Below are 57,671 nucleotides of genomic sequence, written 5' to 3'. Positions count from 1 at the left end.
CTTCTGTAATAGCTGCTAATTCTTGTCGCACTACCTCCGTTAGTTTTACATATAGTTTTTGCCCTAAAGAAGTGATGTATTCGCGAGTAATGGGTATGCCGTTTCTTTTATTTTGCACGGCCGTACCGAAATAAAATGCTTCCCATTCTTAGAAAGCTTTCGGTGCACATTCTCTAATTAATTTCGATGTCGCACCAACACTGGCTGACTTAGTTAATCCCCATCGGCTACTGGCATAATTTAATAAGGTCTCTCGCTTAAATTTGAGGTTCACTCCTTCTTGATGAGATATATAGTCTTGTGCTGGCATGTTATCTAATTTCTAAATAATGGTAAGTGGCTGCCTATTGATAGGAGAAGCCGGATTATTGTTGTTCCAATTGGCAATAAGGGCATTTCTTCTGTCATTATCTCTCCTTGTCCTGCTTTCTAAACTGTCTAAATAATTTTCCAATTCTTGTTCATCGTTGATAAGGAAGAAGCCTCTTGGATGAGATGTCTTTGAAGCGATTAAATCACCCTCGAGCTCAATACACTCCTTGATTAATTTTCGCAATTTAGGTTGATTGTGTAAGGTAGGATAGCCTAAAGTTGCGGCTAAATTAACAGCGTTAATAGCATTTTGTCGTCCAGCTTGTAAAGCATTTAAAAGAGCTTGTCTTTCTTGTTGTGTGAAGTTTTGCATTATTTTGTCATAATTTTTAATTGGGCTTAATATCTTAAACTAATAGTAATCCTTATTATTGGTTGGCAATCTGTTTTATAGTTGATTCTATAAGGGCAAGATTGCTATAGTCAGGAAATACCTTTTTAATATCTTCTTCCTTCGAGCTTGGCAATATTTTGGCGCCTCGTTCAATCAGATCAGCTATGGTTTCTAATGATAATTTCAACCGTGCGATTGTTTCAGGCGCTTGGTTGTCATAGTGGTTTGTTGCGATTGCCTCTGCTTCAGCAATAACAATATTTTTTAACTGTTGTTCTTGAGCGTCTATTAAGTTCTGTAAAGCTTCATTTTTCAAATCTAATGTTTTCGCATGAGCCTCAAATATTCTGGCTTCAGCCATTTTTTTGCGGATAACGGCGGAAGCCCAACAAATAGCTCCTACCAAATTGACTGCTGCAACGGTGCCAACTGATACCATAAGCCAAATTGAACCTGATTCAGCTGTAAGAATTTCAATACGACCATCTGTGTTACTGTCAAGAAGCGGAAGCTCTAAAGATTTTTTTAGTTCATTCGAAATTTTGGATAGTTCATCAAATGTTTTAGTTTCTGGCAATTTAATCTGAATTACACTGTCACCCCCTTGATTCAATGAGTAATAATAATTGAGAAGAAATTCGAGACCGATTCTCAATTCCTGTACTCCGCCTAAAATTTTGCTATTATCAGTAGAGTTAAAAGCATCTTCATCTTTATAATTTTTAAACAAGGCAGATGATTTCAATTCCGTTATTTCAGTTTGGATAAATTCTATATCCGCCAATTCATTAATAGCATCTTTTAATGAAACTAAATTTTTTGCCGTATATTTTAAATCCGAAGATTGAGTGGAAACATATGAAGAACTATAGTATAATTTGTCTATAACTCTCTCTATTTTTTCAAAGGTCTCTTTTATGCTCATTTGTTAAATTTATTACGTTTATATCCTCCTTAGATCCATCCTTACCTTGATTAGCCATAGCAAAATTCCTTCTTTTAAGGATTATAGATGATTAGCAATATTTTATATGTGAGAGCGTGCCTCTGGTTTTCCGTTTTGGAATCAAATGAGTCGGCATTCTTTACTTATTAATAGTTAATAAAAATTTCTCAATAGTCGTTGCTGCTTAATCCTCGTTATTCCGTTTCAGTCCGAGTATTCGTTACAGTTTTTATCTCAACCTATACAACTTCCCTTCCCTTCTTACTCCTATTCCCCTTTGTCCTTATAAATTAGCCTTGAATTGGTATTCTAATGGTTTTAAGGAGGTCACTCCTAATAAATCTTCGTTGAAATACCTAAAACTGATCAACCACGGCTTTCATGTCAACATATATTCCAACAGCTTGCATTTCTTTCAGTAGTTTTATCTTCCAACTGCCGCTCGCCTCGTATTTTTCATATAGAATTCCTTGCAAATCAGACGGCACCTCAACTCCGTCTTTTACAATAAGCCTAATCCTCTCCTTTCCTAACAATCCAATGAAATAACCTATCTCTAAGATAACATTTTGTCGTGCCTGTTTCGCTTCATTCTCTAATATGTCATCGGGAGTAAGAAGAGCGATTGCATATCCAGCTTTATTTGTTTCATCCAAAAGCTTGTCAATAATAGTTCTGCCCTTGTCGGGCTGTTCATGCAAAACGATGCTGTTTACAGCAGCACGATTTAACAATAACTGCACCTCCATTTTTAATGTATCATCGTGTCCATGTATAATAAAGGCCGTATCGTTGTTGGTTTTTTTTGCTGTGTTTGCTTCAATTTCCGGATTTGCTTCGATGATATCTTCTAACGCTTTGCCAAGATAGTCTATGAACGAATTATTGAATTTGTAAATCGAATCGTTAAAATTCCTTTCTGGAAATAATTCGCTTGATATATTAATCAGCCAATCCTGATCATTTTTGGCGATCCCTCTGTATATATTGTAAGTTAAAGATTTAGTGTCGTCTATGTTTTTTGGCAAACTCCACTCATAATTATCCCCTTCAATCCATTCAGACCATTTAGACCATTCTGACTCATATTTGTCAAAAACAGGATTATCCTTTACCTCTAAGTCTAAATAACCAAAAAGCTGTGATACGACACTGTTATATGTTCTGAGTTCAGATTTTGCAATTTGCTGAAAGAGAAAATTTACATTTTTTGGATTAAGAGCCATTATGTATAACTTTTGATGACATTTCCTGTTTAGAATTAGTCGATTGTATCCTTGATATTTTGCTTTATCGCGCCTATCTTTTTTGATATCATTTTAATTCATCTCTGAATCATAGCAAGCTCGCCCATCTGCATTATTCCACTCCCAATTTTTCGATGGGTTCTACCTTCACCACCTCCACATTCTTTCCTTTTGAGAATTGAACCTATTTAACCTTCACCCACTCACTTTGATGAAGTAATTCTCTTATGTCAACTTTAAGGAATTTAGCGATATCGTTAAGTGTGTTCAAGGTAGGTTGTTGTTTGTTGTTTACCCATCTTGAAACCGTCTCTTTCTTTACTTTCAGATGAACGACCAGATCATTATTCTTCATTTCTTTTTCCTCTAAAACTTCTGATATCCGGTTAATTTTATAGTCAGGCATAAATTTATTCTTAATTATTTGTTGATTTTTAAAATCAACTTGCATATATTTGCATATGATTTGAATTAGCAAGTCATACAGTTTGAGCTTGATTTAGGCTTGGCCTAATGATTAACGAGTCTCCAATTTCTCACTTGGTACCTGGGAAGGAGGCGGTAAGGTTAGCTCATTTCCTACGAATATTATATCTTTGCTATATAATGGCGTAGGGGGTGAGCCTTGCTGAAGTCCGCTTCCAGGTACCACCTAAGGCATTTGCTTTAGGTCTGCACTAGAGTTTCGACTCTTGTGAGAAGAGTGGGTCGACGTAAGGTTTTACCCCCTACGTTATTTTGGGGAGCTCGTTTTACATAACTAAAAATTATGGAAACGAAGACTACCAAACCACCAACGTACCCCCACCGCAAACCACTTGTGGTAGATGTCGCAATTTGCGATATCAAATGGGTACAATCCCAACCCCTGCAATCATTATTAAAGAACATCATCCGGTCACCCGAGTGACCAGAAACCGAAAATACGGCAGTCACGGAAGTGAGTAGGGTAAAGGCGTAATTAAAAAGCCCCAACCCCGAAAGCAAGGCCATCAAAAAAGCCTACTTCCACAGTTGCCACCGACCCCAATGCTGAATGGAAAAACCCGTTTTAAGCCCAGGTTGGAGAAGGTGTCTATAATTTCGGTTTCTTGCAATGAACCCTAAAAGTAGATGCTTTAATCCATACTTGCAAATAATTGGCAAAAATTCCTTCGCATTGGTGGTCGGTACATGGAGTTAATAATTTTATAAACGACTAAAAACCAATGAACAGTGAAGCGAATTTTACGCTTATGGGGATACTATGCCCTTATACACCGGTTGTCCGCCTACTGGCGCAACCGACAATCGGAGATATTCCGAAAGCAGAAAAGAAAACTATCCGGCCGGAGGCAACCCCGCCGCAAACTACGGGGCGGCAGGCCGTCACCGGCTACCCATAAAGAGAAACTATGTGTGCAGACCCATGCGCAGGCATCGGCCCTCCCCGGGCCGGGCCTCGCAATTGGGGTAATGGCTTTTTTGCTGCTGGCGATAAGTACCAGTGTATACGCCAAGCATGAAGCATATAGAGATAGCATTACTCCCCTGCAAATCGGGGATATCGTTCCCGCAGAATGGTGGGACATTCCGCTTACCCTTTGGAGCGCGGCAGACAATAGCACGGAAACAATTACCCTCAATAATTACCGAGGCAAGGTCATCATCCTTGATTTTTGGGCTACGTGGTGCAAAAGCTGCATTGCAAATATGCCGCGGATGCACAGGTTGCAAGCCGGGTTCCACCAAGACATGGTGGTATTGCCCGTCACCTATGAAAATGCCAATACCGTCGCTGCCTTCCTCGGCAGGACAGCGGATACCGGCATGGTTGCTCTACGGGAGTCGTTCCAATCTGTCATTGCGGATAGTGTGCTGAAAGCGCTTTTCCCCAATCCGGATAAATCGATTCCCTATTTCGCCATTATCCGGAAAGACGGTGTATTCAAAGGGCTCACCATTCCGCAGCATCTGGACGAAAACCTAATCAGCCAGTTGGCAGACGGCGAGGACGGTTATGTGCCGGAGCTAAGACAAATCTCTCCGGATCCGTTCCTGCAATACGCGCCCTCCTACGCCGGGAACCAACTGCATAAGCCGCTCTATTATGCCATGGTATCCGGATACTGGGATGGCTATACGTACCGGACAGGTGTAGTGATAGATTCCGTCAACAATGTCCATAGGACGTATTATGTAAACCAGCCGCTGCTCACGCTGTACAATGCGGCATTGAGAAGCGGCAGTCCGAATCTGCCCAATAGAAGATTGCTGCTGGTGGATTCAGCGGTGCAATACGAATCCCACAATTTGCGAAACCCGCATTATAATGCTTTCCAGCATAGCTATTGTTACGAATCCGTATATCCGGCCAGCATGGCGCGGCATGCGCGCTTGGAGCGGATGGTGACAGATCTGAATATGGCGTCTGGCCTATACGGTGCGCTTTTGAAAAGGGAAATCCCGTGCTTAGTGATTCGCCTTTCGGGCTCCGATCCCAAGCCCGCCGCAGACCTGCCCGGTGGAACCTCGAAACGGCTCCCGCTAAAAGCGTTGACCCAGCAGTTGAATCGCCAGTACCAAGCGGCTATTCCATATGTCATCGACGAAACCGGCTATATGGGCGAAATCCTCTGGGACAAAGCGCTTGACCGCTCTGACATCCAGGCGATACGGGCATGCCTCGCCCGGCAGGGATTTGAACTGATTGAAGAAAGCCGCGAACTGGAGATCTTTGTCTTAAGTGACCGCAAGGTAGATGACGTATCCGGCATTCCCATTGCGCTTACCAAATACGGTTATGTACGGAAGGAGGCGGGCAATGAATAAGAACCTATTCTTATACGTCCTGAATACGATAGGCCTTGCAGCCTGCGGCAGTTTAGCCCATGCACAGTCCGAAACGGACACCCTGCGGAGGGACACCGTGATGCTGGAAGAAGTACAAATCTCCACGGGCTACCAGACATTGCCCGCCGAACGGATGACAGGCTCGTTCGAACGGGTGGACGAAAAGCTGTTCAACCGGCAGATTTCCACGGATGTCATTTCGCGGCTGGACGGACTGGTTCCCGGCATGCTGTTTGACAAGCGCGGGGCCACGGACAGGCTATTGGTACGGGGGCTCAGCTCCATCGGCCTTACCGACAGCCGACCGCTCATCATCCTCGACAACTTCCCTTATGAGGGCGACCTGGATGCCATCAATCCCAACGACGTGGCCAGCGTGACCCTGCTGAAGGATGCCGCCTCGGCCTCCATCTGGGGCGCTCGCGCCGGCAACGGCGTGCTGGTCATCACCACCAAGCGCGGCCAGTTCGGCCGGCCCTTCCGGCTGTCGGCCACCTCGAACGTGGCCGTGCAGGAGAAGCCCGACCTGTTCTACCGCCCGCAGATAGCCCCCACGGATTACATAGACAACGAAACCATGCTCTTCGGCCGCGGGGTGTACGATGCCGCGCTGATGAATACGCGCACGTGGCCCGCCGTCACCCCCGTGGTGGATATCCTCGACCAACAGCGCCGCGGCCTGATGTCCGAAGCGGAAGCCGCCGCACGGATTGACGCCCTGCGCGGGCATGACCTCCGCGACGACGAGAGCCGCTACCTCTACCGCGATGCGGTGATGCAGCAGTATGCGCTCTCCCTGAGCGGCGGGAGCGACCGGCTGAATACCCTGCTCTCGGCAGGGTACGACCGCAACCTGCAGTCCGAGCGCGGCAACGGCTATACGCGCACGACCGTGCGCAGCCAGACCTCGCTGCGGCCGGTGGATGCGCTGTCGCTGGACATCGGCATCGCCTACTCGGCAAACGAGCGGCAGGCCAACCATCCCGGTGCCATCCGCATGGGAGCCACCGGCGGCATATATCCTTATGCCTCCCTCGTGGACGAACAGGGCCGGCCCGCCGTGGTGGTGCGCGACCGCCGCTTGGGCTATGCCGATACGGCGGGGGCGGGCAGGCTGCTGGACTGGCGGTACCGGCCCTATGAAGAGCTGTCCCTGGCGGATAATACCACCAAGCTGCAGAACCTGCTGTTCAACCTTTCGGCACGCTACCAGTGGACGGCACACCTGAGCACGGAGGTGCGCGGCCAGTATGAAAACCAATGGAGCGACTCCCGGCAATTGCAGGATGAGCGGTCGTACTACGTGCGCGACCTTATCAACTCCTTCACGCAGCTGGCGGGCGACAACGTAATCCGGCCAGTCCCGCTCGGGGGCATACTGGATGCCGGCCGTTCCCGCCTGCAGGCCTATGGCCTGCGCGGGCAGGCCAACTACCGCCGTGACTGGGCCGCGCACAGCGTGGCGGCCATCGCTGGCGGGGAGGTAAGGCACGCGGGCACGGAATCCGGCAGCGACAGGCTGTACGGCTACGACGCCGATCTGCGCATCAGCCAGGGCGTGGACTATGCCAACCAGTACCCGCGCTATACCAGCCCCTCCAGCCGGGCGTTCATCCCCTACGTGGGCTCCGGCAGCCGCACGGTATCGCGGTTCGTATCGCTGTATGCCAATGCGTCCTACACTTACAACGGAAGGTACACCGCCTCGGCAAGTGCCCGGCGGGATGCGTCCAACCTGTTCGGCGTAGCCACCAACGACAGGTGGTCGCCCTTCTGGTCGGCGGGGCTGGCGTGGGACATTGCCAAGGAACCGTTTTACGCATGGTCGGCCATGCCCCACCTGAAACTGCGTTCCACCTACGGCCATGCCGGCAATGTGGATAATGGCAGGGCGGCAGTGACCACCATCGAATACCGGGGATACAGCCGCCTCGGCCGCTTCCCGTATGCCATCGTGGCCAACCCGCCGAACCCCGAACTGCGGTGGGAAGACGTGGCCACATGGAACATCGGGCTCGATTTTGCCACCAAGGGCCGATACCTGAGCGGTAGCATTGAGTACTACGTCAAGGACGCGACGGACCTTATCAGCACGATAGTGGCCGATCCGACTTCCGGCTTTACGTCCTTTGCCCGGAATAGTGCAAGTATCCGCAATCGCGGATTGGACATATCACTACAGGGCCGCGCCGATGTAGGGGTATTCGGTTGGATAGGCGATTTGCTGTTTTCACATAATACCAATATGCTGACCGAATACCACAACGATCCGTGGTCGTATAGCAGTTCGGTAGGAACGGGCAACAATATCGCACCCTTTGTAGGACGCACACCCTATGCGCTCATCAGCTACCGGTTTGCCGGGCTTGACCCCGAAAACGGCGATCCTATGGGCTACCTCAACGGTGAAGTATCAAACGACTACAACAACATCACGCGGAATGCCACGGAAGAAGATGTCGTGCTGCATGGATCGACACTGGCCACCTATTTCGGCGCTTTCCGCAATACGTTCACTTGGAAAAACCTATCCGTATCGGCAAATGTGACGTATCGGTTTGGATACTTTTTCCGGCGTGAGACGGTGGCTTATGCATCCTTCCTGTCGGGTGGTGTGGCGGCGCTGCATGCCGATTACTACAAACGCTGGCAGCACGCTGGTGACGAACGTCAGACTACCGTGCCATCTATGCGCATACCGGGCAGTGCCAATAGGGATGCCTTCTACCGTGATTCGGAGGTGACCGCCGAACGCGGTGATCACATCAGGCTGCAGGATGTAAACATTACATATGTTTTTGACATGTCTAACGGGCGGCTGCCCTTCCGTCAAATCCGTGCAACGGTCTACGCCCGCAACCTCGGGCTGCTCTGGAAAGCCAACGATGTGGGATTGGACCCCGATTACCTGGCGACGCCTGCCGCACGGAGTATAGCATTTGGATTGGCCATGGACTTTTAATCATTTATATCATGAAAGCAATGAAGAAATTACCGCTTTGGATGGGATTGACAGGCCTTTGTTTTTTCTTGTCCGGTTGCGAGGACTACCTTGCGGAAAAGCCGAGTTCGTCGCTTGCGATACCGTCTTCTGTCCGTGATTTTCAGGCGTTGATTGACTACCAAGCGCGCATGAATGAATACTATCCCGAATCCGGCGACATCGCCGCAGACTATTATTACCTCACGGAGACCGACTGGGGTGCACGGTCGGATCACGCTCGGGATACTTACGTCTGGAAGGCCGACGTAGATAGTGAACAAGATTGGGCAGTGTGCTACGAGAAAATTTTTTATGCCAATGTCGTGCTGGAAGGCATCGACGACGCGTTGCTTGATGGCTTGGGTGAGCCCGACCGCCAGCAAGCAAAGGGCGCTGCATTATTCATTAGGGGGTGGACATATTATCACCTGTCACAGCTTTTCGTACCACAGTACCGCCGCGATGAGGAGTCCAGCGGTTATGGGCTCCCGCTTCGGTTTACACCGGATATCAATGCACCCACAGAGCGTTCTACGGTCGGCGATACGTACCGGCAAATTGAGGCTGATCTGAAGCAGGCCGCGCAGCTTTTGCCTGAGCGGGCGGCATTGGCTACCCGCCCCTCCAAGGCTGCGGCGTATGCGGCGCTGGCCCGTTTGTATCTTACGATGGGTCGGTATGACGATGCCTTGGAAGCTTCGGATTCCTGCCTCGCTATTCAGTCGGAGTTGATGGATTATAACACGTTGGATGCCAACCAGGCAAACAGTTTCGCTGAGCTGAATCCTGAAGTAATTTTCAACGCCATGCTATCCGGACTTTCGGGTGTACATGCTGCTGCCCGCGCGCGCGTAGACACCGTGCTTTATTCGTCATATGACGAAGATGATCTCCGTAGATATCTTTTCTTTGATACCCGCGCCGATGGAAGCCTTCAATTCAAGGGCTCCTACTATGGCAATATTCACAGCGTCTTCGCCGGATTGGCCGTGGATGAGGTATATCTGATCAAGGCGGAAAGCCTCATCCGTACCAGAAGGCGGGAGGATGGCGTGCGCATACTGGATGAGTTGCTCGCCAGGCGATGGCAGACGGGTACGTATGTCGCCCGGCAGGTCGCCACTGATGAGCAGGCATTGCGCATGGTGCTGGAAGAAAGGGAAAAAGAATTGGTCTTTAGGGGTGGAATCCGGTGGAGTGATTTGCGCAGGTTGAATGCAGCAGGTTTTTTGGTAACGACATTGAAGCGTACCCTTGGAGGCGTGGATTATCTGTTGGAAGCAAACGATCCAAGGTATACGTTTTTGATTCCAAGCAGCGTGATCGGTCAGAATAACATTGTTCAAAATCTCCGCTAACCAATACGGGTGCGGCCAAGCCGCACCCGTTCTCAAATCAGCTGTCTAACCGACGTTAGTTTCCGGAAAAGAACCCGTAGGTGATGTTGGCATGCGGTGATCTGGATTCCAATGCCTCCAACAAATCGGTTACGGCCTCAAGGTTGGGTTGGCCGCCGTTGTCCGGCGCTTCAACCACGCATACTTCCCCGCTGCCCTGGCAATTGTTTTCTGCTCCCGCGGGAGCTTCATCGTAGTTTGCCGGATTGGTGGGGTCGTCCGACTCAATGTCATACAACCACATCGTGTTGCTTGCGGTGCTAAATGCCTGCACCGCGGCCTTGCCGACGAACACTGTGAGCGCCAGCAACATCGCTACCAAGGGTAGCTGCTTTCTTAGTTTAATCATATTTGTTCCGTTTTTTAATGTTAATCACTGGGGCAGGATGCAGGGCTCCCTAAGACCGGTTCTGTTTGGTTTGCGCTTCGGCGCAGGTGAAGGCACATGGCTTTTGCCGCCTTCCTATTGGATGAATCTACTGGTCGAACCGCTTTGGGAATCCCATATGTCCCGCCCTTGTGCTTGCCGGGTTGGCCAGCCCGGCGACCGTGCACGGAGATCGTATATACATGCCGTCAGCCAACTGCTGCGGTTTTCTTCTTACTAATTCGATGATACAGTAATACACCGGTGGCAGCCATTGCCGCCAATCCCACATTTACCCAGAAATGCTGGCTCCATCTAAGGCTGCTGAACAACTTGCCGCAGGCGCATACGACCTCGCCATAGGGTTCGGAGGCCGCATATGCGGTATATACGGCAAATGCCAGCATCAATGCGGCCGATGCCCATAAGCCGTACAAGCGGGTACGGGTGATGGTAAGCAGGGCCACTGCTGCGAGCTCTACCAATGGCAAGCCCCAGTCAAGGGCAGCTTTCATCCAATTCGCCAGGGGCTGTTTGTGCAGCATGATGTGAAAGGTACGATGGTACCATACCTTCTCCATACCCGTGAAGAAAAACAGCCCGATAAAAACGACGGTGATAAATGTGATGTAATGCGTTGCCTTCATGCTTACAAAGGAAAGCAGGATACAGCCCCATGTTGCTGACCGAAACGGCCGATGCGTGGATTTTTTTCCGGTGAGCGGGTGGATGGGTTAGGTGGAGTGAAAGGTTGGGCTGGGTTGCTTGTTTATTTGTAAAAGCTTATATTTGCATAAATTGATTTCGCTATGCAGACGTTGGAAATTAAGGTACCGGACGAGAAAACAGCATTGATAAAAGCGTTGCTGAAAGAATTGGGCGTTGTGGTAAAAGTCAAGAAAGAGAAGGCCAAGGAACCCAATAAAGAGACCATCGCCGCGATGCAGGAATTGAAGCAGGGTAAAGGCAAGAAATTCGATAGTGTGGAGGCACTGTTCAATAGTATCTGAACCCCGGTTTGTCCATTATGCCCTATTATCAACTGATAACCTCCACCAAGTTTCTAAAAGACCTCAAGCTGCTCAAGAAACGTTCGCAAAAAGATTTTGCATTACTTCAGGAACTTATTTCAGTACTGGTTGAACATGGCCATTCAGGATTAGCACCAAAGCACCGGCCACACAAGCTGAAAGGTAACTATAGTGGCTATTGGGAATGCCATGTAAAGCCTGATTTATTGCTGATTTGGGACGAGAACGAAGAAATCCGATTGCTCGAATTGGTTCGTACCGGTACACATTCAGACTTGTTTGGTTAGCCGGTAATGCATCGGCGATACCCCCACCGCTTTTTTGAAAGCCCGGCTGAGGCTTTCGGCATGTGCAAAGCCCACTTGCTCGGCAATGGTAGCCAATGGAAACGCCGTATCTTCCAATAGCCCCTTGGCAACCTGGATGCGGCAGCGTACTACGGTATCCGCAATGGTGCTTTCATAACGTGCAGCAAACGCCTTGTTTAAGCGGCTGGCCGAAATGCCGAAACGTGCGGCAATGGCCGCCAGCTTCACCGCCTGCGGATCGGCAAAATGTGCCGCCACGTATGTGCTTATTTTCACCAGCAATGCTTCATGCTGCCCCGTATCCGGTAGCCGCTGTATCCGCTCGTCATACAGCGCGAGGAACCGCGCCAAATATACCTTCAGCGCACCATCCAGCTCGTCACCGCGCTTGGGGCAGTGTATCACCCGCGCCAGCGTGAGCCACTCATCCTGTTGCATGGTGGCCTTGGGCAGGCATGAAGTCTGTGTGGGAGTAGTCTTCCACACATCGGCCAGCGGGCGTAGCGACGGGTAGCGCCGCGTAAGCCATACGAGGTAGCCGTATGGGAAGCCGAAGACTAAGGTCTCGTGCTTGCCGGGAGTCAGGTTGGTCGCGTAGTTGCCCGGTGCGAGGTAGCAGGCGCAATATTGTGATGCTTCCAGCCGGAGAGAGACTCCGCCGTCAAGCAGGCGATCCAACCTGCCCTTTAGCTGATAGATAAACAATACGCAACCTTCATCTACCCGGATGCGGATGGGCTGGCTATGGGCTACATCTGCCGTATATAAACAAATCCGGAATTGCCAACCGTCGATGGCCTGGGCATACAGGTGAGCTTCGGTATGTTCGAGTACACTGCGGCCCGCGTGGTGGAGCCGGTAGTCGCTTTCGCGGACAGGCCGGTTCAGCGGTTTGAAAGGGCTGTCCGGCGCTTGGATGAAATGGATGGTCAGTAGTTTTTCCATAATTGTTTGGATTTATCTCCTACGAACGTAAGCGATAGGTGGCCGAAACCGTCATTTATGACGTGAAAGCTGTTTTTCCCTGCGTGAAAGGTGCAATAGCCTGCGTGAATCCGGTCACGCAGCAAATTGCCCCTTTCACGCCAAGGAAATCGGTTTTCACGCGGATTTGAGCGGAGGAACCAACAGGAATGCGGAAGTTAGCCGATGTCGATACGAACGCGGTTGGCGGCGCCGCCAGCCACAGGGGATTCCGAAAACCTGAGAAACAGAGTAGGACTAACCTCAAACACCTTTCCATCATGGAAGCATCACTGAACGAAGCATACGAATTGCTTTTTCCTATCCTCGATGAAGATGATAAGTGCGAGCACATTTATCTCTGATGGTCAAGCCGGGCATTGCCCGGCTTGCTTTAAAAACCTTTTTCAAAACAATGATAAACCATGTACAACAACTACTTACACGAAAAACAGCAGATAGAGCAGGAAGCCTCATTACTGTCCGTCACCACCAGCGTGGCAGCCTACCGCAAGTTTGCATTATTCACCACCAACCTGGGGCTTGCCTTGCCGGATATACCCTTGCAACGGCACCTCCACCTATTCCGGAAAGCGGTCGCAAACCGGCAGCTGTGTTTTCTCGATGAGGTGCACCACGGTGTGGTGCCGTGGCACTGGCGTGGAGAGCGCGTGCTTGATTTTGATAGCCTCCGGCACCGTCCGGCCATCATCGGTACGTTCCACACAGGGTCTTACCGGCTGATCAACTACCTGCTGGCCCAAAGCGGCGTGCCTACAGCATTGCTGGTATCCAGCACGGTGAAAGAACGGCAGGGTACGGCATTCATGCAACAAGGCCTATCCATCGGTGGCAATAGCAAGCAGTGTATATTGATCACGGCAGATCACCCGATGGCGGGCCTGCACATCCTCCGGGCAGTAAAAAATGGGCGCACCGTGGTGGGCTATTTGGATGGGAATAGAGGGGCCGCCGGCCAGCAGCATGTGCATCAGCTGCCTTTTTTGGGGGTAAATGTGCATGTGCGTATCGGCTTAGCGCACTTGGCCCGGCGGGCAGGGATACCCTTTCACGGCGTGCTGGCCATACGGGAGCAAGCGGGCGGGGTAGCGCTGTGGCATAGCCGATCTTACGGTCATCAGCAGGACGCAATGCCATCCGAAACACCGCTGGAAGTCACTGCCGCCATGTATGCAGATCTGGCCTCCATCGCCCGCGAGGAGCCTTGGCAATGGGATCATTGGTACTACCTCCATGAAACTTTTTTGGGACACGGGCGGGATTGACCTGCTTTTTCGTTAAAATTGTTCACCTAAGTGAACATAAACATTACCTAATGGAAACTACCTTTTCCAATGTTTCCTTTCACTTCCGTTATCACTTGTATGTGTTGGTCGGCTATTCACTTGTGGTATTCGGGATGAATCTGCTGGGAAATAAAGACGTTTACCTGGCTGGCCTGACGTTGATGATAGGCATCAACATCGTCGTTTTTTACTCGTTGAACGGGATTTGCAACCGGTTTTTCACCTACAGTCGCGTCAGGCTGTTGGCGGTGCAGTTGTTTGGGCTCATCATCGCCTGGTATGTGGTTGTGTACCTGCTGATTTACGTTTGGTTTCCGGGAGTTGGTATTGCGCTGTTTCATACAGGCCGGGAGTTCCACATCGGCAAGTACGTCCGTAACCTGACGTCCTACCTTGAAAAATCCTTGATGGCCGTGCTGATCTATCAATTCGCGAAACTAAACAAAGCGCGGCAGCTCGTGCTGCTGGCTGAAAAGGAGAAGATCATTGAAAAAGAGCGGCAACTCAAGGAGGTGGCGGAGCGTGCGCTGGCGGCCGAAAAGGAGCACAGGGGGATAGCGCAAGAAAACCAGCGGCTCCGTTTTGCAGCTTCTTCGGGCCAGCTGAAATCCCATTGGCTGCACAGTGTGACGGCAAGCCTCCGGGAGAAGATCGGTAGGGGACTGGATGTGACGGAGCTATTCGATGCTTATCTGGAGGTGCTCAACTACTACTACCAACACGGCGGGCCGGACGCCAATCTCGTGACCCTGCAAGCGGAGCTCCACCTCGTCAGATTGATGCAGCTGCTCAATGGAGCAATCAATAATAACCAGCCCGCTTTGGTCATCCTTCCCAGCCACCCGCTGATTGCCCGGCAGATCCCGCCCTTTTTGATGAGTACGCTGCTGGAGAATGCATTTAAGTTTGCCGACCAATCTGGTGTCGATGAGCCCATCACGCTGGCGTTCAGCAGTACCGCAAAAATGCTCGCTATCACCTGCCGGAATGGTGTGGATCCGGCAAAAGTGTTGGCTGCACCCAAAAGTGGGGTTGGGTTGCGTAGCATCCGGCAGCAATTGGATTACCTTGCGCCGTCACGGCATGAAATAACCATCGTCAATGAAGGCCGGATGTATGAGATAGCTATCGTTATCCATTATTGAATAAGTAATTAATTACCATAAACTACACATATATGAAACCGTTATTTACGTATGTCATCATCGATGACAATTTCAATGATGCGACCGCGTTGCAGACACAATTGGCCAAATTTGACGAACTCCACCTTGCTGGTATTTTTCCGGATGCGCAGGCTGGCAGAGCCTTTCTCGACAAGCATGATGTCGATTTTTTGTTCCTTGATATTGACATGCCGAGACTGAACGGGATGGAACTACTCCACTTGTTGCCCAAACCGCCGGTTACCATCATCTGTACGGCTTACTCGGAGTTTATGGCTCAGGGTTTTGAACAGGAGGTCGTAGACTATTTGATGAAGCCTATCCCGTTCGACAGACTGGTGAAAGCCGTTCAATTGGCGAAACGGCGGCTTGGCCGCGTGAGCGAGGAAGATCCGGAGGTATATCAGGATTACCTGAATGTAAAAGTCGGTAACGGAATCCGCAAATTTATCGATGTAGCAGACATCAACTATGTGCGTGCTGTAGACCACTATTGCAACGTGTCACTGGTGGATCCAAAAACCGGTGGAGAAATCACCGTCTTGGCTAAGCAGTCTTTTGGGAGTGTGGCAGAACATCTCCCCAAAAAACAGTTTTTCCAAACGAACAAAAGCTATATAGTAGCGCTGGATCGGATATCGGAAATACGCAGCAGTGGTCATCTGATGCTTAGCCTGCCAAAGGGTAAGCTCATCAGCATCACGCAAGCCAACCGCGCTAAATTGCTGAAATTAAGCGGTGGGTCATGAAAAATGATATCCACCAGCTCCGCATTACCGTGCAAGACATGCACCGGCTGCTGGAAAAACTGGTAGCGCTACAGGAGGCCGATCATCGGCTTTGCCGCGTTGTACTGCAGCCCGGTGCTGATACATCAGCCGATGAACTGGAAGACTACCTCGATAAGCAGCAGGTGAAAGACTACCTCGGCATCGGCGAGGCCACCTACTACCGCTGGGTAAGGGAGGGCAAGCTCAACCCCCGTGGCGGCAAGGGGCAGCACCGCTACTACAAGCGCGATATCCGCGAGCTGATGGAAGCGCGCAAGTACCGGTACAGGGGGTAAAGGGCTTGGCAAGGGAATTTGCTAATCACAACTTAACTGCCAAAAATGTGATTTCATACACATTTTTGGCAGTTAATATTGGCTAAAATTATAGATTTGCACATATTAACTATTGATTATGTGAAAAAAATCACATTTTTGGCACTTATCTAAGGGAGATGAAAATACAACGCACCATCCAACAAAAGTTGGGATTATGGAGAAACACGCCAAACCGCAAGCCGCTCGTGTTGCAGGGGGCAAGACAAGTAGGCAAAACCTGGTTATTAAAGCAATTGGGCAAAGCGGAATTTGAAGATGTGGCCTATTTCAATTTTGAAGAACAACCCGAACTTAAACAGTTTTTCGAGAACACGAAAGATGTGCAACGCATCGTGCAAAACCTTTCATTGGTGCACGGAAGAACCATCGTCCCTCAAAAAACGCTGATAATTTTTGACGAAATACAGGAGTGTAATGATGCATTGAATACCCTCAAATACTTTTGCGAAAACGCCCCTGAATATGCCGTGGCAAGCGCGGGCTCGCTATTGGGGGTGGCGATGTCAAAGGGACAATCATTCCCTGTGGGCAAAGTGACCTTCATGCAGGTCAATCCGATCAGTTTCGCCGAATTCCTCTCCATAGATAGCCCACAACTGTTCGACTACCTGAATGGCATCGATCAGCTGGCGCCGTTGCCCGATATTTTCTTCAATCCGTTGGTGGACAAACTGAAAACATATTTTATTTCCGGTGGCATGCCTGAGGTGGTGGCAACATTGGTAGAAACGGGAGACGTGCAAACCACACAACAGGTATTGCAGGATATATTGAATGCTTATGCGCTCGATTTTTCGAAACATGCAGACAACAAGGATATACCGAAAATCCAATATATTTGGTCTTCTATCCCGTCGCAATTAGCACGAGACAATAAAAAATTTCTGTATCAAACGGTGCGTGAAGGGGCAAGGGCAAGAGACTATGAGGATGCATTGCTTTGGCTTTCGCATGCCGGGCTTATCCATCGCATATTTAGGAACAATAAACCCGGCCTGCCTTTATCGGCTTATGACGACTTATCTGCCTTTAAAGCATACCTCTTGGATGTCGGGCTTTTGCGCCGCCTCGCCTTGTTGGATCCCATCGCCGTAAAAGAAGGCAACCGCCTCTTTACGGAATTCAAGGGGGCACTGACCGAAAACTTCGTGTTGCAGCATCTTGTGGCCTGTTTTGAAGGCATGCCTCGGTATTGGACATCGGGCAACCAAGCGGAGGTCGATTTTTTGCTGCAGGTAAAGAATGATATTATCCCCATTGAAGTCAAGGCCGATGAAAACGTAAGGAGCCGAAGCCTCACTATCTACAACGAACAGTATAAACCTCCGGTGCGAATTCGATATTCGCTAAGAAATCTAAAAATGGATAATGGTATGTTAAACATCCCGTTATTCATGGTCGATTATACGGAAAAATTGCTCCAATTGGCCTAAATAAAAACCGGCCCACCCATCCTTCGACGACTTTCCGTTTTATCTGCGCTCCTACCGGGTACTCGGCTATTGCCTAAGCCATACTTGCCCCGCACTTCCGTTGGTGCTCCTCCGCTGTTTCTCCGCTGCTCAAGCGGAGGAGCAGCGGAGGAGCACCGAAGAACGAGCGGAGAAGCAGCGGACAACAAGCGGAGAAATAGCGGAGAAACAGCGTAGCGGGCAATACACAGGTGCGCAGCGGGTATCCAGCCGGAGCGGAGCGCAAGCGGATACGCAGCAGAGAAGCAGCGAACGTGCCCCCATTTCCTATCAGTCCCTACCAATTCCTATCAATTCCTATCGTTGGTCTTCCTGCCCAGGGGGTAGCCCTATGTTTGCTGCCAGGATACGCAATCACCGGTGACAAAGACGTATCGGAGTAAATGAACAGGATTTTTAAACTTTTAAATTTTTCAACGTTATGGCAACATACAACCAGGGCCTCAACGGCTCTTTCTCCGGCAAGGCCGGCAGCGTGGTGGGCGCCAACTGGCGCAGCATCGGCTACATCCGCGGTCTCTCGCGTTTCAAAAATAAGTCCAACTCGCCCCGGCAGGCGGCACAGCGCCTGCGCTTCGGCATGGCGGTAAGCTTCATGCGGCCCATGAAGTCCATCCTCCGCATCGGTTTCATGGATCGTGTGCGCAGCCGCAACACGGGCTTCAACCAGGGCATCCGCCAATTCATCAACCATGCAATCGTAGGCGAATACCCGGATTTTGGGATCGACTACGCGCAGGTGGCCATCAGCAACGGCGGCATGGAGAAGCTCATGGGGCTCACGCTGGCTTCCGACCAGCCGTACCAGCTCACCCTTGGCTGGGTAGACCGCACCCCGCCGCCGAATCCGCTGCTGCCTGATCCGGGCGTGCACAACGACGATCGCGTGTTTGTGCTGCTCTACAACCGTACGGAAGACGTATACACGACCAACACCAGTGCATTCCGGCAAGATGAAGGCTTGGCGCTGGAACTCCCCGCCGTATTTGCCGGGCACGAGCTGCACGTGTGGGTGTTTGCACAGCATCGTGACGGCACGGACGTATCCGCAAGCCAGTATGTAGGCTCCGTGACACTCGCGGGCGATGGCTCCGAACCTGAGCCCGAACCGGACGGGGAGGAAGAGCCCGAAGGAACGGAAACCGAGCCTTAGCGGCTCTCCGGGCCACCGGGCCCTTGGCAGCGGGGCGGGGAAAGCCCCGCTGCTTTTTTCCACTGCGGAAGCGAATCCAGCATTCCGCATGTCGTAAATCAATAAATCACGAACAAATGGAACCCATCAGAATCATCCGCGTGGCACAGGGCAAAAACAGTACCCTCAGCCACCTCTACATCGGCGGGCTCTTTGCCTGCTACCTGCTGGAAGATGCCATCCGGCCGGAGAAGATACCCGGCATCACCTGTATCCCCGAGGGGGAGTACGGCCTCTCGCTCAACCACGGCGCAGGCATGAACGCCCGCTACGGCCCGAAATACCCGCACATGCACCGGGGCATGGTGGAAATCACGGAAATCCCGAATTACCAGTTGGTCTTCATCCACATTGGCAACTACCACACGCAGACGGCGGGTTGCCCGCTCACAGGCTCCTACTGGCAGCTGCTGGATGGGGACTACCAGGTGATGCACTCAGCCGCAGCCTACCGCTATGTGTACCCGCTGCTGGTGGGGGAGATTGAGAGGGGGAATAATAGGGTGGTGGTGGAGAATTGGTTTTAGCCTGCTGATCGCCAGCTGGGATCTCCGTCGCTTCGCTTGGACCTCCAAGGCTGGACGCTGCAGCAGGCGTAAAACCGGGGTGGGGTGGGCAGGGTTTTTTAATTCCCACCCAAGCTGCTTAGCAAGCCCAAGAGAAACCTAGTGGCGTGAGCGAAGCGAGCGTTACAGTTTCGTTGGTCTTGCTAACAGCGCCCGCACCCAAGGCCGGACTATGCAACGGGTGTAAAAGCCGGGGTGGGGTGGGCAGGGTTTTTTAATTCCCACCCAAGCTGCTTAGCAAGCCCAAGAGAAACCTAGTGGCGTGAGCGAAGCGAGCGTTACAGTTTCGTTGGTCTTGCTAACAGCGCCCCATCCTAGGAAACGGAAGCGGAGCGCACCGGATCCAGCTGTGGAGCAATAGGCCTAAAAACGAGTGGAGGTGCGGTTGGGAATGCTGAAACAAAAACAAAAAAACAATGAAAACAAAAATAGACGACAAAGCCGAGGAGGTACCCGCAGCGGGCAAGCCGACGGTATATGACCGGATAAAAGAAGGGCTGGCCGTAGCCAGCCAATTGATCATCGCCTCGCCGCTGAAGCTGCCACTGAAAGTGGTAGCCGTGGCCAAGTACATGGCACTGGCACTGGGTGTGCTGGAGGCGGTGGAAAGTGCCGCAAAGAAAGGAGCGGCCGATGATGAAGATTAACCAACAGCTCGGCATCGGCACCACAGGCGGTACCTTGCTGAGCATCGCAGGCCAATTGGGCATGCACGACGTGCTCAAGACAGCTATCCTCGCCGCCATCGGTGCGGTAGTGAGCTTCAGCGTGACGCTCCTGTTGCAGCGCCTACACCGGCGCCGCAGGTAATGCGCCGCAGAAAGCAGCAAAAAAGGCCACGGGAGCTATACGCCCCGTGGCCTTTTTGGTATCCTTTGATACCTTGTTATTCATCCAACAGCACCACTACCGTGCGGTATCCGCGAGCCAATAATACCCGCTTTGGGGCGGTATTGAGGCGAGTAGACAATTGGTATCGACAACTACGCGCATTAACTTTCGTCGTTGAGCATGTTATCAAAATCGTCTTGTGTATATCCTTTTTTTTCTACGATCCGAGTAACTTCCTTTTTCAGGAGTTTATCATAATGTTTTACCAGCACATTTTTCAGTTCCAGAACATCCCTTTCGGACATCGGTCGATTAAACATCCTCAATAAGGAAATTTGCAGTGCATTTAACTCTGTATGTGGATTTGAAATCGTTGCCATATAAACCTCCAGATACAAAATTACAAAAAATATACGATTTGACCTCAACCCGAAGAAGCACGGAAGAACGAATTCTTTATTCATCCAACAATTCCACCACCGGATGCCCGATATTCCCGTTGGGCTCCTCAATGTGCAGCAGCGCAGCCACGGTAGAGGCAATATCAGTCATATGTGTCTCGCGGTTGGTGGCGCCATGTTTGATGCCCCAGCCCATCCATACCAGCGGAATATGGGCATCATAGGAAGCCCAAGTACCGTGGGTGGTGCCCCGCGCGCGGGGAGAGCCACTGTACCACTGCGGTTCGAGGATGATCTGGATACATCCACTGCGCTTGGGATTATACCCATTGGCGATGCGCTCGCGGATACGCGCGGGGATGCTGGAGGAACCAGCCTTTTCCATGTCCGTCACGAAGGCCACGCCTTCCAGCGTGCGCAGGAATTTGATGGCCACTTGTTTGATGGCTTCCTCGTCCAAATCATGGGCGTTAATCACGTCATAATCCAAATGCACCTGGTAGTTCATCAGGCTACGGACGATTTTTTCCTGCCCGAATTTTTCGGCCAGTAGGGCGTTGATACCGGAAAGCGCGTTGCGCTCGTCAAAATAACCGGCATTGCCCCGCTTGTCCATGAAAAACAGCGGGTTGTGCGACGCACCGTGGTCGGCGGTGAGGAATAAGGTATATTCGCCTTGCCCTACCTGCTCATCCAGGTAAGCAAAGAACGCTTCCAATTCCTTATCCAGTCGCAGGTACGTATCTTCGATTTCGATGGCGTTTACAGAAAACTGGTGGCCCACATAGTCCGTAGAAGAGAGGCTCACGCAGAGGAAATCGGCAAACCCGCCGGCATTGTGGCCCAGCTGTTCGTTGCTGATGGCGGCCTTGGCCAAATCGAGGGTCAAAGTATTGCCGAATGGCGTACTGCGTATCAGCCCGAAGCCGTTATCTTTCACCAGGGTCGCGAGCTTCTTGGGGAAGACGGGCGACTCCTCGCCGCGGTAAGTGGCTTCGTAGTGATTGTCGTCTTCGATGCTCTGGCCATAAGTTTCAATGGGATAAAGCGTATTCCAGTCTTGCTGGAGGTATTTTTCCGTAAGCTTCTGGGCGTTGAACTGCTGCACCCACTCGGGGAGCTCCTGCATGTAGAAGGTGCTGGATACCCAATTGCCCGAATTGCCCTCAAACCAATAAGCGGCATCGGCAAAGTGCCCGGCAGGCAAAATCCCCCCACGGTCTTTGATGGCAATGCCGATCACCTTGGAGCGGAAGTTGGTGGCCAGCTTGAGCTGGTCGGTGATGGTAGAGGCGAGCAGGTTGCGGGGCGATTGCTTGCCTTCGGCCTCATCGGTGCCTACGCCGCTTACGTTGTCATCCTGGGTGCAATACATGTGCTGCCCCGTCTGCTGGATGATGAAGTCATTGCCGGCAATGCCATGTATGGCAGGTACGCTGCCGGTATATACCGTGCTGTGGCCAATGGCCGTGTAGGTGGGTACATAGGGAATGTAGGTGTTTTCGCAGGAAAACCCTTCGCCCAGCAAACGCTTGAAGCCGCCCTCGCCATAGCGGTCATAAAAGCGGTAGAGGTAGTCCCAGCGCATTTGATCAACCATGAGCCCCACGACCAGCTTGGGCCGGGGAATGGATTCTTGGGCATTTGCTTGTGTGAAAAACAGGCATGTCGCCAAAAAAATGAAGCGCAGTTTCTTTAAGTTCATGATGCGTTGCTCTGAGAAATGGATGTAAACCACCAATATGGTATTGGCAGCTAAGTTAGTAAATCCTGAAACGAAACAAAAAGCGGGCTGTAACAAACCTGTTATCCGGCAAGGACATCCGTTTTGCGGCTTACCGCTATTTTCCGCACGGTATGGATGATGGATTGGCTGTCATAGCCGCATAGTTTCCAAAGTTCCTGCTGTTCGCCATGTTCTACCACCTCATCGGGTATGCCGAGCCGCACTACGGATGCTTGGTAGCCATGGTCTGCCATGAATTCCAGCACGGCGCTACCCATGCCCCCTTGGATGCATCCATCCTCGATGGTAATGATTTTCTTGAATTGGCCGAAGACCTCATGGAGGAGGGCTTCATCCAGTGGTTTTACAAAGCGCAGGTCGTAGTGTGCGGGGAAGATGCCTTCCTCGTTGAGGGTGATGCAAGCCTTTGTCGCTTCATTGCCAATGTGGCCGATGCTGAGCAGGGCCACGTCTTCGCCATCGCACAGTTTGCGGCCTTTGCCCACTTCGAGGGCTTTGAGGGGCCTCCGCCAATCGGTCATGACGCCCTGGCCGCGCGGATACCGGATCACGAAGGGACCCATGCCGTCCTGCTGGGCGGTATACATCAGGTTGCGCAGTTCTTCCTCATTCATGGGAGCTGCCACCTTGAGATTGGGGATGCAGCGCATGTAAGCGAGGTCATAGGCTCCGTGGTGCGTGGGGCCATCCGCGCCCGCGATACCGGCACGATCCAGGCAAAAAACCACATGGAGGTTTTGAATAGCCACGTCGTGTATCACCTGGTCATAGGCACGTTGCATGAAGCTGGAGTAGATGTTGCAAAACGGTACCATGCCCTGTGTGGCCAGCCCGGCAGAAAACGTCACCGCATGCTGCTCGGCGATACCCACGTCAAAAGCCCGGTTGGGCATGGCCTTCATCATGATGTTCATCGAAGAGCCCGAGGGCATGGCCGGGGTGATGCCCATGATTTTGTCATTCATTTCGGCCAGCTCCACCAGCGTATGCCCAAAGACATCCTGGTATTTTGGTGCGACGGGTTTGTCGGCCTTGGATTTCTTGATTTCGCCGGTGATCTTGTCAAACAAGCCCGGCGCATGCCAGGTGGTTTGGTCTTTTTCAGCCAGCGCATAGCCCTTGCCCTTCACGGTGATGCAATGCAGGAGTTTGGGGCCGGGGATGCCACGCAGGTCATCCAGGGTGTTTACCAGCCGCTTCACGTCATGCCCGTCCACGGGGCCGAAATAACGGAAGTTGAGCGATTCAAACAGGTTGCTGTTTTTGAGGAGCGTACCTTTGATGCTCTTTTCGATTTTTTTGGCCACGCCAAGTGCATCGGGCCCGATTTCCGATAGCTTGGTGAGCACGTAGGCAATATCGTCACGAAAGCGGTTCCACGATTTGGAGGTGGTGATGCTCGTGAGGTAATCTTTGAGTGCCCCCACGTTGGGGTCGATAGACATGCAATTGTCATTGAGGATCACCAGCAGGTTGGACTTTTCGATACCGGCATGGTTGAGCGCCTCGAAGGCCATGCCCGCCGTCATGGCACCATCGCCGATGACAGCCACATGCTGGCGATCGGTCTCGCCCTTGTAGTGCGAGGCTACCGCCATACCCAACGCCGCCGAGATGGACGTCGAAGAGTGGCCTACGCCGAAGGTGTCGTATTCGCTCTCTCCCCGTTTGGGGAAGCCGCTGATGCCGCCCAGCACGCGATTGGTGTGGAATACCGGACGCCTGCCCGTGAGGATCTTATGGCCATAGGCCTGGTGGCCTACATCCCATACCAATTGGTCATATGGTGTATTGAGCACATAGTGGAGCGCCACGGTGAGCTCTACCACGCCGAGGCTGGCCGCAAAATGCCCGCCATGGACGGATACCGTATCGATGATGTACTGGCGCAGTTCGCCGCATAGCTTTGCCAAATCGGCTTGGCTAAGCCGCTTCAGGTCTGCAGGTGTATGTATGTCTTTGAGTAGTGCTCCGGCTTCAATCTCCATAGTGTCCGGTTTGGAAAAACGGTACAAAGTAACTAATAATTATCCAATGGTGATGTATCTAAATTTTTCAAGGATCATGTTTCATGAGCAAATGTAGCTTTTTGCACGTTTAATTGAAACAAAAACAAGCGGCAAGGCACATTGTTTTGAAAGACAGGGGTAAGTTGAGTAAGTTTGCAAACTGAAATGCAGACAGAAGGATATGAAATAAAGCTCCCGCAATTCGAGGGGCCATTTGATTTGCTGTTGTTCTTTATCGAGCGCGACGAGCTGAATATCCATGACATCCCCATCGCCAAGATTACCAACGATTTCCTGGACTATATCCTGCACATGCAGGCGCTCAATATGGAGCTGGCCAGCGAATTTATTTTTGTGGCGGCTACGCTGATGCGCATCAAAGCCAGGATGCTGCTGCCACGGCCCGAGCTGGATGAAGCGGGCAATGAAATAGACCCCAAACAAGACTTGATACAGAAGCTGGTGCTTTACAAGCAATTCAAGGAGGTATCGGAGCAATTGCGCTTGCTGGAGGAGCAGCGGCTGATGCAGGCCAAGCGGGGCAATATCACCACGGATTTGCGCATCATGGGCGAATATGCCGGCCAGGGAGAGGAGCTGGCTACTTTCGATCTGTATAAGCTCATGCTGGTATACGAGCGGCTGATGTACAACTACGCCTCTCGGAGCAAAGAAGTGCGGCATACGGTCGTGAAGTACCCCTATACCATAGAGCAGCAGAAGAAAGCTATTGCTTCGCTGGTGGCCATCAATAAAAAGCTGGATTTCAATACCATCGTCAAAAACTCTGAAAATAAAGTACAATTTGTCTATAATTTCCTGGCCGTATTGGAGATGCTCCAGCAGCAACTGCTGGAATTGCAGAGCGGGCTGGGCTTCAATAATTTCTGGGTGACGCAAAAGGGCGGCTAGGAAGGGACGAATACACTCAGCAATGTGCCTTTGCTGGGAGCGGTGTCTATCTCCAGAAAACCCTTGAGGATGGCTATCCTGTCCTGGATGTTTTTCAGGCCCATACCTGTTTTTTCGACCAGGCCGCTGGCATCAAACCCGATTCCATTGTCTTCGATGGTGAGCGAAATCCCTTCGGTTTCTCTCGTCAGCTGGATGGCCAGGCTGGTGGCGGCCGCATGTTTGATGACATTCGTGACACCCTCTTGGATGATGCGGTACAGGATGGTTTCCGTCCGTTCTTCCAATCGGTCATCAAGGCCGGATACATGGAGGCTTATTTTTATCGACGGGTTGTCCAGCTTCCCGATAAACTCCCGTACGGCGGATACGAAACCAGACTTGAGTAGCGCATTGGGCATCATCTGGTGGGATATGTCGCGCATTTCCTCATAGCTTTCCTTGACGAGCTGGATGGCCCGGTCGATGGTTTCCAAAGGAATGGGCTCGCCGGCCCGCATGCCTTTGTCTACAAACTTGAGGCTGAGCAGTGCGGAAGACAAGAGCTGCCCCACGCCGTCATGCAAATCGGCAGCAATGCGCCGGCGCTCGCGTTCTTCAGCATCCAGCACATCATGCGTCGCCTTTTCCTGCTGCTGGCTGATGGCGTGTTGCAGGCGCGCCTCGGCCTTCAGCCGCCGTTGTTTGAATAGCAGGTAAGCGGTGGCGGCACCCGCAAGGAGTACGCCCAATGCGACCAGCAGGAGCAGGCCTCGCTGCCGCAATTGCAGCTTCTGGATGGCTGTCTCCTGGTGGAGGATTTCGATCTGCTGCTCTTTTTTCCCGGTTTCGTATTGGATGCGGTAGTTGGTAAGGGCGCGGGCTTTTTCTTCCTCAAACAGGGTGTCCTTTACCGTGCTGTAGGCGGCGTATGCTTCGTATGCCCGGCGGTAATCGTTTTGGCCGGCATAGTATGCGGCCAACAGCTTTGATGCGTCCATCGCCTCTTTGGCCGATCCGATCTCCTCCGCCACTTGCCTGGCTTCGGTAAGCAGCCCATACGAGCTGCGGGGTTGGCCGAGCTGCTGGTACACCTGGGCCAATTGGATGAGCACAAAAGCGATTTCCTTTTTGTTGGCATATTTCCGGTGTGCCGCCAACGCTTTCTCCAGGTAGTCCTTGGCTTCGCCGAACCTGCCCAAGCCGAAGTAGCCCAGCCCGGCGTTGCTTTGGGCCGTGGGCTGGATTTGCAGGTAGCCCTGCTCGGCCAATGCTTTTTCCGCTTTCAATGAATAGTAGACGCAGCTATCGTATTGCTGCGTGTAATAAAATACCGAGCCCAGGTTGGTCTCGCAGAATGCGGTTTCTGCGGGCAAGCCGAGTTTGCGGTAGATGGCGTAGGCATCGCGGTAGTAGGGAATCACTTGCTCGTACTCCCCCTGGCCCTTGAACAATATGCCCAGGTTGACGGCGATCATCGCCAGCCACTCATCATCGCCAAGGGCCTTATACATGGTATAGGCCTCCCGGTAATGGTGGAGGGCCTCGGGGAAATTGCCCTGCTGGTCATAGGTGATGCCAAGGATGTTCAGCGTATGCGCGGTTTTGAGCGGGTCATCCAGCTCCCGGCTTAAGCGTAGGGCCTCGAATCCATATTCCAATGCCCGTGGGTAGTCGCCCTGTGCTTGGTAGGTGGTGCTCAGGCTCCGCAGGGCATCGGCTTCGACATCCCGCAGGTTTGATGCCTTGGCGGCATCGAGCACCTTAAACCCGTAGTATAGCGAAGAATCGGGGTTGCTGAAGCGGTATTCATACGAGTCGTCCAGCCATTGTTTGAGTTGCTGCCTTTCGTCGGGCACGGTCTCTGGGGTAGCGGCACGGCAAAGCGACGGCAGGCAGCCGATGAGCAACGCGAGGAAAGGTCTACAAAAGGTTTTCATATGCTATAAAAATCGTAAAATAAGTTAACTTTGCGTTCAGTCCAAGAAAATTTTTTGCAAAGACCGGCGATGAAACACAGCGTTTTATTGGTAGATGACCATCCCATCCTGACGGATGGGTTGAAAATGGTTTTCAAGGAAGACCCCAAGTTTGACATCGTCGCATCGATGACATCGGGCAATTACGCGCTGGCGTTTCTTAAAGTCAATGCCCCTGATTTGATGGTGACCGACTATTCCATACCGGATATGACCGGCGTGGAACTCATCCGGCATGCCAAAATATTGCGCCCTGCGCTCAAAACCATCGTACTGACCATGCATGACGAAGCGTCTATCGTCAAAGAAGCTATTTCGGCAGGGGCCGATGGCTACGTGCTCAAGAAAAGTGCGATGGACGATCTGGCCATCGCGATGGAAACCGTATTGGCGGGCAAACCGTACCTCAGCGCTGAAGCCGCCCAGCGATTGTTTCAATTGGCAAAACACCACGAACCAAACGAATCGCTCACGGACCGCGAGGTGGAGGTGCTGCGCTTGATCGTCAAAGAACTCACCAATAAAGAAATCGCTGCGCGGCTGTGCATCAGTGATCGTACCGTGGAAGTGCACCGCAAGAATCTCATGCGGAAAATCAAATGCAACAACATGGTAGGGCTCATCAAATATGCCTTTGCCCACGATTTGGTCAATTGATTGCCACCGATACCAGGCTATACGAGGATTGGCGCACGAAATAAACTTTCTTCCCACCGATGGTCTCATCCTGGATAGCATAGGCATTGGCTTGTATGATGCCTTGCTCCGTAGATCCCAATTCGGCCAGTTCCGAAGCGGAAAAATGGATCTGCGTACTTGCCCCGTCAGCTTCTTTAAGTACAAATTTTCCATCGGCGGAGTAGATGCCATATAATATCTTCTGGGCATTGCCTACCGATTGGTTGGTGATGGTATACCCTGCCGATTTTGTGATGGTTTTGGCGCTGGTCACCTTTGGTGTGCCGGGCAAGTTGGTCAATGATTTTTCAATGGCCGGGTTGGTCACTTTCCAGTTGACACCATTGGTGAAGGTGATCCCGGTGAGGTTGGCCGGATTCGTCAGGTTGGAGTAATCTGGCTGCCACATGTGCACACCATTGGCAAATTTCAGCTCGGTGTCGTTTAAGCGCACGTTATCTGCTTTGGCATTTCCTTTAAAAGCGGCAATGCCCATGCCATATTGGATCTCCAGGCTACTGGCAGGCATGCCCGGTATCGTGGGCAAATCCACAGGCGCGGGCACGGAAGCCATCACGGCTACCAGTACCGCATCGGCGTCACTGGGCTGTGGGTAGCTCGGCGTGGGGAATGTGGCTTGGAGCTGCGGCTCGGGGTCTTCCTTCTTTTTGCAGGATAAAATGAAGCAGTTGCAGGATGCAATAAGGCATACGAACATGATCGTTGTATTGATTTTTGTTGGCATAATGATGTTGTTTTGGCTTTATAACAAAGGCAAAAGTACCTTGGCCGGCAGGCCATGCCAATACGCAATCCTACCGGTTTTGCGTACGTAAAAACCCGTATTGCGGATACGTGATTTTCCGGATACCACCGCGTTCGGGGTAGGTATACTTTTACCCTACTATTTAATAACACAATTAGTAACCATGAAAAAGATACTATTGACACCGCTGGTGGCATTTATTGTTGCAGCTTATGCACAGAAAAAAGATCAGCCAGACATCACCTATGATCTGGGGGGAAAAATCGAATTGATGAATCTTACGGATGCCGGCGTCTTGCTGGTGGCAGGCAGCGGGGGCTTTGCCGGCATCAAGCCGGGTGCGGATGCACCGCATTTTGTGTTTCAGGAGTATGGCAAGGTGAAAGAGGAAGAGCTGGAGTTTGTGCCGCTATCGCCCTATGTGATCGTCAACCAGGGGAGCCTGCTGAGCTCGAAGAAGACGGTCATCGACGTGGTATCGGGCAAGGTGCTCTTTGCCACGGAAGAAAATGGCTGGAAGCTGGTAGCCAAAGCCAAGGTATTCCTCCCGCAAAACAAATTGGTGGTGGTGGGCAACCGTACCAAGGCCGAAAACGACATGCTGGCCGTGGGCATCTATGATCTGGCCACTGGCCAGCAGGAAGGCTTTTCGTCGCTTGATGCCCGTGCGGGCAAGGTGCGTACCGGCAACAGTGTCCCACAGGCGGCTGGTGAGCCCTACCTCAACAAGGACAACGTATTGGTACCCACGACAAAAAACCTCGTGTGCGCGGACTTCAAAACCGGGCAGATCAAATGGGAGGCGGATTTGGATAAGGTCACCTGGCTCGTGGCCGATGAATCGGGCACGGAGATCTACGGGTTTGAAGAGCGTGCCAATGGCGATACGCGCGTGCACAAAATAAGCCATACCGGCGAACAGCTCTGGAAGCAGGAGCGGAAGATAAAGGGCAAGGTGAGCCGGTTTGAGATATTGCCCCAAGGACTGGCCATCGTGAGCGATGTAGACAATTCGGGCAAAAAGGGCATCGCCGGCAGGCTTGCCGGGGCGTCCGAGTCGAAAATCGGGTTTTTGAGTGCCGCTACGGGCGAAGATCTTTGGGAGAAAGCCCCCAAGACAAACGGTTTCGTGCAGCATTTCTACGTGATGGACGATGGCATCCTATTCGGCATCTACGAAGGGGGGATCAATAAAATCGCTTTTGATGGCAGCGTGCTCTTTAAAAAGCCCCTCAAAACGGGCGAAAACATCCACACCATGGCGCTCACCCCCCAAGGGCTCATCTACATCACGGATACGGATGCGGATATCATAAACCTCACCACCGGGGAATCCATCTGGAACAAGCCCATCAAGTACAAGAAGGCCCGGGCCGTGGCGAGTGCATACGATAAGGCCCACCAGCGCTACCTCATCAGTACGGGAGACGAAGTGGTGGCGATAGACGAGCGTACGGGGGATATCAGCACGCTGGCCGAGATTGCGTTTAAGGAAAAAGAAGCGCCCACAAGCTTGCTGGTGAGGGATGAGGGGCTACTGCTCGCTTCCAGCCAAAGCATGATGCTGCTTGATTTTGACGGGACGGAAAAATTCTACACGTACCACAAATCACCGGGGCAAGGGGGCTTCATCAAGGCGGCTACCGGCGTATTGGCGGTGGCCTCGATGGCCATGTCTGCTGCTGCGGCTTACCAGGGCGGGCGCTACGGCACCTATGCCGGCAGCAACCAGCTCAATAGCTATGGGGAGGAGATGAAAGCCTACCAGGAGGGCTTTGCCAATATTGCATCGGCATCGTTCGCGGAAATGAACAAGCGCTTCCGGGCGACGGCGGCGACCGAGAATGCCCAGTTTATCCTGACCGATCTGGATGGCGGAGTAGGCTTGGTCAAAGTAGGGAAGGGCTCGGGCAAGGTGGAGAAGGAAATCGTGCTGCGGGACAAGAAACCCGAATATAAGGTAGACGAACTTGGTGGCGTATTGTATTACAAATCGGGGAATAGCGAGGTGTTAGCTTATAGGCTGCAATAAGGCCATATAGGCGTCCCGGCTGATCATCCTCGCACCCAAGGAAGCGAGGTGCTCGGTATAGACCTGGCAATCGATCAGCTTGTAATCCCCGGATTGGCAGAGTGAGGCCAGCGCCGCCTTGGAGGCGTTGGCTTCCCGGCTAAACATGCTTTCGCCGCAAAAGACGCTGCCCAGGGCTACGCCGTAAAGCCCACCCACCAGCGCTGCATCGCGCCATACTTCCACCGCGTGGGCCACACCCAGCTCGTGCAGCCGGATATAGGCTTGCTGCATGTCGCCCGTGATCCACGTACCGTCTTGCCCGTGGCGTGGCTGCGTGGCGCAGGCGGCAATCACCTGTGCAAAGGCTTGGTCATGGGTCACGGTAAACCGGCCCGATCGCAGGACCTGCCGCATGCTTTTGCTGATTTTCAGCTCATCGGGAAACAGGACAAACCGCTCGTGCGGTGCGTACCAAAGAATGGGCGTATCATCACTATACCATGGGAAAATCCCCTTTGTATAGGCTTCCATGAGCCGCTCGGGGCGGAGGTCGCCCCCAAAGGCCAAGAGGCCATCCGGCTCGGCCAGCGCCGGATCGGGAAAATGGATGTCGGTCGGATCAAGCTCGAAAATCATCCGGTCTATTCCGGTTGCCGGGGTTCTTTGCTGATTTCATCAAAGAGCTTATCCATGTGTTCTACATACTCGTTGGTATCATCCAGGAAAAACTCCAGCTGCGGCACAATCCGCGCCTGGTTTTTGATGCGGGCACCCAGCTTATAGCGGATTTCGTTGGCGTGTGATTTGATATTAGCCATGTCTTCCTTGGCTTGCTTGGTATTAAGGAAGCTAAGGTATACCCGTGCGATGGCCAAATCGGGGGTGACCCTCACCCGGGTGACCGTTATGAACGCCCCAGGAGCCCACGCACCGCCTTCCCGCTGGAAGAGCTCCCCTAAATCCTGTTGGATTACCCCGGCAAACCGCTGCTGCCTTTTACTTTCTGTGCTCATGGTATAGGTGCTTTATATTAAAGGTAGTAACCAATACTCAATGACAAAGGTAGTAATTTTTTTGAACACCAACCAACCCACTGCCCTGCCAAAACAAACCCGCTAAGCCAATATCACAGGCAATTCAAAAAAAAATTGTATAATAAAAAACAAATGTTGATATTTGCAAACTCTTTGCGAAAAAGGCATTTAATAAGACAAAAACAGCATACGATCATGTCAAGAGTTTGTGATTTAACAGGAAAAGGGGCGATGAACGGGTACAACGTTTCCAATTCAAACGTGAAAACGAAGCGTAAATTTTACCCTAATTTGCAGACCAAGCGATTCTTCATCCCTGAAGAAAACCGTTGGATTACCCTGAAAGTATCGACCGCAGCGATAAAGACCATCAATAAGAACGGTATTACTGCCGTCATCAATAAATTTATCAAAAAGGGATACGTATAACTATAAGCGTACTATCCGGCTGGTTTCAGCGGATACTAATATCGTAAAACAATGGCTAAAAAAGGTAATAGGGTACAGGTAATTTTGGAATGTACCGAGCACAAAGAAAGCGGTCTTCCCGGGATGTCTCGTTACATCACGACGAAAAATAAGAAAAACACCACCCAGCGGTTGGAGTTGAAGAAATTCAACCCGGTCTTGCGTCGTGTAACCGTTCATAAAGAGATTAAATAAAATTGAGGGTAGAAAGACATGGCAAAGAAAGCAGTAGCATCACTCAAAACAGGCAAAGGCAAGGACTATACGAAGGTAATCACTGCCGTACGGTCTCCGAAGACCGGCGCATACACCTTTAAGGAACTGATTGCGCACAACGACCACGTGAAAGAAGCCATCGATGCGGCTCGTGAAGCCGTCATAGACGCGGCCGCACAATAGTCTTTGTGTTCAGGGTATTTTTGAAAGCCGTTTCGGGGTGTCTACCGGAAGGGCTTTTTTGTTATGTTTACCAGTTTAGTGTTATTAAGTGATGGGATTATTTGATTTTTTCAAAAAAAAGCAGGAAACCCCCGAAGCACAGGAAGCCCTGGATAAGGGATTGGAAAAGACCAAAGAAGGCTTTTTTTCCAAGATCACCAAAGCCGTGGTGGGCAAATCTACCGTGGATGACGAAGTACTGGATGATCTGGAGGAAGTGCTGGTGACCTCTGATGTGGGGGTGACGACCACCCTCAAGATCATCGAACGTATCCAGGCCCGCGTAGCCCGCGATAAGTACGTGAGTACTTCCGAGCTTCATTCCATCCTGCGCGAAGAGATCCAGGCGCTCCTTGCGGAAAACAATAGCGCGGACTTCGAACACTTTGAATACGGCGAGCACAAGCCCTACGTCATCATGGTGGTGGGCGTCAATGGGGTGGGCAAGACCACGACCATCGGCAAGCTGGCCCACCAACTCAAGGAAGCTGGCAACAGCGTGGTGCTGGGGGCGGCGGATACTTTCCGCGCTGCGGCTGTAGACCAAATCAAACTGTGGGGCGAGCGCGTAGGAGTGCGCGTGGTGGCGCAGGCCATGGGCTCAGACCCGGCCTCCGTGGCTTATGATACCGTGAAATCGGCCGTAGCAAACGGCGACGACGTGGCCATCATCGATACCGCCGGCAGGCTCCACAATAAGGTGGCCTTGATGAATGAGCTCACCAAAATCAAGCAGGTGATGCAGAAGGTGGTGCCCGGTGCGCCGCATGAGATACTGCTCGTGCTGGATGCCTCTACGGGGCAGAATGCCATCGAACAATGCAAGCAATTCACACAGGCGACTGACGTGAATGCGCTGGCGCTCACCAAGCTGGATGGCACGGCCAAGGGCGGGGTGGTCATCGGTATCTCCGACCAATTCAAAATCCCCGTGAAGTACATCGGCGTGGGGGAGAAGATAGGTGATCTCCAACTATTCAACAAAAAAGAATTTGTCGATTCCTTATTTAAGTGAGGAACCGACGAGGCGTATAGCGGATGAAGACGAAACATAGCAAACCGGCCCCCGTAAGGCGTGCTCCCCGTGTAAATGTGGTGACCCTGGGGTGCTCCAAGAATATACACGATAGCGAAGTGCTGATGGGCCAGCTGCGGGGCAACCGCATGGAGGTGGTGCACGAGGCGGCCAATGTCAGGGCGGATGATATCGTGGTCATCAATACCTGCGGTTTTATCGACAATGCCAAGCAGGAGTCCATTGATACCATCTTGCAATACAGCGCGCTCAAAGACGAAGGCCGGGTAGGGAAGGTCATCGTGACGGGATGCCTCTCCGAGCGGTACAAACCCGAATTGCAGGCCGAAATCCCCAACGTGGATGCTTACTTCGGCACCAATGACCTGCAGGATCTGCTCGGCACCATCGGGGCTGACTACAAGCATGAGCTGGTGGGCGAGCGAATGCTCACCACACCCGCGCACTTTGCCTATTTCAAGATTGCCGAGGGCTGCAACAGGCCGTGTTCATTCTGCGCCATCCCCCTCATGCGGGGCAAGCACGTGTCCAAGCCGATGGAGAGCCTGGTGGCGGAGGCGCAGCACCTGGCCAAAAATGGCACCAAAGAACTCATCCTTATTGCCCAGGACCTGACGTATTATGGGCTGGACTTGTATGGCCAGCGCAACCTGGCCGACTTGCTGCGCAGGCTTTCGGACGTAGAAGGCATCGAATGGATACGGCTGCAATATGCCTATCCCTCGGGATTCCCCATGGATATCCTCGATGTGATGAATGAGCGAAGCAACATCTGCAACTACCTCGATATGCCGCTGCAGCACATCAGCGATAATATGCTCCGCTCCATGCGCAGGGGCATCAGCAAGCAAAAGACCATCGATCTCGTCCATGCCATCCGCGACCGCGTGCCGGATATCGCACTGCGTACCACGCTTATCTGCGGATACCCGGGCGAAACCGAGCAGGACTTCGACGAACTGCAACAGTGGGTGGCCGACACGCGGTTTGACCGCCTGGGCTGCTTCACCTACTCGCATGAGGAAAAAACCCATGCCTATAGCTTGGTGGATGATGTGCCCGAAGAGGAAAAGGCGGCCCGCGTGGAGCAAATCATGGAAATCCAACAGGGCATTTCCTACGACGTCAACCAGGCGAAGGTGGGCAATACGTATAAGGTATTGGTCGATAAGGTGGAAGGCGATCACTTCGTGGGCCGTACCGAGTACGACTCGCCCGAGGTGGATAATGAGGTGCTCATCCCTACTGAAGGCCACTACCTGGCGTTGGGCCGCTTTGCGCAGGTACGCATAGACCGTGCGGAAGACTTCGATTTATATGGAACGATTGTCAAATAATCGTTATCAATCGTCGCTTTTGCGGGCAAGCCCTATCTTTGCTTACCAATGAAGGCGACCTATATAGACTACCGCGATACGAACAGCTTTTCCAAAACGCTGTTGGCTTATTTGGACAATGATCCTGCACTTGCTCCGTTTGCGGGCAACCGGCCGGATAACACGGGATTTGCCCAGCAAGTACAGGCCAAGGCTGGAAAGACCGATAGGGGCCTGCTGGTGCAAAGCTTGCATGGTCAATATGGCGAATTGCTGGATCGCCAGCCTGAAGTGGCCGCCAACATCGAGGCGCTGCGGGATGGGCATACCTTCACCGTGACCACGGGGCACCAGCTCAATATTTTTACCGGCCCGCTGTATTTCATCTTCAAAATCGTCACCACCATTAAGCTGGCACGCGACCTCAAAGCGGCTTTTCCGGAATACACGTTCGTGCCGGTATATTGGATGGCCACCGAAGACCACGACTTTGCCGAAATCAACCATGCCCGGCTCCACGGTAAGAAAATCGCTTGGGATGCCCCAGCTCAGGGCGCTACCGGCCGGATGAAAACGGCCGGGATGGCGGATACCGTGCGCCAGTACCAAAGCTTCCTCGGCCTGTCGGCCAATTCCTCCAAATTGGCCAACTTAATGGAAGAAGCTTACCTGCATCACGATAACCTTGCTGCTGCCACCCGCTATGTGGTCAATGCACTGTTTGGCGCATATGGGCTGGTCGTCATGGATGCAGACGATGCTTCGCTCAAGCGATGTTTTGCGCCGTTCATCGAGCAGGATATGTTGGGTGAGCACAGCCATGATGCCATCATGCAGACTTCGAAAGCGCTTGAAGAAGCGGGCTTCGCTACCCAGGTGCACGCGCGCGAAATCAACTTCTTTTACCTTACCGATACGTTCAGGGAGCGGATCGTAAAGCTCGGCGACGGGCGCTACGAAGTGCTCCACCAGGGTATCTATTTTACCGAAGACGAGCTGAAAGCCGAGATACGCCGCCATCCCGAGCGCTTCAGTCCGAATGTCGTGATGCGTCCGCTCTATCAGGAAGTGATTTTGCCAAACCTCGCCTACATTGGCGGTGGGGCGGAGATCGTATATTGGCTGCAATTGAAGGCTTGTTTCCAGCATTACGGGGTAGACTACCCCATTTTGATTCCCCGCAATTCGGCAATGGTGACCGATGACAACATGGCGGTGAAAGTACTTCGCCTGGACCTGACGTTTCGGAGCATCTTTAAAGACACGGAAGAGCTGAAGAAGGAATACGTGAGGCGGCATACCAAGCACCGGCTCAACCTCAATGACGAATGGATGGAGCTCAATGCCATATTCAGCAGGCTGCGGCTGCGCGCGCATAAAATCGACCCCAGCTTGGGGCCAAGTACGGATGCGGTGAAGGCCAGGCTCAAAAAGGCTATCAATAACCTCGAAAAGAAACTACTTAAAGCCGATAAGCGGAATCACGAGGATGCGCTGATCCAGTTGGATCGCATCAAGGACAAGCTATTCCCGGGGGGATCACTGCAGGAACGGTCGGAAAACTTCGGCCTGCTGTATGTGAAGCATGGCGATCGGTTTATTGATGAGCTGCTGCAGCATTTCCGGCCGCTGGATTTCAAGTTTACCATTATCTATTGAGCGACGGCTTGCCGCGCAATGGGCGCTTTCCTGGGGCGTTTCTGCTTTTTCCACATTTTATTGATCCAGATTAGGGTTCCCGTCACGGGCAACGTGGTAGCAATCAGGCACGCGAAGAAGTAAAGTATTTTCGAAAAGGTACCGTATACATTGCCAACATGCAGCGCCTTGATGGAGCCTGCGATGCGTTCATTAAAGGGTTTCTGGGAAAAGATGTCCAGCGAGACGAGCGCACCGGTACGGGTATCCAACGAAACCTTATCACCAGCAGCTGGTGCAAAAAAGCCGATTTTCGTCTTCGTGATTTGGGCAGGAGCGCCAGGACTTGCTGGCAGGGAGATGGCATAGTCGCCGGGATAAGGCAGGTGGGTGTCTGCCGAAGCTATTAGCGCGGATAGGGCGAGTGAAGGGGCTTGTTGCGCCGTATCTGCGGTCGCCGCATGGAGCGCCCTGTCTGGAGCACCGTGGCCATGCGCCATCGCACCGTGCGGCTGTGGCCCCGGCGTGTTGCCCTGTGGCCCCGGCGTGTTGCCCTGTGGCCCGGCCTCGGGCTTATAGGTGCCCAGCGTCTTTTGCAATCCGGTGCGGTACCAGGGAAAAGACCACTGTGGCCCCGTGATGCCCATTACCAAAAGCAACGCCAGCGCGTAAAAGGCCAATGAATTGTGCAAATCGTGGTTGGTACGCTTCCAACTGCGGCCCATCTTTATTTTGAGCCCCTGCTTCCAGTTTTTTACCTTCGGCGGAAACCAGATGACCAGGCCGGTAATGCATCCCAGCGTGAAGATAATGGTGGCCCAGCCGCTGATCATGCTGCCCAGCTGCCGGTTTTCCAGGCCCTCAATGAGGGGCTGCTCGATCTTGTCCAGCAATAGCCAGCGGTGCAGGCTGAACATCGTGCTCATAAAATCCTTGACGGCATTTTTTTCGGTGGACGATCCGAGGAGTTCGCCGGTGTATGGGTTTACGAGGTATGCGGTGCCAAAGCGGCTGTTGTCGCCGGCTGTTCTTACCGTATACGTGTAGCTTCTTTTCGGATCGCTGGGCACGTTTACGGAGCTAACGGCCCCGCCGGAATGGGCTTCCACGTGTTGCAAGAAGGCATCGGGGCTCTTCCGCTCGGCACCCACTGGGGGCGCTACACGATAAAGATGGGGTGTACCCCATTCGGTGAGTTCGGTGTTGAAGACATAAATGGTGCCGGAAAGGCAGACTACAAAGATGATGAGGCCACTGGACAGGCCCAACCAAAGATGGATGTCATTAAATAGCTTCCTGGTTTTTTGCCAGGTACTTCGGTTTGCACTAGCCATGGAAGGTTGCCAATTGTCGTTGGGTTTGTTAGTATTGAAGTAATCTAAATAAAAAGTGCAAATAAACAGATTTAGATCAGAAAAGGGAAATCCTTCGTGTATTTTTATTTAGCGCGCCCATGTGAAGCGTACAAACCTCATGGTTTGATCCGCTCGGACACTTTGGCCATGGTGGCGGTATCGCGCCCGCTGAGCTCAAAGTAGGCGATGTCCGGCTTAAACATGCTGCCCCCGTCGATGCGCACGAAGATGCGGTCCAGGATAGCCTCCCGGCTGTTGATAGTGGCGTATACAACATATGCTTTGCTCTTGTCGCAATACGAAAGCCGCAGTGGAAGGTTTTTGTACGCAGCAAGGCGCAATTCGAAGGCACCATCGCCAAGTGCTTTGTGATCAATGCCGTATGCCATCGTGCGCTGCACGAAATTGAGGTCTTTGCGCACGCCGCCTTCGGTATAGCGAATCCAGTAGACATTTACCGGATCATCGGCATTCACCACGCTGTCTTCCATATTGAGCTGGTAGATGATGGTGTTTTCATCCGGGTCGCGTTGTAGGTAGAAAAGCTGCTTTTTTTCTTTGGGTACCGGTAATCTTTCTACAGTTACTTTTTTGTCAAACTTGTTTTCTTGGGCAACAAGGCCCAACGCGGAAAAAAGAAGGACAATGCTGATGCTGCCCTTGAGCCGGATGTACCGGCCTACGTCATGTAAGGTAGGCTGTTGGAAAAATGAACTTGATAGCATGGTACCCTTCTTTCTTCAAAAATAGTGAAAATTTCTATCAATACTTAACTCCGCTGGCGCGATTATGTTTGGTACAGGGCGTTCGTGCTCATTCACTTTTTTTGCCATGGCAAGAAAAATAGATTAACTTGCATGAAAAAAAACAAACACAATGCACTTAACCTTGAAAAAACCACGCCCCTTTCTCCGGCTGTCGTTCCTTTTTTTTGTGGGCGGCATGGGCGCTTTCTCGTCTTGCACACCGCCCAATGCGATGACGAGCTACTATCACGATGTCACCGCTACCCACGTGCCGTCCGATCCGGAGGCCCATATCCTGGAAGTCGCCTTCGTTGATGTCGATGGGGATGGGGATTTGGATGTCATCGCGGCACTTGAGGCCGACGAAAACAGGCTCTACCTCAATGATGGTAGCGGCAAGCTTACTTGGAAGAAAGGCGTATTCAAAGCGGCCAAGCACGATACCGAACACGTCCGTGCCGCTGATTTTGATGGGGATGGAATCCTCGATGTCGTCTTTGTGGCTGAAGACGACCAGACGCCTGAATATTACCTGGGCAATGGCGATGCGACATTCCGCGATGTGAGCGATCGGCTCTTGGGCATGAGCGAGGGCAATGGGCTGGATGTCGGTGATGTGGATGGCGACGGCTTGCCGGATATCGTGGTGGGCAACTCGGGGGCGGAGGGCCAGGATTTCCTTTGGGTAAATGATCCGGAGCGGCCGGGGTATTTCATCGATCGCACGGCGGAAAACCTCCCGCAGGTGAATGATGCCACGCAGAGCATCAAGCTGGCCGACCTGAATGGCGATGGCTTCCTTGACATGGTGGTGGGCAATGAAATTCCGCCCAACCGGCTGCTGTTTAATGACGGGAAAGGGGTATTCACCGAACGGGCAGAAAACCTGGACCTGCCTGAGCCGTTGGAAACCCGTGAAGCACTGGTCTTTGATGTCGATGGGGATGGCGACCTGGATATCGTATTTGCCAATATCACCAGCAACGGCGGTGTATGGGATAAGAATCCCCGCGCGCGGATACTCATCAACGACGGCCAGGGACGCTTCTCGGACGAAACGGAACAGCGCATGCCCGAACATAAATTTTCTACCTATTCGGCCCGGGAGGTTGATTTCGACCACGATGGCCACCTGGATTTGTTGCTGAGCGCCCTCGCGGTGCCGGGTTTTGGGGAAGAGCAACTGCGGGCCTACCGGAATGATGGAAAGGGGTATTTTACGGATGTGACCGCAGAAGTCATTCCGGAATCCGTCGTAGGACGCAATTGGAACATTACCATCGGTGATCTGGATGGGGATGGCATTGATGATGCATTCGTGGGTGGCTGGGCTTCGCAGGGCCGCCTGCTGCTGGGGAAAGCCAAGAAGTGAATAGAAGTGGACGAGCGGATTGCCTTAAAAAACGAAAGGTTTCCAAACGGGGAGAATGGAAACCTTTACTAACCAATTATAAACCTAAATTATGATGCAACAAAGGTAGTGTATTCTTTACACTATTCAAAATTTTTTTTCATTTTTTTCTAAAATTCCTCACTTTAAAAATTTTAATAAAATTGGTGCTTTGAAGTAATGTGTTCAATGGTTGCCACTTATCGCCATCAAGTTTTCATGATAACCTGCAAAATGATGAAAAAATCAAATCCGATGAATAAGCTTGTCCGACGCGTAAAAGCCGATATAATTTGTATATTGGCTCACCAAATTTCCAATTCATTATGAAGAGATCATTGACCCTATTGGCTTCTGGTGTATTGCTGGTGCACGCCGCAGGTTATGCACAGCAAATCGATGAAGTTTACAACCAAAAAATTAAGGAATACACTACGGATGATCGGTTTTTGCCGTCATCGGTGCTCAACCTGCTAACCGACCCGAACGTACCATCACCGCTGAAGCACTTTGGCGAGATCGTAGGCGCACCGGGCATTATGTACAATACGACGCAGATCTACGGCTATTTCAGTAAGTTGGCGGAGACATCGGATCGGGTAAGCATGACCCAGGTAGGCACCACGGAGGAAGGCCGCCCGATACAGTTGATTGTGATTGCGGATGAGCAGACCATGAACAACCTCGACCATTACAAAGCGCAGCTTGCCAAGCTGGCCGATCCGCGCAAACTTTCACCGGCGGAAGCGGCCACCATCATCGGGCAGGCCAAGCCAATCTATTTCCTCAATGGCGGCTTGCATTCCCCCGAAACGGGTTCGCCCCATATGCTCATGGAGCTGGCCTATCGCCTGGCTACCGATACCGCTGCATCCATCAAGGATATCCGCGAGGGGGTGATCACCATCATAAACCCGGTATCCGAACCCGATGGATGGGATAAGCAGACCGACTGGTACAACCGCTATACCAAGGCCCGCACCGATTGGGATGATGGTATGCCCACCCGGCCTCCCTATTGGGGGAAATATACCGTGCACGACAACAACCGCGACGGGCTTCAGGTATCTCAGGAGCTTACCAAGGCGGCTTACCGGGTGTATTATGAGTGGCATCCTACCGTGCTGCTTGATTTGCATGAATCGGTGCCCCTGCTCTACATCTCGGTGGGCACAGGGCCGTATAATTCGGATCTCGACCCGACCACCATCAATGAATGGTCGCTGCTGGCACAATACGAGATGACGCAGCTGGCCGCACAGGGCCTCCCGGGGGTGTTTACCTGGGGCTTCTATGATGGATGGTATCCGGGATACCTCTTCTGGATAGCCAACAATCACAATAGCATCGGCCGCTTTTATGAAACGTTTGGCAATGCCGGGTCAAATACCTTCCTGCGGGATATCGGCGGCAACTACGCCGGCAAACCGGCGACCAGCCGCGAGTGGTACCGGCCGGATCCGGCGACGGCAAAGGTCGTGTGGTCATTGCGCAACAATGTCAACTACATGCAGGCTGGTGTGTTGGCCGGACTTCGGTTTGCCTCGATAAATAGTAAGACACTGCTTGAGAATTTCTACAAGAAAGGCGTGAAAGCCATCGAAAAGGGGAAAACCGATACGCTAAAGGCGTTCATCATTCCGAAGAAGCAGCGGGATCCTTTCATGGCGGCTTACTTGGTAAACCAGCTCCGGGCGCAGGCTATCGAAGTGCATGAGGCGGCATCCGGCGCAAACCAGGGGGATTACGTGGTCAAACTGGACCAACCTTATCGCAACCTGGCGGTATCCTTGCTCACCAAGCAACAATTTCCGAAAGATGCTGAGTTTCCGCCATACGATGATATCGCGTGGACGTTTGGGTTGCTGTATGGCGTGGATGTGCAGGAGGCCAACGATGTGAGCCGCTATCCGGACAACGTGCTTAAGCTCCTGACGGAAGATACCGTGTATAAAGGAAGTGTGCGCGGCAATGGGTCGACCTATGTCATTCCCTACAAAGCGCAACAAACCGTGCTGCCGAGCCTCTACTGGCTCAAGGAAAACGATGGGAAGGTGAGTTTCGAGGTGCTGGATGCTGAGGTGGTATCGGGTGCCGATACCCTTGGCCGGGGCAGCGTGGTTTTCAGCGGCCTGGGTGCTTCGCGGGCGAATGAACTCGCGGCTGCATTTGGCTTGGATTTGCTGGCCACCGGGACCGCCATCACCGCTGCCAGACATCCGGTGACCTTGCCGCGTATCGCCGTATTTCACACCTGGTCAAACACGCAGGATGAAGGGTGGACACGCTTCACGCTTGAACAACGGGGAATTCCCTATACTTCCATCGATAAAGCTGATCTTAAACAAGGCAAACTGAATGATCGCTTCGATGTGATCCTGGTGCCCCGCCTACGGGGCTCGGGCAAGGATTTCATCCACGATGTGGATAAGAAGTTTGGCCCGATGCCGTATACCAAGACAAAGGAATACCCCTCGCATGGCTATCCCGATGCGACGGATGACATGACCGGCGGCCCTGGATTCGATGGGGTGGCCAACTTGCACACGTTTGTAGACAACGGCGGCACACTCATCACCATGGACAATTCGACATTGATGCTGGCCGAGGTGGGCATTGCCGAGGGGCTAAGCGAGAAGCCCGCAGGCAGTATGCTGCACCCAGGCTCCATCGTGCAGACGCGTGCGCGGATTGCTTCCAGCCCCATTCTGTATGGCTACCCCGAATTATTCCCCATCTTCAGGGGCAACGGGCCGCTGCTGCAGGTAGAAAAGAAAGACCGCGATATGCTGGTGCTCCAATATGGTGTGCCTACCGCTAAGGCGGACATCCCGTATTCGGGCCCGATTTTGGGAATGCCCGAGCAGGAAAAGGCAGTGGCACCGAAAAACTACGCTGCCAAGGATCATCCCTATGTCATCTCCGGCATGGTGCGCAATGAAGAACCTATCCAGGGAGAAGGTGCGGTGTTCAATGTGCCGGTGGGAAAAGGCCGTGTGGTAGGATTTACGTTTGATCCGCTGCATCGGTACTTGAATCACCATGATGCCCCGCTGGTGTGGAATGCGGTCATCAATTGGAACCATTTAGACAAAAAATAAAAGCGCTATTATACCATGAATAGAATTAGTCGTAATGGTGCAGTTAGGTGGCTGCTGGCAGCCGCTATATGCTGTTCGGGAGGCTTGGCGATAGGCCAGCCCATCGATAGGGCTTACAATGAAAAAATACGCGCTTATACCACGGACGCCCGTTTCCTCCCCTCATCGGTATTGGATCTCGTGGATGATCCTGCTGCACCGTCGCCGCTTGATCACTTCGGCGAAATCATTGGCGCACCGGGCATCATGCACAATACCACGGAAATCTACGGATATTTCAAGGCATTGGCAGACCACTCGCCACGGGTGGAGATGACCCGCCTCGGCGTTTCCGAGGAGGGGCGCGATATGCACCTCATCGTCATTGCCGATGAGCAGACCATCCAGCAATTGGCCGCTTATAAGGCACGGCTGGCTCAACTGGCCGATCCGCGGAAAATCACCCGTGAAGAAGCAATGGCCATCATCGGCAAGGCCAAGCCGGTGTATTACCTGAATGGTGGGTTGCACTCGCCGGAGACCGGATCGCCGGAGATGCTCATGGAGCTGGCCTATCGGCTGGCTACCGATACTTCCCAGGCGATTGCCGCGGTGCGCGAGCGGGTCATCACGGTGATCAATCCGGTATCAGAGCCGGATGGGTGGGACAAAATGCGCGACTGGTATTACCGTTATTCCAAGCAGCGCACCGATTGGGATGATGGTATGCCCGCAAGACCGCCCTATTGGGGGAAATACGTGGTGCATGACAACAACCGCGACGGGATACAGGTGACGCAGGAGCTGAGCAAGGCGGCCATCCGGGCGTATTTTGAATGGTATCCCACGGTATTCCTCGATTTGCACGAGTCCGTACCGCTGTTGTACATCTCTACCGGCACGGGGCCGTATAATCCGGACACTGATCCGGTGACGGTAAACGAATGGCAGCTGCTGGCGCAGCACGAGATGACACAGCTATCGGCACAGGGGCTGCCCGGTGTCTTCACCTGGGCATTCTTCGATGGGTGGCATGTGGAGTACCTCGGCTGGGTGGCCAATAACCACAACAGCATCGGCCGCTTCTACGAGACGTTTGGCAATGCTGGGGCAAATACGTTCCTGCGCGATCTGGCTGACGGCCGCTATGCCGGGAAACCGGCTACCGCCAGGGAATGGTACCGTCCCGATCCGGCCACCGAAAAAGTACTATGGTCCTTCCGCAACAACATCAATTACATGCAGGCTGGTGCCATTGCCGCACTGCAATATGCGGCAACGAACGGCGCTACGCTGCTTGAAAATTTTTACCAGAAAGGGGTGAAGGCTGTCGAAAAGGGAAAAACGGGCAGCGTCAAAGCATTTGCCATTCCGGCCAAGCAGCGCGATCCGGCTATGGCCGCTTACCTTGTAAATCAACTGCTGATTCAGGGTATCGAGGTGCACCAGGTGACGCAGGGGGAAGGCATCGGTGATTATGTGGTGCTGCTGGACCAGCCCTATGGCCCTTTTGCGAAGACACTGCTGTCCAAACAGCAGTATCCCAAGGATGCGGAGCACCCCCCGTACGATGACGTGGCATGGACGTTCGGCTTGCTCTTTGGCGTTGATGTGCAGGAGCTTGCTGAGCCGAAATACGAAAGGGCAAATTTGCAGCTATTGGATAAGGAAGTCGTGCACCGGGGGAAGGTGGTGGGTAGCGGCGCTTATTATTACCTTCCGTATAAGGCACAGAACACGGTATTAGCTGCGCTGTATTGGCTGCAAAAGCAACGGCCTTCGGCCAGTGTGGCGCTCATTGAGGAAGACCGGGTGGTGCCAGGGGGGCTGGATAGTATTCCGGCGGGCTCTATTGTATTCGAGGGCATCTCCAGCGACGATGCTACCGCGATAGCTACTGCCTTCGGCTTGGATCTCGTTGCCTCCGCGTCAAAAGTGGAAGCCAGGCAACGCCCGGTAACCCTGCCAAGGGTAGCGGTATACCACAGCTGGGCTTATACCCAGGACGAAGGGTGGACGCGCTATACTTTGGAGCAACGGGGTATCCCTTATACGTCCATCAACAAGGATCACCTCAAGGCCGGCAACCTGCGGGAGCAGTTTGACGTGATACTGGTGCCCAGGTTGCGTGGAGGCGTTACGGATTTTATCCACGAGATTGACAGGAAGTACGGCCCCATGCCCTATACCAAGACGGATGAATACCCCGCCCATGGTTTCCCGGATGCGACGGACGACATCACCGGTGGGCCGGGCTTCGAGGGGGTAGCCAACTTGCAGGCATTTGCCGAGCAGGGCGGAATTATCGTCACCATGGATAATTCGTCCATGATGGTGGCTGGCACGGGTATCGGTGGTGAATTGGGGGTGAAGCCTACTTCGCGGCTTTTCCATCCGGGATCGGTGGTGCAGGCGCGGGTAAAACAACGGGGCAATCCGGTGTTCTATGGGTATCCGGAGCTGTTCCCTGTATTCCGTGGCAACGGCCCCGTGCTTGCGGTGGAAAAACGCTACCGGCAGGATATGCTATTGCTGCAATACGGCGCACAGACGGCCAAAGTGGACGAGCCTTACCGGGGGCCTATCCTGGGATTGCCCGCACAGGAAAATACACCGATTGAGGCGGCTACTGCCGTTGACGCGTCGAAATACCCCTATGTGCTGTCCGGCATGGTCAGGAATGAAGACGAGATCATTGGCGAAGGAGCAATCTTTGACGTGCCCGTTGGCAAAGGGCGGCTGCTGGCCTTCACGTTCGATCCGTTGCACCGCTATCAAAACCATCATGATGCCCCGCTGGTGTGGAATATCCTCATCAATTGGGATCACTTAAAGGCGAGCCAATAATCCGCAAGGATATTTCATAGCTTTGCGCATCATGGGTAAAGTATACCGGATAGCAGGGTTGGAGCTGAAGACGTTCTTTTACGCTCCGGTGGCGTGGCTGTTGCTGGTTGTCTTTGCTGTGCAGGCGGGTCTGGTGTTTGCTGATCTGCTGGGTGCGCGCATATTTTCCCAACAACTGGGCGGTGAACTGCCCTCGCTCACGCAGGATGTCTTTGGTGGAAGCAGCGGTTTATTTGCCACGATGCAAAGACACCTGTATCTGTATATGCCGCTGCTCACGATGGGGCTGGTAAGCCGCGAAGTGCACAGCGGCTCCATCAAGCTACTGCTGTCGGCACCCGTGACAACGCGGCAACTGGTCTTTGGTAAATACGTAGCCATGCTGGTTTTCGGGCTACTCTTCGTCGTCCTTTTGCTGGCTCCCATCGGCGTGGCGGGTATGGCTATTCCGCACCTTGATAGGGGGTATCTTGCCGCAGCCCTTCTTGGCTTATACCTGTTGCTGGCCGCCTATGCGGCCATTGGGCTGTACGTCTCGAGCCTTACCCGGTACCAAGCCGTAGCGGCCATCGGGACGCTCGCTGTACTGGCTGGGCTCAACTATGTGGGTGAGGTGGGCAGCGGCGTCGACGTGGTGCGGGACATCACGTACTGGTTTTCCATGCGGGGCCGCACGGGCTATTTCCTCAAGGGGCTCATCAGCAGCAAGGACGTCTGTTATTTCCTGCTGGTGATCAGCCTGTTTATCACGCTCACCAGCATGAAGCTGGATGCGGATCGGGCATGGCGTGCTGCGTGGGTGCAGGTAATACGCTATGGCTTGCTGCTGCTGGTCGTGGTGGGACTGGGATATGCCAGCTCCCGGCCTGGTATGCAGTATTATGCAGACGCTACCCGCTATGCTACCCAGTCATTTACCCAGCGGAGCAAAGAAATCATCGCCCGCGTGGACGAGCGGGTACAGCTCACCACCTATGTCAATCTCTTGGGCAACCTTGCCCACATCGGGTCGCCGCGGTTCCGCAACTTTGACCAATCCAACTTGGAACAAATCCGACGGTACCTGCCCCAGTTGGAACGGGATTACGTGTATTTCTACGACACCACGGATACTCGCCTGGATCCGAATATACCCCTCCGGGAGCAAGCGCTCCGCCGGGCGACGGCTTATGGATTTGATATGGCTGACGTACTGCCACCATCCGCCATCCGCCAGCGGGTGGACCTATCGGCAGAGCGCAACCAATTTGTGCGGCTGCTGACGTACCGGGGCAAGACTACGCCATTGCGAATGTTTCATGATATCGAGGCGTATCCGGGGGAAGCCGAAGTGATCGCCGCCGTCAAGCGATTGCTGGACAAACCATTGACCGTGGGAATGCTTACGGGCCATGCCGAACGCAGCCCTTACCGCGATGGCGATAAAGACTACCCGCCGCTTATGACGGCACTGAATACCCGCAGGGCCTGGATCAATCAGGGGGCTGAGGTGACAACCCTTGAGGCCGATAGCCCACGGCTGCATCCTGACAGCTTGGATGTGCTTATCCTGGCCGATCCGCTGGTGCCTTATACTGGCGAGCAGCTGGCCAATATCCAACGCTATATCGCGTTAGGGGGCAACCTGTTGCTGGCGGGAGAACCTGGCCGCCAGGCTATATTAAATACGATCAGTGAGCCTTTTGGGGTGCGGTTTGCTCCGGGTAAGCTCTTGCAGGAAAGCAAGGACTATGAGCCGGATCTCATACAGGCCCGATTCAGCGGCGGCATCAGTGGCTTGGGGTTTTCTGTGCCTGGTGATACCGTCATTACCATGCCCGGTGCGGTGGGCCTTGTGTACCGCGATACGGCCGGGTTTGTTACCGCGCCCGTATTGGAGACCGACGGGCGATACACCTGGAACAGGACGGCCTCGTTTGACCTGAAAACGGGACGGGTCGTGTTTGATCCGGCTGTCGACCGGAAGCAACGTGCGATCGTTGCAGTGGCCACCGTGAGGCAGCTGCCGGGTAAAGAACAGCGTATAGTCGTCACGGGTGATGCCGATTTCCTGAGTAAGGGTGAATGGTCACGGTACAACGTCCGGACGGGCAACGCTGAGCTGGGTACCCAATTGCTGCGTTGGTTTAGCCATGGCGAATACCCGCCGGATACCCGGCGGCCTGCCCCGATAGACAACCGTATTCGGTACGATAAGGCACAGTTTGCGGGGGCTCGTGTCCTGACAGGGGTACTACTGCCATCTGTGCTGGCCTTGGGGGGCACGCTTATCATCATCAGAAGGAGGAGAAAATGAGTACATCCAAGAAGCCTGTAGCTGCGGCCATTGCCCTGCTGGAACACTTGTCGCACCGGTATGCCCGTGAGTGGGCCATCCGCGACATCAACCTGGCCATCCCCGCACGTGGCGTGCTGGGCTTGCTCGGTTCCAACGGGGCGGGCAAGTCTACGACCATGAACATCCTCTGTGGGGTGATCAATCAAACGGAGGGCGAGGTTTACATCGACGGCATTGACCTGCGGAAACATCCCGTGGAAGCGAAGCGGTGCCTCGGGTTTCTTCCGCAGAAGGCACCGCTGTACCCGGAGCTTACCGTAGACGAGTACCTGCGCTATTGTGCCTCCCTGCGGGATGTTCCGAAGGCTGCGATAGGGCGAGCGGTGGAGGCCGTGAAGGCGCAATGTGGCCTTGCGGCGCATGGCCGCCGGTTGCTTGCCAACCTATCCGGAGGCTATCAGCAGCGGGTAGGCATCGCGCAGGCCATCATCCACAGCCCTAAATTGGTGGTGCTCGATGAGCCGGCCAATGGCTTGGATCCCAACCAGATTCAAGAGGTGCGCAAGCTTATCCGGCAGTTGGCCGAAGAACGGGCCGTCATCCTATCGACGCACATTCTGTCCGAAGTACAGGCGACGTGCGACCGCATCGCCATGATCGAACGCGGGCGGATAGTCTTTGATGATACGCTATCGGCATTCGATAACCATGTGGCCCCGAATAGCTTTATTGCGGTGCTCGCCCATCCGCCCGCTACGCTGGAAGCGTTGCGCATCCCCGACATCATCGCCATTGAGCAGGTAGATCCCCATCGCTTCCGTTGCCGCTTTGTGGGTGGATCGGACATCACGGCGGCATTCATCGCACGGGCGGTGGCGGCGGGATGGGGACTGACGGAACTCTACCTGGAGAAAACATCGCTTGACGGTATCTTTTATCAATTGTCAAAGCAGGCTGCTCAGGATCACTGATATGCGGAAGATCGGTCGGATAGCGCGGTTAGAGCTGGCGGTATTGTTTTATTCGCCCATTGCCTGGTTGTTGCTGGTGGTTTTTGCCGTGCAGGGAGGGATCACCTATACCGGTATACTCTATGCGCAAGAAACGGCCCAGCAACTGGGGCGGCCGCTGAATGTGCTCACGCGGGTTTTATTTGCGGGCGAGGAGGGGCTGCTCACACAGGTATCTACCTACTTGTACCTCTACGTGCCGTTGCTGACGATGGGCCTGCTCAGCCGTGAAATCGCCAGTGGATCGATAAAGCTGCTTCAATCGTCGCCGGTCACTTCGGTGCAGGTTGTGCTGGGCAAGTTTGCCGCAATGGCGGTATATGGACTATTGCTCTGCGGTGTCGTGCTGCTGTACTTGCCGGCGGCCTGCTGGTCGGTGCAGGCACTGGATGTGCGCTTTGTGCTGGCGGGTATCATGGCGCTTTACGTGTTGTTGTGCGTATATTCGGCCATTGGGCTGCTGCTATCGAGCCTTACAGGCTATCCACTGGTGGCGGCCGTGGGCACATTGGCCGTATTGGCGGCTTTTAATCATGTGGGTAGCCTCTGGCAAGGTACTGATGTGCTGCGCGATATGGCCTATTGGCTGTCGCTCTCCGGTAAGGTGGAGGGGCTTATCAATGGGCTCGTGACCAGCAGGGACGTGCTTTATTTGGTCGCTTTGGTCGCCTATTTCCTTAGCCTGACGATCGTGAAGCTATCCCATAGCCGGCAGCATCGCCCTTGGTATCGCCGTATGACCGTCCATGTATCCCTATCGGCACTGTTGGTGGGCATTGCCTATTGCAGTTCGCGCTCGCCGTTCATCGGGTATTGGGATACCACGCGCATACAAGACCAAACGTTCAGCACGAAATCCCAGCAGCTGCTCCAGCGACTGGAAAAGCCCGTAAAGCTCACCACCTATACCAACTTGCTTGATCGGAATGTGGCATTTGGCGAGCCCAGCAACCGGATTAGCGACCAGCGCCGTTTTGAACGCTTACAGCGCTTTCTCCCGCACATGCAGTTGGATTACATCACCTATTACGACTCCGTACCGTACGGACTGGATACTACGCGTACCTTAAAGGAGCAGGCTCGCGAAGTGGCAGGTGTACGGGGCTTTGATTTTGATAGGGTATTGTCACCCGCGCAAATCCGGAGGCGTATCGATTTGTCTGACGAAGGCAATACCTTTGTGCGCATGCTGGAATATGACGGCAGGTACACCCCGCTCCGGATGTATGACGACCTTTTCCAGTACCCCGGCGAGGCGGAAGTAATGGCCGCCGTCAAACGGCTACTGGACGGTCCCACCCCCGTATGGGTGCTTACGGGCCATCAGGAACGCAGCTTGGATAAGGCGGCGGATGGTGCTTATCAACTGGTGGCTAAGGGGCGCGCTGTCCGTGCTTCGCTTATCAACCAAGGTTTCGAACCCCATGTGGTAGACCTTCGGCAGGTAGCTGCCATACCGGCCACCCTTGGCGCACTCATCATCGCTGACCCCCTGGAGGCTTATGGTGCTACGGAACTCACTAAGATAGCTGCATACATTGCCGGGGGCGGTAATCTGCTGCTTGCTGGAGAACCCGGCAAGCAGCACCTAATCAATCCCATTGCTGAGATGCTGGGCATGCGGCTGGGGGAAGGTACGGTATTGCAGGAGAGCGCTTATAACGAACTGGATAGAATTGAAGCCCAGTTTGCACCGCAGGCGGATAGCCTTGGGTTCGGCTTTTTTGAAGGGGCAACGGTAGGCATGCCCGGAGCGGCGCCGTTGGAAGTGGTCGATAGCACACATTTTACGGTGGTGCCGCTGCTGACCAGCCGCCCCGCTTCGTGGCGGAAACTTGGCCCGTTTGATCTCGCCAATGAGCCCGTGGTGTTTGATTCCACACAGGATGCCCGTGCGCAGCACCTGCTGTTGGCCGCGTTGTACCGTCGGGTAGGTAAGCGCGAGCAGCGCATCATCCTGTCAGGCGATGCCGATTTCATGGGAAATCGGGAAATCGCCCAGCGGTATGGTGTACAAAATGCCAGTTTTGTCATCGGGCGGCTATTCCGGTGGTTTTCTGATGGCGAATATCCCTATAGTCCCAATACCGAACGGGCGACCGACCGCACCATCACGGTAGGCCGCACGCAGATCAAGCAACAGCAGATCTTGCTTATTGCCGTGGTGCCCGCACTGATCGCTTCCATCGGCGTGATGATATTGATCCGCAGGAGGCGTCGATAATATTCAGGCAGGGACTAAAAAACGAAAGGTTTCCAAACGGGGAGAATGGAAACCTTTACTAACCAATTATAAACCTAAATTATGATGCTACAAAGATAGTGTATTTTTTACACTATGCAAAAAAAATATAAATTTTTTTTGACGTGGCCGGCAGCGGGTGATTCGTGAGCGACAATTGCATATCCGAGCGGCTTTTAGTAAGTTTGACACATCGCAAAATAATGAACCAATGAAACCCACACCTCAAATTTGGTCAAGAAGAAGTGCTTTGAAAGCCGTCGCTGCCTCCGGAACCGCAATGCTGGCCAACAGCATGTTTCACCGCATATCCGCTGCCGAAACAGCCCTCCCCTTTGCGTTGCAAGGTAAAATCAATCATTCGGTTTGTCGGTGGTGTTATCCGTCCATCCCGTTGGCAGATCTCTGCCAAGCAGCGAAGGACATGGGTATATCGGGTATTGACTTGGTGGGGCCGGATGAATGGCCGGTGCTGGAGCAATATGGCCTGCATGCTGCTTTGCCGCATGGGGCCGGTAAGGGCATTACGGAAGGGTTCAACGACCCCAGGCTCCACGATGAACTGGTAGCGAACTATGAAACGATGATTCCCAAGGTTGCCGCCGCCGGTTATGATCAACTTATCTGCTTTTCGGGCAACCGCAACGGGCTGGATGATGAGCAGGGCATCAGGAATTGTGCCAGCGGCTTGAAACGGTTGATGGATACGGCGGAAAAGCACGGCGTCACCTTGGTGATGGAGCTGCTGAACAGCAAGGTGGATCACCCCGATTACCAATGCGATCATACGGCCTGGGGCGTGGCGGTATGTGATGAAATGGGATCCGAACGCTTTAAGCTGCTTTATGATATCTACCACATGCAGATCATGGAAGGCGACGTAATTGCTACCATCCGGAAATACAGCCCTTACATTGCGCATTACCACACCGGGGGCGTGCCCGGCCGGAATGAAATTGATGAGACGCAGGAACTCAACTATCCGGCTATTATGAAGGCGATTGTAGAAACGGGGTTTAAGGGACACGTAGCCCAAGAATTTATTCCCAAGCGGCCGGATCCATTGGCTTCCTTGAAACAAGCGATAACAATCTGCGATGTGGGCTGAACATAAAAAAAGTCTCCAAACGGGGAGGATGGAGACTTTTTTAACTAACCAATTATAAACCTAAATTATGAAGCTACAAAGGTAGTGTATTTTGTACACTAAGCAAAATATTTTTTAAAAAAATTCCATTAGGCAAAACCGAATAATAGTGGAAATAGAAAGGTCACAATCATTGCCCAAAGGCAATAGACGGGCAGATAGAATGCAATGACTTTGCCGACCGCGCTGGTATCTGCTTTTTTAAACAACACCCTGAAGAGTTGTATGGTTACAAGCAGGAGATTGACTAAAATCAATGCATTGGCACCCAGTACCGCCGCCCTGTTGGGGGTGATTCCCCATTCCGAAATCCGGAATGAAATGGCAGATAGCGCAATACTATTCGCGATGATGGTGACCACGGCCAAGAGGAAAAGGATCCAGATCGCTGCCCGGCTTTTGGTTGCCTTGGTTGTTTCGGCGATAGCGAAAAAGATGAGGGCCATGACACCGACTAACAATGCATTGAAAATCAGCAGGAATTCGCGGTCGTTGTACGGATCTTTGCCCGAATAGGCCGTTGCTATGAGGTAAACGATAAGCATGACCAGCACCAATGGGCTGAATATTTTGGCAATCACCGGAGAAACCTTGCCTACGAGCTGTGGATTGGTCCGGGTAAGGTAAGTGCCTACAAGGGGCGCGGCTGCAAGCCCGACAATTCCCACATTTTTAAAATAGAATTCACCAATGTTAAAACCAATCAACGAGAAAAGCCCAACGGTAAGACTGCTTAGGATTGCACCAGACAATAGGATGAGGGCCATCATGACGAGCAGATCCCCGTTGTACGTCAAAAAGCCAAGCCGCTTTTCGCTGTCATTTCCCACCTTGCCAACGAAAACGATACCCAACATCGACCATAGCACAAACGGAAGATGAAGGCACGATAGCAGTAAGGTGTCGCTTTCCTTTTCATTGGGAAGAAAGTTGATGACGAGCAGGCCCACAAGCATGATACCGGCAGGAAATAGCATTTTTTTGGGTGACAGCCTATTCTTCCAGGCAAAGTAAGCCGACAGCAGTGGAAAAACAATGAAGCCCGTGTTTCGCGTGTAAAAAAACGCTTCGTCTACCGGCAGGAAGGCGGGTAGTTTTGCAAGCAATCCCGCAAGCACGACGGCAATGAGCACGGTGATAAGATCTTTGCTGCTGCCCCAGGAAATATCCCCGTCGACATAATTTAGCCGCTCATTCCAATAGTCGGCAAGGATGCGGTCTTCGAGCTCCGGATACAGCGACGTGAACGCCCGCTTAAAACCTGATTTGTCTGCCCGGTACAACTTCTCAAGTTGTTTGGGGTCATTGATATGGATAAGAATTTTGTCCTTCATGATGTTGCTTTGATTGTTGTTTAACTGATTTTTAGCTGTTGTGAATTATTTTATTAAAAGAACTTTGTAATTCAAAGTATTTGGCGAAAAAAAAGGCCTATGCATGATCATGATGTTGTTATTTATGCGTGTTGATTAATTTTTCCAAGGCTTTCAGGTGGTCGTCAAAGGCATTTTTCCCTTCTTCGGTCATAAAGTATTGGGTATTCGGCTTTTTGCCGATGAATGATTTTTTTATGCCGATAAACGCTTCTTTCTCCAAGGCTTTGATGTGGCTCGCCAAGTTGCCATCGGTCAAATCAAGGAATTCTTTCAATGAATTGAAGTCGAGCATATCATTGACCGCAAGTGCTGACATGATGCCCAGCCGGATCCTGCTTTCAAAGGCTTTATGTAAACCATCAATTTGTATTTTCACCGCTCGTACTTGTAATGGAGATAAATGCCGTAAATAATATGCAATAGCCCGAAGCCCAGCGCCCAGAACAGCAGGCCGTAGCCGATGAAGTATGCACTGATGAGGCCGAGGCCGATCTCGATAAGCCCCAATGTCCGCACTTCTGCGTAGGTGAATCTGCTGGCATTATACAGGGCCAGGCCATAAAACAGGAGTGTAAGCGGCGCGATGAGGCCTATCAACCCGTTGGCGATCAGCACAAGGATGAGCACCCCACCGGAGACAAGCGGTACGGACATACTGGCCAGCAGCCTTTTGGATGTGGCGTTCCAGGCTTTTTCTCCTCGTTTATTGGCTTTCTTGTAAGAAAGGAAAATAGCCGTGCCTATGGCCAAAATGAGTATTGACACGGCCAAGACGAGGACACCCGATATCGAGGCGTACCCCTTTCCGGATACCGTGGCATCGTAGTCCAGCTGCCCAGGATTGAAATCGTGGAATTGGTGTGCGATATAAGCTCCGATGAGCGCATAGCAACCGGCCATGATACCCGCCCAACCCGATAGCGACAGAAATTTGGAGGTACGCTCCATCATGGAACGTATCTCGGCAAGGTCTCGGATGTAATCCTTTTCTTCTTTCATTGTAGAAAGTACTTTTTTTTTCAAAGTTAAATAGAAATTGTAAATTTGCAAGAATTGGAAGAAATATTTTAGTGCATATGGCGTATTTTGTGGGTAAGGAGTCAATCGTCCGCCGGATCTGGGGAAATGGGGATGTGATCCTATTGGTCTTTGCGGGAGCGGCTGCGGAATTTGCTTTGAACAAAGCTGTGGATTGGCTTTACTTTACGGGGCGTCTTCCTGCTGATCCGCTCAAGCGGTTGTTTTCCACGGTTTCTTATGCACGCCAGATTGTGTTTGCCACCGATGATGGGGCAATGCATGCCATCGACAAGATTTCGGCTATCCATAAAGGGGTGGAACAACAACGGGGGAAAAGTATCCCCGATTGGGCTTATCGTGATGTTTTATTCATGCTGATCGATTATTCCATACGGTCTTATGAGCTACTGGAAAGGAAATTGAGCCTGGAGGAAAAGGAAGAGGTGTTCAACGTTTTTCGGCGTGTGGGATCGCGTATGGAAATCGGCGATTTGCCTGCGGACTATCAGCAATGGTCGCTCATGCGGGCGGCAGCGCTGCACGAAAACTTGTTGAATGGCGATTTTACCAAGGATCTTTATCGCCAATACAGGGGGCATTTGGGTTGGTTGAGGTACCTGGTTTTAAAACTAGCCCAAGCGCTGCTGGTTCCCGCGAAAGTAAATGAACTGCTGGATCTTGGAAACAGCCCTTTTGCGCTCATCATGTTGAATTTGTACAAATGGAGCCGGGTAATCCGGATCAAATCACTACTGAAAAATGCGATACTCCCGCCTGCGTACAAGAAGGAGATTATCGCATTGGACATGTACCGTGGCTGATTGGTTTAGTGTACAGGCGTGTCGGCATTAAGCCTACGTTGCTTAGCTACACGTTTGCCTCGGAAAAACAGGTACATGTTGAGGAAAAGCGTCAGGCCTAAGTAAATACTGAACCCACCAAGTTTGAGGGAAAGCACTTCGATAATTTCCTGTGCAGAGAGCAGGGTGTACCCAATCTTAAGGATGTACAATGCAAATCCGACATTAAGCAGGTAAAAGCCAATCTTAAAGAGGCTATTGGTAGCCATTGCCACTTCTTTTCTTCCGGCAAAGATATCTTCCATATAGACGATACTGTTTTTGAATAACGTATGTGCCACATATAACGTGAGTGCAATGGCCAAAGGCAAATAGATAATGTAAGCAATGATGATAAGATTTTCCATGACTATGGGGTTTTTGTTTGAATATGTGCGTGTATGAAACGTTTGGACAACCAATAAATGAGCGCAATGTTAAAATAATGCGTGACGGCCAGAATAAGCACGAGTAAACCAGTCTTCTCTGCAATGGAATACAGCAACACGTTCATATTAGCTACCGGTTGCCAAAAGCTAAATTGGATAATAGCATAGCCTATATTAAACAAACAATAGGCTACTAAAAGTAGGTTGTTGGTCGTATCTGCGAGCGATGCGTTGCCTTGAAATAGGCGAAGGATAAATACCCGTCCATTTCGATGACAAAACCTACCTACGCTGATAATAATGTAACTGGTTACAAGGCCGTAGATGAAATAAGCGAGGATATTATGGTTCATAGCTGTCATATGAGGGCTTTCAGTAATTTAAGCAACAACTCGCTACGGTTGGATTGAATAAGCTTATCTGCAATTTTGCTCAATTGGTCAACGAATGATTGAATACCCGAAACCACCTCGTAGAAATCCTTCCCGTCGTCGGATCGATCAGCTTCAGTTGCTTTGCGGATGTCGGCTAGTACCCCCATGACAGGGTCTATTTCCCGTTGTTTGCGCATCGAAGCAATTTTCATTGCCCATTTGAAAATGTCTTTTTCTGCTACAAAATACTCCTTACGGTCGCCCGCGATTACCTTCTTGTAGATAATACCGTAGTCCACTAATTGACGAAGGCTCATATTGGCGTTGCCACGTGATATCTTGAGCATGTCCATGATTTCATCCGTGGACAATGGATTGGTGGAAGCCAGCAGTAAGGCTTGTACTTGTGCAACTGATTTGTTGATGCCCCATTCAGTGCCTAAGGCACCCCAGGTATCGATGAATTGCTGTTTGGATGCTTGTAAGTCCATAACGATTTATTTTTTGATAGGACAAATGTAATTGAAGTTTCTGTATTTTCAAAATATATTGAAAATAAAATAACAACAGAAATGTCAACTGATATCAATGTATGCCTTACAGGCAAAAAAGTAAAAATAAATTTGCTTTGTTGCTATAAATATTAGTATATTTCCTCTATAAATTAAAAACACAAAACAAACCACTCTCTGTACTAAAGAGAGATATAAAAGAATTTCCTCTACGAGCTTAAAGACTCAA

At 52.1% G+C, this 57,671-nt stretch carries 56 protein-coding genes and 1 pseudogene (1 of these 57 running past the window's edge); 34 read left to right on the top strand and 23 right to left on the bottom strand.

Annotation, left to right across the window (positions count from 1 at the left end):
- The 5 genes and pseudogenes from BMW65_RS22845 to BMW65_RS22825 form a co-directional block, all read right to left on the bottom strand.
- Positions 1-310 (bottom strand): annotated as a pseudogene (locus BMW65_RS22845) (MjaI family restriction endonuclease) (it extends 398 nt beyond the left edge of the window).
- 12 nt (positions 311-322) lie between these two features.
- Entirely contained in the window at positions 323-685 is a 363-nt protein-coding gene (locus BMW65_RS22840) for a hypothetical protein (RefSeq protein ID WP_090609221.1), read from the bottom strand.
- Between the two features lie 55 nt (positions 686-740).
- Positions 741-1,631 carry a hypothetical protein gene (locus BMW65_RS22835; protein WP_090609219.1) on the bottom strand — a complete coding sequence of 297 codons (891 nt, stop codon included), beginning with the start codon at positions 1,629-1,631 and terminating at the stop codon, positions 741-743.
- Between the two features lie 377 nt (positions 1,632-2,008).
- A complete protein-coding gene (locus tag BMW65_RS22830) occupies positions 2,009-2,878 on the bottom strand; it encodes a TIR domain-containing protein (RefSeq protein WP_090609218.1) in 870 nt (289 codons plus the stop codon).
- Positions 2,879-3,083: 205 nt separating this feature from the next.
- Positions 3,084-3,350, bottom strand: coding sequence for a helix-turn-helix transcriptional regulator (locus BMW65_RS22825; RefSeq protein WP_245747724.1), 267 nt, complete (start codon positions 3,348-3,350; stop codon positions 3,084-3,086).
- Positions 3,351-3,668: 318 nt separating this feature from the next.
- Between BMW65_RS22825 and BMW65_RS24345 the strand changes: the two genes are divergently transcribed.
- The 4 genes from BMW65_RS24345 (at position 3,669) to BMW65_RS22810 (ending at position 10,072) form a co-directional block, all read left to right on the top strand.
- On the top strand, positions 3,669-3,809 hold the full coding sequence (locus tag BMW65_RS24345; RefSeq protein WP_177181275.1) for a hypothetical protein: 141 nt from the start codon (positions 3,669-3,671) through the stop codon (positions 3,807-3,809).
- Positions 3,810-4,114: 305 nt separating this feature from the next.
- Entirely contained in the window at positions 4,115-5,710 is a 1,596-nt protein-coding gene (locus tag BMW65_RS22820; protein WP_143053990.1) for a TlpA family protein disulfide reductase, read from the top strand.
- Positions 5,703-8,693 carry a SusC/RagA family TonB-linked outer membrane protein gene (locus tag BMW65_RS22815; RefSeq protein WP_177181274.1) on the top strand — a complete coding sequence of 997 codons (2,991 nt, stop codon included), beginning with the start codon at positions 5,703-5,705 and terminating at the stop codon, positions 8,691-8,693. The genes BMW65_RS22820 and BMW65_RS22815 overlap by 8 nt, the downstream gene beginning before the upstream one ends.
- Positions 8,694-8,704: 11 nt before the next feature.
- Positions 8,705-10,072 (top strand): RagB/SusD family nutrient uptake outer membrane protein, encoded by a 1,368-nt coding sequence (locus BMW65_RS22810; protein ID WP_090609213.1) that lies wholly within the window; start codon positions 8,705-8,707, stop codon positions 10,070-10,072.
- Positions 10,073-10,127: 55 nt separating this feature from the next.
- Here BMW65_RS22810 and BMW65_RS22805 read toward each other — a convergent pair whose 3' ends face one another.
- Complete coding sequence (locus tag BMW65_RS22805; protein WP_143053989.1) at positions 10,128-10,460, bottom strand: hypothetical protein; 333 nt, start codon at positions 10,458-10,460, stop codon at positions 10,128-10,130.
- 227 nt (positions 10,461-10,687) lie between these two features.
- The gene (locus BMW65_RS22800; RefSeq protein WP_090609210.1) at positions 10,688-11,125 is read right to left on the bottom strand and encodes a MauE/DoxX family redox-associated membrane protein; all 438 of its coding nucleotides are present in this window, start codon (positions 11,123-11,125) and stop codon (positions 10,688-10,690) included.
- 162 nt (positions 11,126-11,287) lie between these two features.
- Here BMW65_RS22800 and BMW65_RS22795 point away from each other — a divergent pair, with 162 nt between their 5' ends.
- Both BMW65_RS22795 and BMW65_RS22790 read left to right on the top strand, forming a co-directional pair.
- Positions 11,288-11,488, top strand: coding sequence for a hypothetical protein (locus BMW65_RS22795; RefSeq protein WP_090609208.1), 201 nt, complete (start codon positions 11,288-11,290; stop codon positions 11,486-11,488).
- 17 nt (positions 11,489-11,505) lie between these two features.
- Entirely contained in the window at positions 11,506-11,796 is a 291-nt protein-coding gene (locus tag BMW65_RS22790) for a type II toxin-antitoxin system YafQ family toxin (RefSeq protein ID WP_090609207.1), read from the top strand.
- On the opposite strand, the gene BMW65_RS22785 is transcribed toward BMW65_RS22790, so the two are convergent.
- Positions 11,779-12,762 (bottom strand): helix-turn-helix domain-containing protein, encoded by a 984-nt coding sequence (locus BMW65_RS22785; protein ID WP_090609205.1) that lies wholly within the window; start codon positions 12,760-12,762, stop codon positions 11,779-11,781. The two genes, BMW65_RS22790 and BMW65_RS22785, sit on opposite strands and share 18 nt — an antisense overlap.
- A 188-nt stretch (positions 12,763-12,950) precedes the next feature.
- Between BMW65_RS22785 and BMW65_RS22780 the strand changes: the two genes are divergently transcribed.
- The 11 genes from BMW65_RS22780 (at position 12,951) to BMW65_RS24340 (ending at position 20,401) form a co-directional block, all read left to right on the top strand.
- Positions 12,951-13,145 (top strand): hypothetical protein, encoded by a 195-nt coding sequence (locus BMW65_RS22780; protein WP_090609203.1) that lies wholly within the window; start codon positions 12,951-12,953, stop codon positions 13,143-13,145.
- A 60-nt stretch (positions 13,146-13,205) separates the two neighbouring features.
- On the top strand, positions 13,206-14,066 hold the full coding sequence (locus tag BMW65_RS22775; protein WP_090609202.1) for a lysophospholipid acyltransferase family protein: 861 nt from the start codon (positions 13,206-13,208) through the stop codon (positions 14,064-14,066).
- Between the two features lie 50 nt (positions 14,067-14,116).
- Entirely contained in the window at positions 14,117-15,232 is a 1,116-nt protein-coding gene (locus BMW65_RS22770; protein ID WP_090609200.1) for a LytS family sensor histidine kinase, read from the top strand.
- A 32-nt stretch (positions 15,233-15,264) separates the two neighbouring features.
- Positions 15,265-16,002, top strand: a complete 738-nt coding sequence (locus tag BMW65_RS22765; protein WP_090609198.1) for a LytR/AlgR family response regulator transcription factor — start codon at positions 15,265-15,267, stop codon at positions 16,000-16,002.
- Positions 15,999-16,319, top strand: coding sequence for a helix-turn-helix domain-containing protein (locus BMW65_RS22760; RefSeq protein WP_090609196.1), 321 nt, complete (start codon positions 15,999-16,001; stop codon positions 16,317-16,319). The genes BMW65_RS22765 and BMW65_RS22760 overlap by 4 nt, the downstream gene beginning before the upstream one ends.
- A 158-nt stretch (positions 16,320-16,477) precedes the next feature.
- Entirely contained in the window at positions 16,478-17,794 is a 1,317-nt protein-coding gene (locus BMW65_RS22755; RefSeq protein WP_090609194.1) for an ATP-binding protein, read from the top strand.
- A 103-nt stretch (positions 17,795-17,897) separates the two neighbouring features.
- A complete protein-coding gene (locus tag BMW65_RS23995; RefSeq protein WP_143053988.1) occupies positions 17,898-18,197 on the top strand; it encodes a hypothetical protein in 300 nt (99 codons plus the stop codon).
- A 57-nt stretch (positions 18,198-18,254) separates the two neighbouring features.
- Positions 18,255-18,986: a DUF6266 family protein gene (locus tag BMW65_RS22750; RefSeq protein WP_090609193.1), complete on the top strand. Its 732-nt coding sequence runs from the start codon at positions 18,255-18,257 to the stop codon at positions 18,984-18,986.
- A 116-nt stretch (positions 18,987-19,102) separates the two neighbouring features.
- Complete coding sequence (locus BMW65_RS22745) at positions 19,103-19,552, top strand: DUF5675 family protein (protein WP_090609191.1); 450 nt, start codon at positions 19,103-19,105, stop codon at positions 19,550-19,552.
- Positions 19,553-20,007: 455 nt separating this feature from the next.
- Positions 20,008-20,238, top strand: a complete 231-nt coding sequence (locus tag BMW65_RS22740) for a hypothetical protein (RefSeq protein ID WP_090609189.1) — start codon at positions 20,008-20,010, stop codon at positions 20,236-20,238.
- Positions 20,225-20,401, top strand: coding sequence for a hypothetical protein (locus BMW65_RS24340; protein ID WP_177181271.1), 177 nt, complete (start codon positions 20,225-20,227; stop codon positions 20,399-20,401). Before BMW65_RS22740 ends, BMW65_RS24340 begins: the two co-directional genes overlap by 14 nt.
- Positions 20,402-20,583: 182 nt before the next feature.
- Here BMW65_RS24340 and BMW65_RS22735 read toward each other — a convergent pair whose 3' ends face one another.
- The 3 genes from BMW65_RS22735 to dxs form a co-directional block, all read right to left on the bottom strand.
- Positions 20,584-20,802 (bottom strand): hypothetical protein, encoded by a 219-nt coding sequence (locus tag BMW65_RS22735; RefSeq protein ID WP_143053986.1) that lies wholly within the window; start codon positions 20,800-20,802, stop codon positions 20,584-20,586.
- A gap of 76 nt (positions 20,803-20,878) precedes the next feature.
- Positions 20,879-22,528 carry an alkaline phosphatase PafA gene (gene pafA / locus BMW65_RS22730; protein WP_090609186.1) on the bottom strand — a complete coding sequence of 550 codons (1,650 nt, stop codon included), beginning with the start codon at positions 22,526-22,528 and terminating at the stop codon, positions 20,879-20,881.
- A 101-nt stretch (positions 22,529-22,629) separates the two neighbouring features.
- Positions 22,630-24,558 (bottom strand): 1-deoxy-D-xylulose-5-phosphate synthase, encoded by a 1,929-nt coding sequence (dxs, locus tag BMW65_RS22725; protein ID WP_090609185.1) that lies wholly within the window; start codon positions 24,556-24,558, stop codon positions 22,630-22,632.
- 186 nt (positions 24,559-24,744) lie between these two features.
- Between dxs and BMW65_RS22720 the strand changes: the two genes are divergently transcribed.
- A complete protein-coding gene (locus BMW65_RS22720; protein WP_090609183.1) occupies positions 24,745-25,491 on the top strand; it encodes a segregation and condensation protein A in 747 nt (248 codons plus the stop codon).
- Here the strand turns inward: BMW65_RS22720 and BMW65_RS22715 are convergent.
- Entirely contained in the window at positions 25,488-27,410 is a 1,923-nt protein-coding gene (locus BMW65_RS22715) for a tetratricopeptide repeat-containing sensor histidine kinase (RefSeq protein ID WP_090609182.1), read from the bottom strand. The genes BMW65_RS22720 and BMW65_RS22715 overlap by 4 nt on opposite strands.
- Before the next feature lie 69 nt (positions 27,411-27,479).
- Between BMW65_RS22715 and BMW65_RS22710 the strand changes: the two genes are divergently transcribed.
- Positions 27,480-28,106: a response regulator gene (locus BMW65_RS22710; RefSeq protein ID WP_090609180.1), complete on the top strand. Its 627-nt coding sequence runs from the start codon at positions 27,480-27,482 to the stop codon at positions 28,104-28,106.
- Here BMW65_RS22710 and BMW65_RS22705 read toward each other — a convergent pair.
- Positions 28,099-28,872, bottom strand: a complete 774-nt coding sequence (locus BMW65_RS22705; protein WP_090609179.1) for a hypothetical protein — start codon at positions 28,870-28,872, stop codon at positions 28,099-28,101. The genes BMW65_RS22710 and BMW65_RS22705 overlap by 8 nt on opposite strands.
- A 184-nt stretch (positions 28,873-29,056) precedes the next feature.
- On the opposite strand from BMW65_RS22705, the gene BMW65_RS22700 reads away from it, so the two are divergent.
- Complete coding sequence (locus BMW65_RS22700; RefSeq protein WP_090609178.1) at positions 29,057-30,925, top strand: outer membrane protein assembly factor BamB family protein; 1,869 nt, start codon at positions 29,057-29,059, stop codon at positions 30,923-30,925.
- Here BMW65_RS22700 and aat read toward each other — a convergent pair.
- The gene (gene aat, locus BMW65_RS22695; protein ID WP_090609176.1) at positions 30,905-31,543 is read right to left on the bottom strand and encodes a leucyl/phenylalanyl-tRNA--protein transferase; all 639 of its coding nucleotides are present in this window, start codon (positions 31,541-31,543) and stop codon (positions 30,905-30,907) included. The two genes, BMW65_RS22700 and aat, sit on opposite strands and share 21 nt — an antisense overlap.
- 5 nt (positions 31,544-31,548) lie before the next feature.
- Positions 31,549-31,920 carry a 30S ribosome-binding factor RbfA gene (gene rbfA / locus BMW65_RS22690; protein ID WP_090609175.1) on the bottom strand — a complete coding sequence of 124 codons (372 nt, stop codon included), beginning with the start codon at positions 31,918-31,920 and terminating at the stop codon, positions 31,549-31,551.
- 216 nt (positions 31,921-32,136) lie between these two features.
- Here rbfA and rpmB point away from each other — a divergent pair, with 216 nt between their 5' ends.
- From rpmB to bshC, 6 genes are all read left to right on the top strand, one after another.
- Positions 32,137-32,370: a 50S ribosomal protein L28 gene (rpmB, locus tag BMW65_RS22685; protein WP_090609261.1), complete on the top strand. Its 234-nt coding sequence runs from the start codon at positions 32,137-32,139 to the stop codon at positions 32,368-32,370.
- Positions 32,371-32,421: 51 nt separating this feature from the next.
- Positions 32,422-32,604 (top strand): 50S ribosomal protein L33, encoded by a 183-nt coding sequence (gene rpmG, locus BMW65_RS22680; protein WP_090609173.1) that lies wholly within the window; start codon positions 32,422-32,424, stop codon positions 32,602-32,604.
- Between the two features lie 18 nt (positions 32,605-32,622).
- The gene (locus BMW65_RS22675) at positions 32,623-32,808 is read left to right on the top strand and encodes a DUF4295 domain-containing protein (RefSeq protein WP_090609172.1); all 186 of its coding nucleotides are present in this window, start codon (positions 32,623-32,625) and stop codon (positions 32,806-32,808) included.
- Positions 32,809-32,899: 91 nt separating this feature from the next.
- On the top strand, positions 32,900-33,862 hold the full coding sequence (ftsY, locus tag BMW65_RS22670; protein ID WP_090609170.1) for a signal recognition particle-docking protein FtsY: 963 nt from the start codon (positions 32,900-32,902) through the stop codon (positions 33,860-33,862).
- A 23-nt stretch (positions 33,863-33,885) separates the two neighbouring features.
- Positions 33,886-35,220 (top strand): 30S ribosomal protein S12 methylthiotransferase RimO, encoded by a 1,335-nt coding sequence (gene rimO / locus BMW65_RS22665; protein WP_090609169.1) that lies wholly within the window; start codon positions 33,886-33,888, stop codon positions 35,218-35,220.
- Positions 35,221-35,268: 48 nt separating this feature from the next.
- A complete protein-coding gene (gene bshC, locus BMW65_RS22660; protein ID WP_090609168.1) occupies positions 35,269-36,858 on the top strand; it encodes a bacillithiol biosynthesis cysteine-adding enzyme BshC in 1,590 nt (529 codons plus the stop codon).
- Here bshC and BMW65_RS22655 read toward each other — a convergent pair.
- Complete coding sequence (locus tag BMW65_RS22655; protein ID WP_090609167.1) at positions 36,852-38,171, bottom strand: PepSY-associated TM helix domain-containing protein; 1,320 nt, start codon at positions 38,169-38,171, stop codon at positions 36,852-36,854. The two genes, bshC and BMW65_RS22655, sit on opposite strands and share 7 nt — an antisense overlap.
- A 137-nt stretch (positions 38,172-38,308) precedes the next feature.
- On the bottom strand, positions 38,309-38,917 hold the full coding sequence (locus BMW65_RS22650) for a DUF4833 domain-containing protein (RefSeq protein WP_090609165.1): 609 nt from the start codon (positions 38,915-38,917) through the stop codon (positions 38,309-38,311).
- Between the two features lie 163 nt (positions 38,918-39,080).
- Between BMW65_RS22650 and BMW65_RS22645 the strand changes: the two genes are divergently transcribed.
- From BMW65_RS22645 to BMW65_RS22615, 7 genes are all read left to right on the top strand, one after another.
- Positions 39,081-40,310 (top strand): FG-GAP repeat domain-containing protein, encoded by a 1,230-nt coding sequence (locus BMW65_RS22645; protein ID WP_177181273.1) that lies wholly within the window; start codon positions 39,081-39,083, stop codon positions 40,308-40,310.
- A gap of 344 nt (positions 40,311-40,654) precedes the next feature.
- Positions 40,655-43,429, top strand: a complete 2,775-nt coding sequence (locus BMW65_RS22640) for a M14 family zinc carboxypeptidase (RefSeq protein WP_090609162.1) — start codon at positions 40,655-40,657, stop codon at positions 43,427-43,429.
- 15 nt (positions 43,430-43,444) lie between these two features.
- Complete coding sequence (locus BMW65_RS22635) at positions 43,445-46,255, top strand: M14 family zinc carboxypeptidase (RefSeq protein WP_090609161.1); 2,811 nt, start codon at positions 43,445-43,447, stop codon at positions 46,253-46,255.
- A 31-nt stretch (positions 46,256-46,286) separates the two neighbouring features.
- A complete protein-coding gene (locus BMW65_RS22630) occupies positions 46,287-48,551 on the top strand; it encodes a Gldg family protein (RefSeq protein ID WP_090609159.1) in 2,265 nt (754 codons plus the stop codon).
- On the top strand, positions 48,548-49,504 hold the full coding sequence (locus BMW65_RS22625) for an ABC transporter ATP-binding protein (RefSeq protein ID WP_090609158.1): 957 nt from the start codon (positions 48,548-48,550) through the stop codon (positions 49,502-49,504). The genes BMW65_RS22630 and BMW65_RS22625 overlap by 4 nt, the downstream gene beginning before the upstream one ends.
- A gap of 1 nt (position 49,505) precedes the next feature.
- On the top strand, positions 49,506-51,767 hold the full coding sequence (locus tag BMW65_RS22620) for a Gldg family protein (protein WP_090609157.1): 2,262 nt from the start codon (positions 49,506-49,508) through the stop codon (positions 51,765-51,767).
- Between the two features lie 229 nt (positions 51,768-51,996).
- Complete coding sequence (locus BMW65_RS22615) at positions 51,997-52,893, top strand: hydroxypyruvate isomerase family protein (RefSeq protein WP_177181272.1); 897 nt, start codon at positions 51,997-51,999, stop codon at positions 52,891-52,893.
- Between the two features lie 128 nt (positions 52,894-53,021).
- On the opposite strand, the gene BMW65_RS22610 is transcribed toward BMW65_RS22615, so the two are convergent.
- The 3 genes from BMW65_RS22610 to BMW65_RS22600 form a co-directional block, all read right to left on the bottom strand.
- A complete protein-coding gene (locus tag BMW65_RS22610; protein ID WP_090609155.1) occupies positions 53,022-54,266 on the bottom strand; it encodes a hypothetical protein in 1,245 nt (414 codons plus the stop codon).
- 118 nt (positions 54,267-54,384) lie between these two features.
- Entirely contained in the window at positions 54,385-54,684 is a 300-nt protein-coding gene (locus BMW65_RS22605) for a winged helix-turn-helix domain-containing protein (RefSeq protein ID WP_090609154.1), read from the bottom strand.
- A complete protein-coding gene (locus BMW65_RS22600; RefSeq protein ID WP_090609152.1) occupies positions 54,681-55,307 on the bottom strand; it encodes a hypothetical protein in 627 nt (208 codons plus the stop codon). Before BMW65_RS22600 ends, BMW65_RS22605 begins: the two co-directional genes overlap by 4 nt.
- 77 nt (positions 55,308-55,384) lie before the next feature.
- On the opposite strand from BMW65_RS22600, the gene BMW65_RS22595 reads away from it, so the two are divergent.
- Positions 55,385-56,149, top strand: a complete 765-nt coding sequence (locus BMW65_RS22595) for an oxygenase MpaB family protein (protein ID WP_090609151.1) — start codon at positions 55,385-55,387, stop codon at positions 56,147-56,149.
- Positions 56,150-56,154: 5 nt separating this feature from the next.
- Here BMW65_RS22595 and BMW65_RS22590 read toward each other — a convergent pair whose 3' ends face one another.
- From BMW65_RS22590 to BMW65_RS22580, 3 genes are read right to left on the bottom strand one after another with little or no spacing between them, the layout of a single operon-like run.
- The gene (locus tag BMW65_RS22590; protein WP_090609149.1) at positions 56,155-56,535 is read right to left on the bottom strand and encodes a hypothetical protein; all 381 of its coding nucleotides are present in this window, start codon (positions 56,533-56,535) and stop codon (positions 56,155-56,157) included.
- A gap of 2 nt (positions 56,536-56,537) precedes the next feature.
- Positions 56,538-56,909: a hypothetical protein gene (locus BMW65_RS22585; protein ID WP_143053985.1), complete on the bottom strand. Its 372-nt coding sequence runs from the start codon at positions 56,907-56,909 to the stop codon at positions 56,538-56,540.
- Positions 56,910-56,914: 5 nt separating this feature from the next.
- Positions 56,915-57,421: a GbsR/MarR family transcriptional regulator gene (locus tag BMW65_RS22580; RefSeq protein ID WP_090609146.1), complete on the bottom strand. Its 507-nt coding sequence runs from the start codon at positions 57,419-57,421 to the stop codon at positions 56,915-56,917.
- Positions 57,422-57,671 lie beyond the last annotated feature (250 nt).

Source organism: Parapedobacter koreensis (assembly GCF_900109365.1).
Lineage (GTDB): Bacteria > Bacteroidota > Bacteroidia > Sphingobacteriales > Sphingobacteriaceae > Parapedobacter > Parapedobacter koreensis.
Note: the sequence above shows the minus strand (reverse complement) of the source record. Positions and strands in the feature narration are given on the sequence as shown.

Excerpts from the sequence above, each read along its gene's own strand:
- BMW65_RS22840 (WP_090609221.1), bottom strand. The coding sequence starts at position 685 with ATGCAAAACTTCACACAACAAGAAAGACAAGCTCTTTTAAATGCTTTA.
- BMW65_RS22835 (WP_090609219.1), bottom strand. The coding sequence starts at position 1,631 with ATGAGCATAAAAGAGACCTTTGAAAAAATAGAGAGAGTTATAGACAAA.
- BMW65_RS22830 (WP_090609218.1), bottom strand. The coding sequence starts at position 2,878 with ATGGCTCTTAATCCAAAAAATGTAAATTTTCTCTTTCAGCAAATTGCA.
- BMW65_RS22825 (WP_245747724.1), bottom strand. The coding sequence starts at position 3,350 with ATGCAAGTTGATTTTAAAAATCAACAAATAATTAAGAATAAATTTATG.
- BMW65_RS24345 (WP_177181275.1), top strand. The coding sequence starts at position 3,669 with ATGGAAACGAAGACTACCAAACCACCAACGTACCCCCACCGCAAACCA.
- BMW65_RS22815 (WP_177181274.1), top strand. The coding sequence starts at position 5,703 with ATGAATAAGAACCTATTCTTATACGTCCTGAATACGATAGGCCTTGCA.
- BMW65_RS22810 (WP_090609213.1), top strand. The coding sequence starts at position 8,705 with ATGAAAGCAATGAAGAAATTACCGCTTTGGATGGGATTGACAGGCCTT.
- BMW65_RS22805 (WP_143053989.1), bottom strand. The coding sequence starts at position 10,460 with ATGATTAAACTAAGAAAGCAGCTACCCTTGGTAGCGATGTTGCTGGCG.
- BMW65_RS22800 (WP_090609210.1), bottom strand. The coding sequence starts at position 11,125 with ATGAAGGCAACGCATTACATCACATTTATCACCGTCGTTTTTATCGGG.
- BMW65_RS22795 (WP_090609208.1), top strand. The coding sequence starts at position 11,288 with ATGCAGACGTTGGAAATTAAGGTACCGGACGAGAAAACAGCATTGATA.
- BMW65_RS22790 (WP_090609207.1), top strand. The coding sequence starts at position 11,506 with ATGCCCTATTATCAACTGATAACCTCCACCAAGTTTCTAAAAGACCTC.
- BMW65_RS22785 (WP_090609205.1), bottom strand. The coding sequence starts at position 12,762 with ATGGAAAAACTACTGACCATCCATTTCATCCAAGCGCCGGACAGCCCT.
- BMW65_RS22780 (WP_090609203.1), top strand. The coding sequence starts at position 12,951 with ATGCGGAAGTTAGCCGATGTCGATACGAACGCGGTTGGCGGCGCCGCC.
- BMW65_RS22775 (WP_090609202.1), top strand. The coding sequence starts at position 13,206 with ATGTACAACAACTACTTACACGAAAAACAGCAGATAGAGCAGGAAGCC.
- BMW65_RS22770 (WP_090609200.1), top strand. The coding sequence starts at position 14,117 with ATGGAAACTACCTTTTCCAATGTTTCCTTTCACTTCCGTTATCACTTG.
- BMW65_RS22765 (WP_090609198.1), top strand. The coding sequence starts at position 15,265 with ATGAAACCGTTATTTACGTATGTCATCATCGATGACAATTTCAATGAT.
- BMW65_RS22760 (WP_090609196.1), top strand. The coding sequence starts at position 15,999 with ATGAAAAATGATATCCACCAGCTCCGCATTACCGTGCAAGACATGCAC.
- BMW65_RS22755 (WP_090609194.1), top strand. The coding sequence starts at position 16,478 with ATGAAAATACAACGCACCATCCAACAAAAGTTGGGATTATGGAGAAAC.
- BMW65_RS22750 (WP_090609193.1), top strand. The coding sequence starts at position 18,255 with ATGGCAACATACAACCAGGGCCTCAACGGCTCTTTCTCCGGCAAGGCC.
- BMW65_RS22745 (WP_090609191.1), top strand. The coding sequence starts at position 19,103 with ATGGAACCCATCAGAATCATCCGCGTGGCACAGGGCAAAAACAGTACC.
- BMW65_RS22740 (WP_090609189.1), top strand. The coding sequence starts at position 20,008 with ATGAAAACAAAAATAGACGACAAAGCCGAGGAGGTACCCGCAGCGGGC.
- BMW65_RS24340 (WP_177181271.1), top strand. The coding sequence starts at position 20,225 with ATGATGAAGATTAACCAACAGCTCGGCATCGGCACCACAGGCGGTACC.
- BMW65_RS22735 (WP_143053986.1), bottom strand. The coding sequence starts at position 20,802 with ATGGCAACGATTTCAAATCCACATACAGAGTTAAATGCACTGCAAATT.
- pafA (WP_090609186.1), bottom strand. The coding sequence starts at position 22,528 with ATGAACTTAAAGAAACTGCGCTTCATTTTTTTGGCGACATGCCTGTTT.
- dxs (WP_090609185.1), bottom strand. The coding sequence starts at position 24,558 with ATGGAGATTGAAGCCGGAGCACTACTCAAAGACATACATACACCTGCA.
- BMW65_RS22720 (WP_090609183.1), top strand. The coding sequence starts at position 24,745 with ATGCAGACAGAAGGATATGAAATAAAGCTCCCGCAATTCGAGGGGCCA.
- BMW65_RS22715 (WP_090609182.1), bottom strand. The coding sequence starts at position 27,410 with ATGAAAACCTTTTGTAGACCTTTCCTCGCGTTGCTCATCGGCTGCCTG.
- BMW65_RS22710 (WP_090609180.1), top strand. The coding sequence starts at position 27,480 with ATGAAACACAGCGTTTTATTGGTAGATGACCATCCCATCCTGACGGAT.
- BMW65_RS22705 (WP_090609179.1), bottom strand. The coding sequence starts at position 28,872 with ATGCCAACAAAAATCAATACAACGATCATGTTCGTATGCCTTATTGCA.
- BMW65_RS22700 (WP_090609178.1), top strand. The coding sequence starts at position 29,057 with ATGAAAAAGATACTATTGACACCGCTGGTGGCATTTATTGTTGCAGCT.
- aat (WP_090609176.1), bottom strand. The coding sequence starts at position 31,543 with ATGATTTTCGAGCTTGATCCGACCGACATCCATTTTCCCGATCCGGCG.
- rbfA (WP_090609175.1), bottom strand. The coding sequence starts at position 31,920 with ATGAGCACAGAAAGTAAAAGGCAGCAGCGGTTTGCCGGGGTAATCCAA.
- rpmB (WP_090609261.1), top strand. The coding sequence starts at position 32,137 with ATGTCAAGAGTTTGTGATTTAACAGGAAAAGGGGCGATGAACGGGTAC.
- rpmG (WP_090609173.1), top strand. The coding sequence starts at position 32,422 with ATGGCTAAAAAAGGTAATAGGGTACAGGTAATTTTGGAATGTACCGAG.
- BMW65_RS22675 (WP_090609172.1), top strand. The coding sequence starts at position 32,623 with ATGGCAAAGAAAGCAGTAGCATCACTCAAAACAGGCAAAGGCAAGGAC.
- ftsY (WP_090609170.1), top strand. The coding sequence starts at position 32,900 with ATGGGATTATTTGATTTTTTCAAAAAAAAGCAGGAAACCCCCGAAGCA.
- rimO (WP_090609169.1), top strand. The coding sequence starts at position 33,886 with ATGAAGACGAAACATAGCAAACCGGCCCCCGTAAGGCGTGCTCCCCGT.
- bshC (WP_090609168.1), top strand. The coding sequence starts at position 35,269 with ATGAAGGCGACCTATATAGACTACCGCGATACGAACAGCTTTTCCAAA.
- BMW65_RS22655 (WP_090609167.1), bottom strand. The coding sequence starts at position 38,171 with ATGGCTAGTGCAAACCGAAGTACCTGGCAAAAAACCAGGAAGCTATTT.
- BMW65_RS22650 (WP_090609165.1), bottom strand. The coding sequence starts at position 38,917 with ATGCTATCAAGTTCATTTTTCCAACAGCCTACCTTACATGACGTAGGC.
- BMW65_RS22640 (WP_090609162.1), top strand. The coding sequence starts at position 40,655 with ATGAAGAGATCATTGACCCTATTGGCTTCTGGTGTATTGCTGGTGCAC.
- BMW65_RS22635 (WP_090609161.1), top strand. The coding sequence starts at position 43,445 with ATGAATAGAATTAGTCGTAATGGTGCAGTTAGGTGGCTGCTGGCAGCC.
- BMW65_RS22630 (WP_090609159.1), top strand. The coding sequence starts at position 46,287 with ATGGGTAAAGTATACCGGATAGCAGGGTTGGAGCTGAAGACGTTCTTT.
- BMW65_RS22625 (WP_090609158.1), top strand. The coding sequence starts at position 48,548 with ATGAGTACATCCAAGAAGCCTGTAGCTGCGGCCATTGCCCTGCTGGAA.
- BMW65_RS22620 (WP_090609157.1), top strand. The coding sequence starts at position 49,506 with ATGCGGAAGATCGGTCGGATAGCGCGGTTAGAGCTGGCGGTATTGTTT.
- BMW65_RS22615 (WP_177181272.1), top strand. The coding sequence starts at position 51,997 with ATGAAACCCACACCTCAAATTTGGTCAAGAAGAAGTGCTTTGAAAGCC.
- BMW65_RS22610 (WP_090609155.1), bottom strand. The coding sequence starts at position 54,266 with ATGAAGGACAAAATTCTTATCCATATCAATGACCCCAAACAACTTGAG.
- BMW65_RS22600 (WP_090609152.1), bottom strand. The coding sequence starts at position 55,307 with ATGAAAGAAGAAAAGGATTACATCCGAGACCTTGCCGAGATACGTTCC.
- BMW65_RS22595 (WP_090609151.1), top strand. The coding sequence starts at position 55,385 with ATGGCGTATTTTGTGGGTAAGGAGTCAATCGTCCGCCGGATCTGGGGA.
- BMW65_RS22590 (WP_090609149.1), bottom strand. The coding sequence starts at position 56,535 with ATGGAAAATCTTATCATCATTGCTTACATTATCTATTTGCCTTTGGCC.
- BMW65_RS22585 (WP_143053985.1), bottom strand. The coding sequence starts at position 56,909 with ATGAACCATAATATCCTCGCTTATTTCATCTACGGCCTTGTAACCAGT.
- BMW65_RS22580 (WP_090609146.1), bottom strand. The coding sequence starts at position 57,421 with ATGGACTTACAAGCATCCAAACAGCAATTCATCGATACCTGGGGTGCC.